We start from the raw sequence: 41,477 nt of genomic DNA on the forward strand, positions 1-41,477 counted from the left end.
CGTCTCGGCAAAATGGCGCGTTTCGGCAAAGGCTTGCCGCATCCTCTGCACGAGCAGCACGATCTCCGCCTGCTCCAGGCTTGCCGCACCAAACTCAAGCGCCCGGGCGAGCTCGGACAGGGTCAGGAAGCCGAACGTCGCAGCCGAGCTCTTGATCGAATGCGCCTCGCGCGTCATCTCCGCAGGGTTCCCGATTTTCCCCTCGAGACCCGCAAACTTGCCGGACGTATCGGAGAGAAAGGTGCGCAGGACTTCAGCGGCATCTTCGTCGCCGAGCTCCGAGCAAAGCACCTGATAGACCGCCTGATCGATCTGCACGCCGTCGCTCATGCCACCAGCCTTTCTTGTTTCCGTTGTGGGGCCGCGGTCGAGCGAAGCAGCGCAGCACTCAACCGATCACGCGTGACCGGCTTGGTCACGAAGTCGTTCATTCCCGCCTCCGTACAGGCCAGCTGATCCTGGCTGGCCGCATTCGCGGTCAAGGCGACGATGTACAGATCGCGGGCGGGCGGCGGCAGCTGACGGATCATTCGTGTCGCGGTCAGCCCGTCCATCTCGGGCATCATCATGTCCATCAGGATCAGGTCGTAGCTCTGCTTCTGGACGGCCGCGACCGCCTGGACGCCATTCTCGACGATCTCATAATTGTGGCCGAGCTTGTCGAGCAGTTTCTTGATCACGAACTGATTGGTCAGGTTGTCCTCGGCAATGAGGATGTTGAGCGGCGCAAGCGCGGCGCTGGCGGCGACCGCGGCAGGCTCGTTCGCCGCGGCTGGAGCCGGATCGAGCGGGACGGACTCATCGGCGGGCCGCAGCTGCACGCGCACGGAAAACGTGAATGTGCTTCCTTGGCCGACCTTGCTCTGGACGGAGATCTCGCCGCCCATGCAGGTGACCAGACGCTTGCAGATCGCAAGTCCGAGCCCGGTGCCGCCGAAGCGGCGCGAGATGGAGTTGTCGACCTGGGAGAATTGCTTGAACAATTGCCCGATCGCCTCAGTGGGAATGCCCACCCCGGTATCCTTGACCGAGATGATCAGATTCGCTTGTCCGTCGCCCGCTGGCTCGGCACGCAGGTCCACGCTGACGCTGCCGCTCTCCGTGAACTTGATCGCGTTGCCGACCAGGTTGAACAGCACCTGGCGAAGCCGTGCGGGATCGCCGATCACGATATCAGGGACATCGGGCGCAATGCTGGTGACGAGCTGCAGACCCTTTTCCCGCGCGCGCGACATCAACAGGTCGGTCGTGGTGGTGACGGAGCGGCGCAGCTCGAATTCGATGTGCTCGATCTCGAGCCTGTCCGCATCGAGCTTGGAGAAGTCGAGCACGTCGTTGAGCAGCTGCAGAAGGTAGTCCGCCGACTCGCGCAACGTCGTCGCGATCTTGCGCTGCTCGGGCGCGAGCTCGGCCGAGAGCAACAGGTCGGCGAGCCCGATCACGCCGTTCATCGGGGTCCGGATCTCGTGGCTCATCATCGCCAGAAACTCGGAGCGGGCCCGCGTGCCGGCTTCCGCCGCATCGCGCGACTTCGCCAGCCCCGACTGGTAGCGGACGATGAGGATCGTGATAATGGCGATGATCATCGTCAACAGCGCGCCCGTCATGAGATCGCGATCGCGATCGGCAGCGAATGCGGCAAACACCTCGTCGGAGGCCTGGCCGACAATCACGCCCAGCGGATAGTCTCGGACCCTGCGATAGCTGTAGATCCGCGGGATGCCGTCGATCTGGCTGCGTCCGGCATAGGAGCCGCTCTGCTGATGCAGCAGACCGTTGAAGACGGGATTTCCGACCAGAGATGCGCCGACGGCATTCGGCCCATAGCCTCCGCGCGCGCGCACGATGCCGTCGAGGCCGACCAGCGTGACGATGCCCTTCTGGCCGATCTCCACCGAGCGGTAGAGGCTGGTGAGATATTCCGGATCGAGCGAGACCACGACCACGCCACCGAACGCTCCATTCGGAAGGTTGATGCGGCGCGTGAGCTGGATCGACCATTTGTTCGAGACGCGCCCGAAGATCGGCTTGCTGATGAACAGGACGTCGTCGGTGCCCTCGGCATGCACGCGGAAATGCTCGCGGTCATGCAGATCGAGGCCCTTCATCGTCGGATCGATGTTGCTGGCCAGCATGATGCCGTCAGCGCCGATGACGACGACCTGAAACGAGAAATCGGTCAGGAACTGGCTGTTCTTGACCCAGAGCGACATGTCGAAATTCTGCGGATCCCGGGCGTAGGAATCCCGGACATAGAGCAAGGTCTGGTCGGCCGCGCGAATGGAGCGGATGATCTGCTCTTCAAAGGCACGCGTCAGGTTGGCGCCGCTGCGCAGCGCAGATCCTTGCGTGCGCGCATGATCTTCCGCGATGTTGGTGAGGATGCCGGTCCAGACCAGGCCGATCGCGGCAAGCCCAAACAAGGCGCTGCCGAAGCGGCCGGCCAGCCGCATGACGCGTTCGACGGCGGCGTCCAGCCGTCCCATCAGTCTCGATTTGGCAGCAGATCCGAGCATGTCATCACCCTGACGACATGCCATAGCGAGGACGCCTAGCTTTCAGGTAAAGCGCGATCGCTAAAATTCTCTCGAAATCCGACTGGCGGTTAACCATCGGCACGCGGCCTGGTGCCGGGCCACCGCCGGCGCGGGCCGCGGACGATGCCGCGGCCTCCGTCTCACAATCAGCGCTTGGTGGGCGGTTAGTGGATTTCCGCCGAGCGCCTCAGCGCGTCCTTGAGCTTCTCCAGCGAGAAGTCCTTGGAGCGCGCGATCTCCAGGATCGGCTGCTCGCGGCGGCCGCACAGTTCGGCGGCCTCGGGAAGCTTTCCCGCAAGCTCGTAGGGAATCACGATCGCGCCGTGGCTATCGGCATGAATCAGATCGTCGGAGCGCACGGTCATGCCGGCGACGCGGACCTCGCCGCCAAAGCTCTCGGCATGGACCCAGGCATGCGACGGCCCGATCGAACCTGCCAGGGCCTGGAAGCCCGGCGCCCATTGCGGTACGTCGCGGATCGAGCCATCGGTGATGACGCCGAGGCAGCCGAGCGCCTTATGGACGTTGCTCTGCACCTCGCCCCAGAACGCGCCATAGCCGACGTCCGGCCCGTCGATGTCCTGGATCACGCTGATGCGCGGGCCGAAGCCGGTGCCGACATATTCATAGTAGTCGATGCGGCGCTTGGCCTGTTCGTCCGCCGGCAGACTTGATTTCAACACCGAGCGGATCGTCACGGTGCGGGCATAACCGACCATCGGCGGCAGCTGGGGAAACGGGCAGACCAGCGGCTTGGTGGTGAAGCCGATCAGCCGCCGCTCGGGGGCGATGACCTCCATCGCGTTGCAGATCGTCGGCGTGTCGTAGCGCGCCAGCGATTCGAGAATGGAAGGATCAAGCGGGGCGGCAGGACTGGTCACGGGCGTTTCTCCGGGCTGGCGGACGACCGTTCGAGGCCGCCCTTTGAGCCGGTATAGACGACGCCAGCGCGAGGGCAAAGTGACGGGGGCGCATAAGCGCCCCCCACATCAGTGCAGCCGCTCCGGTGGATGCTCGTCCTCGGCAGCGCGTCCGACCGGCGCCTGGAAGGTCGCGGCAGGGACTGCCGGACTCGCCGCCGCGGCAGTGCCGACCGCCGCCGAGTGCCGAGCCGCCTGGTTGCGATAGGACCGCCAGCCCAAAGGCAGGCTCAGGAGATAGAGGATCGAGCCCGCCGACAGGATCTGCCAGGGATAGACCACCAGCAGCGCCACGAAGAACACGACCGCAACAAAGACCACCAGCACGAATTCGGGCGGCACCCGCATCCGGATGGTTTTGCCCGAGAACACCGGCAGCCGCGACACCATCAGGAACGCAACCAGCAGCGTGTAGACGGCGGTCAGGGGCGCCGGCGGCTTCGGTATCCCGAGGAAAGCGAGATAGATCGGGAGCAACACGGTGATCGCGCCCGCCGGCGCCGGCACGCCGGTAAAGAAATTCGCTGCGAATGGCGGCTTGTTCGGATCGTCCAAGGTGGCGTTGAAACGCGCCAGCCGCAGGCTCATGCTGATTGCAAAAACCATGGCGGCAATCCAGCCGCTGTCGCGCAGCTCGTTGAGCTGCCAGAAATACAGCATCAGTCCGGGCGCCACGCCGAAATTGACGAAGTCGGCCAAGCTGTCGAGCTCGGCTCCGAATTTCGACTGTCCCTTGATCAGGCGCGCCACCCGGCCATCGATGCCGTCGAGGGCGGCCGCAAAGACGATCGCGGCCACCGCCAGCTCCATCCGCCCTTCTGTCGACAGCCGGATGGCCGTGAGGCCCGCACAGATCGCGAGCAGCGTGATCATATTGGGCACGAGCATCCGCACCGGGATCGGCCGAAACCGGCGGCGGCGCATTTCAGGCGAATTCGGATCGAAGGTCATCATGACACCGTCATATAAACCCTGGGTCTTCTCGGCGCTATCGCCGCCCTGCCCCGTTGAACTCATTCTTAATGCGTCGTTCCCACGCCTGATAAGTTCAAGCGGTCCGGAAGCTGAGCCCGGGGTTCACCTCGTTGAAATCGGCCAGAATGGTCTCGCCGGCGATTGCGGTCTGGCCTTCCGACACCAAGGCGGTTGTGCCTTCGGGCAGATAGACGTCCAGCCGCGAGCCGAAGCGGATCAGGCCGAAGCGCTCGCCGGCCCCGATGGTCTGCCCCTCGCGGACGAAGGAGACGATCCGGCGCGCCACCAACCCCGCGATCTGCACCACGCCGATGCGCCCATGCGCAGTGCTGATCAAGAGCGAGTTGCGCTCATTGTCCTCGCTCGCCTTGTCGAGCTCGGCGTTGATGAAGGCGCCGGGGCGATAGGCGATGCGGTCGATCCGGCCCGCCACCGGGCTGCGGTTCACGTGTACGTTGAACACGCTCATGAAGATTGAGATCCGCGGCAAGGGCTGGTCGCCGAGCCCAAGCTCGGCCGGGGGCAGCGCGTGCGTGATCATCGAGATGCGCCCGTCAGCCGGCGACACCACGAGGCCGTCGCGCTGCGGCGTGACCCGGATCGGATCGCGGAAGAACAGCGCGCACCAGACGGTGAGCACGGTGGCGATCCAGCCGAGCGGCGTCCAGATCCAGAACAGGATCAGACTGACCAGCGCGAAGCCACCGATGAACGGATAGCCTTCGGGATGGATCGGCGGAATCTGGGCACGAATGGAATTGCTGATCGACATGGCCTGTTTCGCTGGCTGTTGTCCTCCGTCTGCACCTATTGATGCAGACAAAGAAGGTCAAAATGAATCATTTGGAAGACCGCTGATTATTCGGCCGCCGTTGCGACCGGGTCATCCAGCGCAGGCGGCCGGAGGTCGGGCGCGACGTTGTCGTCATCCATTTGCGCGAGCCGTTCACGGGCCGCTTCTGCCTCGCGCTGGCGATTCCACATGCTGGCATAGAGGCCGCCCTGGGCGAGAAGCTCGCCATGGGTGCCCCGCTCGGCGATGCGCCCCTGATCGATCACGATGATCTCGTCGGCCGCAACGATGGTCGAAAGCCTATGCGCGATGACGAGGGAGGTCCGATTGCGCGACACCCGTTCGAGCGCCTCCTGGATCTCGTGTTCGGTATGGCTGTCGAGCGCCGAGGTGGCTTCGTCCAGCACCAGGATCGGCGGCGCCTTGAGCACCGTGCGCGCAATCGCGACCCGCTGCTTCTCGCCGCCCGAGAGTTTCAGGCCGCGCTCGCCGACCTGGGTCTGATAGCCCTTCGGCGCCATTCGGATGAAGCCGTCGATCTGCGCCAGCCGCGCCGCCTCTTCAACCTCGGCATCGGTGGCATCCCACCTGCCGTAGCGGATATTGTAGCGAATGGTGTCGTTGAACAGCACGGTATCCTGCGGCACCATGCCGATCTTGTCGCGCAGCGAGGTCTGGGTGACTTGGCGGATATCCTGGCCATCAATCAGGATGCGTCCTCCCGAAAGATCATAGAGCCGGAACAGCAGCCGGGAGATGGTCGATTTGCCGGCACCGGACGGGCCGACGATCGCGACCGTCTTGCCGGCCGGCACCTCGAAGCTCAGACCTTTCAGGATCGGCCGCTCCGGCTCATAAGAGAAACGCACATCTTCGAACCGGATATGGCCTGACGTCACCACCAGCGGCTTGGCGCCGGGCACGTCCTTCACCTCCGGATCGCGCGACAGCACCCCGAACATCATCTCGATGTCGATGATCGCCTGCTTGATCTCGCGATAGACCATACCCATGAAGTTGAGCGGCTGGTACAGCTGGATGAACATGCTGTTGATCAGCACGAAATCGCCGACCGTGTTGTGGCCCGCGCGCACGCCATAGGCGCACATCAGCATCGCGGCGGTGAGGCCGAGCGTGAAAATGACGGCCTGCCCGGCATTGAGGACGGCGAGCGACGTGTAGGTCTTCACGCTCGCGCGCTCGTAGCGCTCCATCGAGCGGTCGTAGCGCTCGGCCTCGCGGGCCTCGGCGCCGAAATACTTCACCGTCTCGTAGTTCAACAGCGAGTCGATGGCCTTGGTGTTCGCCTCGGTATCGGAATCGTTCATCCGGCGCCGGATCTCGATGCGCCATTCGGTTGCGATATAGGTGTAGTACAGATAGGCCGCGACCATCGCCAGGGTCGCGAGCACGTAGCGCCAATCGAATTGCCAGAGCAGGACGGCGCTCAGCAGCGAGACCTCGACGATGGTCGGGATCAGCTGCAGGATGACCATCCGGACGATGGTCTCGATCGCGTTGCGGCCGCGCTCCAGCACCCGCGTCAGGCCGCCGGTCTTGCGCTCCAGATGGAAGCGCAGCGACAATTCGTGCATGTGGACGAAGGTGATGGTCGCGAGCTTGCGCACCGCGTGCATCGCCACGCGGGCAAAAATACCGTCACGCCATTGCGTCAGCACCGCCATCAGGATGCGCACGGCGCCATAGCTCGTGGTCATGAGCAGCGGCGAGGCGACCAGCCACAGCATCCAGTTCGCGGGCGCAATCGGCGCAGTGTGAGCGCCGGTCAGCGCATCGGTCGCCCATTTGAAGGTGAACGGGACCGACAACGTGGCAAGCTTTGCCGCAAGCAACAGCACGACCGACCAGCCCACGCGCCGCTTCAGATCGGCCCGATCGCTCGGCCAGATGTAAGGCCACAAATGCCTGAGAGTTCCGGCAAGGGTGCCTCGCTCCAGAGTCGGCTCCAAGGCGGCGCGCGCCGGCGGCGGCGCGGAGCCGGTATGCGGGGACAGGTCAGGAGGAGCCATCAGAATCCTGGAACAGCGGGAGCCGTAGGGTGTTGTGATGCAACGTGTTTCCTGCCGTCATATAGAGCGTCTCGTCGACGCCTGCACCCTCGGCCAGAGCGAATCTCTTGCGGCGGCGCAGTATTTGCACGGCATGTGCCGACTGCGTTTGCTGATAGACTTTGCTTCAGCCGACGCAAGCGCGAATCACCTGCCGTATCTCCTGTCTTGACGCCTTTATGCTGCGATGCCAAACCCATAAAATGAGCGAAATCCGCACCGTTTGTGTCTACTGCGGCTCCGGCCCAGGCACCAATCCCAGCTTCATCCAATCCGCAAAAACGCTCGGTCGGATCTTCGCCGAGAACGACGTCCGGCTGGTCTATGGCGGCGGTTCGGTCGGCATGATGGGCGCGGTTGCCAGCTCCGTGCTCGAGCACGGCGGCAACGTCACCGGGATCATCCCGGACTTCCTGGTCAAGAAGGAAGTGATGATGCCGCTCAAGGATCTCATCATCACCCCCGACATGCACGAGCGCAAGCGGCTGATGTTCGAGCACTCGGATGCGTTCGTGGCGATGCCCGGCGGCGTCGGCACGCTCGAAGAGCTGGTGGAGCAGCTGACCTGGAAGCAGCTCGGCCGCCATCAGAAGCCGATTCTGCTCGCCGATATCGATGGGTTCTGGGAACCGTTGTTTGCGCTGCTCGCACATATGCGCGAGACCGAGTTCATTCGTCCGGGCTTTTCCATCGACCTCTTGAAGGCCGAGCGCGTCGAGGACATTTTGCCGCGCCTGCAGGCGGCGGCCGCGCGGGTGGCGAAGGAAGCCACCCAGATGGAGCCGGAGATTGCCAAGCGGCTCTGAGGGATTTGCCCTACTCGGACGGAAACGTGACGGCCTCGATCCGGTTGCCATCGGGATCGAGAATGAAGGCTGCGTAATAGCGCACGCGGTCGTGCGGTCGCAGCCGCGGCGCGCCGTCCGAGCTTCCGCCGGCTTCGAGCGCGGCAGCATGAAACGCGTCGACCTCCGCCGTCGTCTTGGCGCGCAGGCAGATATGCACGCCGCTCCCGGCGGCGACGCGCGGCATGCCGGCGCGGAGATTGATCCAGAATTCCGGATAAGCCTTGCCGAAGCCGACCGTCGCAGGACGCATGACAAGGCGCGCAAGTCCGAGCGGCGCCAGCGTCGCTTCATAGAAGCGCGCGGCACGATCGAGGTCGCTGACGCCGACGGAGATGTGGTCAATCACGGTTTCCTCCCTGACCGTCATTGCGAGCGAAGCGAAGCACTCCCGACTCCCAAGAAAAATGCTGGATTACTTCCCACCATAGGCCCGTGGGCTATGGCGGACACGTCGTCGCTCACGCTCCTCGTAATGACGACCTACCTTATATGGACGCCTGCGCCCCCGCGCGCTCGTCCTGTATCCGAATCTGCGTTCGCGTCACATCGCGCTTCGGCGGCGCGCCGAACATGCGGGCATATTCGCGGCTGAACTGCGAGGGACTTTCATAGCCGACCTCGAAACAGGCCGTCTCGACATTGACGCCGCGTGAGACCATCAGCCGGCGTGCCTCCAGCAGGCGAAGCTGCTTTTGATATTGCAGCGGCGTCAATGAGGTCAGCGCCTTGAACTGCCGATGGAAGGCTGACGGACTGAGCTGTGCAACCGCGGCCAGCTCTTCGATCCGAACAGTATCCCTGAAGCGACCGCGCAGGCTGTGCACCGCGCTGATCACCCGCTGCGAGGGGCTATTGATCAGCGTCAGCCTGGCGATATCGCCCCCGTGCGGACCGGTCAGCAGCCAGTAGCAGATCTCGCGCATGATGACGGGATACAGGGTCGGGATCGCCTGCGGCGTATCGAGCAGGCGGACCAGGCGCAGCGCGCAATCCGCCAACGGTCCCTGGAAGTCGGTCACGAACACGCCACAGCCGGGTTCACCGGTCAGCTGAGGCGGTGCGTCCAATCCCTCCGCCACGCTCCTGATGATCGCGAGGTCCAGCTCGAAGGCCAGGACGAGGCAGGGCGTGCCAGGACTTGCCTCGACAACGCGCCCAATCGATGGCGTCTCGACGCCGACCACCAGCGCCTGTCCGGCCCGGTATTCGAGTTTCTGGTCACCGAATGTCGCCCATTTGGCGCCTTGCGCCACGATGCACATCGCCGGTCTGGAGATCATGTGGGCGGGCGGGTTCGGATGGTCCGAGCGCAGGATGGCCAGGATCGGAGTCATGTAGGGACTCTTGCCGGGCTGCTTCTCGGTGTAGCGCAGCAGCGCCTCTGCCAATTGGTCCAATACGATCGCTCCTGTCAGGCGGAACCGCGGGCACAGATAAGGAGCGGAGCAAGAATAGGCAAGAAACAGCACAGTTCGGGCATTCCGTCGGGCGGCTTTCGGCAGTCATGATCGCTTCACCACGCTTCACCCGAAGCAGGCGAAATCGATGGAAAGCCAAGCCATGTCAGATAGTAAGATCGCAATCGTCACAGGCGGCAGCCGCGGCATCGGCCGTGACACGGTTGTTCGCCTCGCCGGTCGCGGCGTTCGCACCATCTTCACCTACAACTCCAATCGTGCAGCAGCCGAGAAGGTGCTGGCCCTTGCCGCAGATGCCGGTGCCCCCGCGATCGCCCTGCAGCTCGACATCGGCAACGTCGCCGCGTTCGACGGCTTCATCGCGCATCTGAAGAACGCGCTTGCCAGCCTGGGCGCCGATCGGTTCGATTACCTCGTCAATAACGCCGGGACATCATCCAGTGCCGGCCTGACGGCAATCACCGAAGCAGAGATGGACGCGCTCTATCACGTCCATTTCAAGGGCGTGTTGTTCCTGACGCAAAAACTGCTGCCGCTCATGAATGATGGCGGCCGCATTGTGAACATCTCCTCGGGCCTGGCCCGCTTCGCAGCGCCCAACCGCGTCGGCTACGGGCCGATCAAGGCGGCCGTGGAAGCGCTGACCCGCTACATGGCGGTGGAGCTCGGGCCGCGCCGGATCAGCGCCAACGTGGTCGCGCCCGGCCCGATCGCCACCGATTTCAGCAGCGGCATCGTTCGCGACAATGCCGAGGTGAACAAGGCCATCGCCTCGCACACCGCACTCGGCCGCGCCGGTGTGCCCGAAGATGTCGGGCCGGTGATCGCGGCCCTGCTCTCCGACGCGTTCGGCTGGGTCAACGGTCAGCGGATCGAAGTCGCCGGCGGCATTCATATCTAGGCAGCCGCCATGACGGACACCGATCGCAAAACCTATATCATCACCGGCCCGACCTCCGGCATCGGCCGCGCCACCGCGCTGGAGCTGGCCAGGCACGGCACGATCTTGCTGGTCGGCCGTAACGCCACCAAGCTCGACGCCATGCAGAAAGCCTTGGCAAGGAACGGACAGCACGCTGTGTCGGTGGTGTGCGACCTCTCGGATCCCGCGAGCGTGACGCGGGCGGCAAAGGAGATCATCGCGCTGCATCTTCCGATCGCCGGCCTGCTCAACAATGCCGGCGTGATGCAGATGCGCGCCACGAGCAACACGCTCGGTTGGGACACGACCTTCGCGACCAATCATCTCGGGCCGTTCGCGCTGACCGAGGCGCTGATGCCGCATCTGCCCGACGGAGCCAATGTGGTCTTCGTCGGTTCGGCCACCGAAAATCCCGAGCACAAGCCCGCCACGACCTTCGGCTTCCGCGGCGGCCGCTACATCTCGGCGGAAGCGAGCGCGCGGGGCGAGTGGCAGCAGCCGGGCGGCTCGAAAATGCCAGGCGCGGACGCTTATGCGACATCGAAGCAAGCCATCCTTGCTGCGGCGCTGGCGTTGGCCCGTGAAACGCCACGGCTGCACGTCAACGTGGTCGAGCCGGGATTCAATCCGGGCACGGCGCTCGGGCAACGCGACGCCACGGCTCTCGTGCGCCTGCTGTCAAAAGTCCTCGTTCCGGTGCTGGTGCCGCTACTGCGGCCATTCATCAAGGTGCTGAGCACGCCGAAGCGCGCCGCGCGGGTGATCACCACGGTGTTGCGCGACAGATCGGGCGCGACCGGCATGTATTACGACCACAGCGGTCGTCCGATGCAGGGCTCCGCGCGGACGCGAGACCCACAATTCCAGGATCGCGTCGTCGCCGAGACCCGTGCGCTCCTGGCCTCGGTAGCTATGTGAGGCGGTGGCCCTTTCTCTGTCATTGCCAGGTGCGAAGCGACGACGTGTCCGTCACAGCCCAGGGGGCGTCAGCGGAAGCAATCCAGACTGCCGACGCACAAGGAGCTGGATTGCGTCGTTTGCGATGACAGCGACGATGATCACCCCGGCGCGCCGGACTTCACCAGCTTATAGAACACCGAATCCATCAGCGCCTGGAACGACGCGTCGATGATGTTCGGCGACACGCCGACCGTGGTCCAGCGCTCGCCGGTCTCGTCCTCGCTCTCGATCAGGACCCGCGTGACCGCCTCGGTGCCGCCATTGAGGATACGGACGCGATAGTCGATCAGCTTCAATCCGGCGATATAGCCTTGATACTTGCCGAGATCCTTGCGCAGCGCGACGTCGAGCGCGTTCACCGGACCGTTACCTTCGGCCGCCGAGATCAGCCGCTCGCCGGCGACATCGACCTTGACCACCGCCAGCGCCACCGTGACGCGGTCGCCGAGCGCGTTGTAGCGCTGCTCGACGTTGACGTCGAACTGCTCGACCCGGAAATATTCCGGCACGCTGCCGAGCGTGCGGCGCGCCAAGAGATCAAACGAGGCGTTGGCGGACTCATAGGCGTAGCCGGCGGCCTCGCGCTCCTTCAGCTCCTCGACCAGCCGCGTCAGCTTGGGATCGCTCTTGGCGAACGGAATGCCGGCGCGCTCCAGCGCCGCGATCACGTTGGAGCGGCCGGCCTGATCGGAGACCAGGACCTTGCGGCGATTGCCGACTGACTCCGGCGCGACGTGCTCGTAGGTCTGCGGGTCCTTCAGCACGGCGGACGCATGGATGCCGGTCTTGGTGACAAAGGCGCTCTCGCCGACATAAGCCGCATGCCGGTTCGGCGCGCGGTTGAGCATATCGTCCAGCGTGCGCGACACTTTCATCAGGCCGGCGAGTTGCTGGTCGGACACACCGATCTCGAACGCTTGCGCAAAGTCGGCCTTCAGCTTCAAGGTCGGGATCAGCGAGCAGAGATTGGCATTGCCGCAGCGTTCGCCGAGCCCGTTCAGCGTGCCCTGGATCTGGCGCGCGCCGGCGCGGACCGCAGCCAGCGAATTGGCCACCGCCTGCTCGGTGTCGTTATGAGCATGGATGCCGACGTGATCGCCAGGAATGTGTCTCACCACCTCGCCGACGATGGTCTCGATCTCATGCGGCATGGTGCCGCCATTGGTGTCGCACAGCACCACCCAGCGCGCACCGGCCTCATAAGCCGCCATGGCGCAGGCGAGCGCAAACTCCGGATTTTCCTTGTAGCCGTCGAAGAAGTGCTCGCAGTCGAGCATCACCTCGCGCCCTGCCGCCTTGGCCGCGCTCACGCTGTCGCGGATCGAGGCGAGGTTTTCCTCGTTGGTGGTCTCGAGCGCGACCCGGACCTGATAGGCGGAGGATTTGGCGACGAAACAGATCGCGTCCGCCTTGGCATCCAGCAGCGCGGCGACGCCGGGATCGTTCGACACCGAGCGGCCGGCGCGCCGGGTCATGCCGAAGGCGGTGAAGCGGGCGTGGCCGAGCTTCGGCTTCGTGGCAAAGAATTCAGTGTCGAGCGGGTTGGCGCCGGGGTAGCCGCCCTCGACATAGTCGATGCCGAGCTCATCCAGCATGCGCGCGATCACCTGCTTGTCGGCCAAGGTGAAGTCGACGCCATTGGTCTGCGCGCCGTCGCGCAAGGTCGTATCGAACAGATACAGCCGTTCTTTGCTCATCCCTGCCCTGCTCATCCCTGCGCTCCAGGGCTTTCGAGCTCTTTCTTCATCGTGGTGTTGGCGAGCCACTCGCCATTGATGGTCACGCTGTTGCGCTGCTGGGCCACGTAGCCGCGCTTCCTGAAAAATTCGAGCGCGCTGTCGCTGGCATCGACGGACATGCTCTTCGTACCGCGGCCGCCGGCGAGCTTTTCCAAGGCATCACAGAGCAATGCACCGACGCCCTGCCCCGCCACGCTCGGATGGACATAGAGCATGTCGATCTTATCGTTGCCCTTCAGCGCGGCGAAGCCGACCGGCGAACCCTGCACCGTGGCAATCAACGTCAGCTCGGACGCCAGCTTCTTGCCGAAGGCTGCTTCGTCGTCAGCCACGGAGGCCCAGGCCTCCTGCTGCTCCTCGCTGTAGTCGTCGCCGGTCAATTCCTGGATGCTGGTGGCGAAGATGGCGGCAAGCATCGGCGTGTCAGTGGCGAGGAACGGCCGCAGCGCAGGTCTTGGTAGAGCTTGTCCCATGTCCTCACCACATGCCGTAGAGTTTCGTCACCAGCGCCACGGCGCCTGCGATCAGCACCAGCTTCAGCACGATGTAGTACAGCCAATGCCGCGGAAAAGGCGTGTCGGGTCGGCTCATCGCGCGATCTCCCAGGTCGTGACCGGCTTGCCGTCCGGCCCCTTGCCGTCCTTCAGCACCACGCCCATCGCGACCAGCTCGTCGCGGATGCGATCGGACTCCTTGAAATCCTTGCGCGCGCGGGCGGCGGCGCGCGCTGCGATCAGGCCGTCGACCTGAGCCGCGTCGACCCCACTCGCCTGCTGCTTGCGCGTGTCCCATTGCGCCGCGCTCTCGGACAGGAATCCGAGCAATCGCAACGACCCTGCGAGCGTCGCGCGATCCTCCTCGTGACCCGATGCAGCCTGGCTCCGTAATCCGTGGAGCGTCGCAATCATCTGCGGCGTGTTGAGGTCGTCGCACAGGGATTCGATCACCGCATCTGCGGGGCGTCCGTCACGAACATCGCCTGCGGCGCGATACCAGTCGTCGAGCGCCTTCGCGCTCTCCTCCAGGCCCTTCAGCGTCCAGTCGATCGGCGAGCGATAGTGGGTCTTCAGCATGTTGAGGCGCACGACCTCGCCCGGCCAATCTGCCAGCACGTCCCGGATCGTGACGAAGTTGCCGAGGCTCTTCGACATCTTCTCGCCCTCGACCTGCAGGAAGCCGTTGTGCATCCAGATATTGGCCATGCGCGGCGCATGGAAGGCGCAGCAGCTCTGCGCGAGCTCGTTCTCATGATGCGGAAACACCAGATCGATCCCGCCGCCATGGATGTCGAAGGTCTCGCCGAGATGCTTCCACGACATCGCCGAGCACTCGATGTGCCAGCCGGGACGGCCTTCGACTTGGATGCCGGCCGGTGACGGCCAGGACGGCTCGCCTGGCTTGGACGGCTTCCACAGCACGAAATCGGTCGCATCGCGCTTGTAAGGTGCGACATCGACGCGGGCGCCCGCGATCATCTCGTCCAGCGAGCGGTTGGCGAGCGCGCCATAGCGCGGCAGCACCGCGTTCGCCGCATTCATCGCCGCCGGCGAGAACAGCACGTGGTTCTCGGCGACATAGGCAAAGCCGCCGGCAACCAGCTTCTCGATGATGGCGCGCATCTCGGCGATATGTTCGGTCGCGCGCGGCTCGACGGTCGGCCGCAGGCAGCCGAGCGCATCGACGTCGTCATGGAATTGCTGCTCGGTGAGTTCCGTGACCTTGCGGATCGCCTGGTTCAGCGGCAGGCCCGGATAGTCGCGCGCGGCGCGATCGTTGATCTTGTCGTCGACATCCGTGATGTTACGGACGTAGGTGACGTGGTCCTCGCCATAGAGATGGCGCAGCAGGCGGAACAGCACGTCGAAGACGATGACCGGCCGCGCATTGCCGATATGGGCGAAATCGTAGACCGTCGGTCCGCAGACATACATGCGGACATTGTTGCGATCGAGCGGCGCGAAGCTGCGCTTCTCCCGCGAAAACGTATCGTACAGACGCAATTCCATCGACCCGTCCCCTAAAGCCTTCGCCCTGGTCTGCCGCGCGACTGCTGCAGCAATGGTTGACCGGCGATATGCGACCCTGTCCCCGCCATGCGCCCGGTCCGATACAACTGATCACGGCGCAAATACGAAAAACCCGACCTGCCGGCCGGGCGTCCTGATCATCTCTGTCGAGAATAGACGGCCTCAGCCAGCGAATCGCTAGCTCGTAATCTCGCGGCAAATGCAGCAGATGGCGAGGAGACCGTTCATGAAATTCACCATGGGGCACGCCAAGGTTTCCGTCAAGAGCCGCAAATCGGCCACCTTCGCCGCCCAAACGCTCGCGCCCCAACCGTTTGGTTAATCATTATTAACCGCTTTGACTTACCGTTGCGGACATCCTCTCAACGTTCGGTGCACCATGCGATTCTCCTCGGCCGTGCTCGCCTGTGTCCTCGTTGTTGCCGCAACCGCTGCCCGCGCAGAAAGCCGCATCTTCATCATCGCCAACGAGGCCGACGGCTATGGCGTCGACCAGTGCCTGGCCAAGGGCGACAAATGCGGCGCCTCTGCGGCCCGTTCCTATTGCCAATCACGGGATTTTGCTCAGGCCTCCGCCTATCGCCGGGTCGACCCCGACGAAATCACCGGATCGGTGCCAAAAGCGGCCGCAAACTGCGTCCACGGGGCTTGCGGCGAGTATGTTGCGATCACCTGCCAGCGCTGAGCTTTAGGGAACTGGCGGTTCCCGCCACGGCTGCGCCCCGGAAACGGCGTGACGCTGCCGAACAAAGCGGCTATGGGAAGCCGGCCTTGCCGCGAATTTTCCGAAATCTGTGCTAATGCGCGGCACCCATAGACCGGAATACCGCATCTTGATCGCTTCCAACTCCCCGCGCCTGCTCGCCTGTTCCGCGCTGCTTGGATTGGCCCTGACCGGCTCCAGCGCCTTGGCCCAGTCGGCGACCGAGCCCTACGCCCAGATGAATCCGGGTCAGCCGGCTGCGCAACCGGCGGTGAACCCGATGTGCCCACGGCTCGAAGCACAGCTCGCCTCGATCGATCGTGGCGGCGGAGGCGATCCGGCCAAGGAAGAGCAGATCCGCCGCTATCAGGATGCCGCCGCCAAGCAGCAGGCGGAGCTCGAGCGCGTCACCATGCAGGCGAAGCGGATGGGCTGCGACAGCTCCGGCTTCTTCTCACTGTTCAACGGCCGCTCGGCCGAATGCAGCCCGGTCAACACCCAGATCCAGCAGATGCGAAGCAATCTCGACCAGATCACCTCCAGCCTTGAGCGGCTGCGCGGCGGTGGCTTCGGTGGCGGCTCGGATCGCGACAATCAGCGCCGCTCGGTGCTGGTGGCGCTCGGCCAGAACAATTGCGGCCCGCAGTACCAGCAATATGCCAACGCCGCACGCAGCAGCAACGGCCCGGGCAACTTCCTGACCAACCTGTTCGGCGGCGGAGGTGACGTCAACGCCAATCCCGCCGCCTCCCTGCCGCCGCCGAGCGCGGACCTCGCGGCGCCCACCGGCACCTACCGCACGGTCTGCGTACGCTCTTGCGACGGCGCCTATTTTCCGATCTCGTTTGCCACCGTTCCCGGGCGCTTTGCCGACGACGAGCGCGCCTGCAAGGCGCAGTGCCCGGCCGCCGACGCCACGCTGTTCACTTACCGCAATCCTGGCGAGGACATGAACCAGGCGGTGTCGATCAACGGCCAGCCCTACAGCGCGCTGCCGAACGCTTTCAAATATCGCACCGAGTTCAATCCCACCTGCTCCTGCAAGGCTCCCGGGCAGACCTGGGCAGACGCGTTGAAGTCGATCGACGACAAAGCCGAGGCCCAGCAGCAGGGCGACATCATCGTCACCGAAGAAAGCGCGAAGCGGATGCAGCAGCGCCAGACCGGCAAGGCGTCGCCGGCCTCGGCCAGGAAGGGCGCCGCCCCGGCGGCAGCCGACACCGCGCCCGCCACGACGCCTGACGCCACGACGGGGACGAGCTCGGACAACAAGCAGATCCGCACCGTCGGCCCGACCTTCATCCCTGCGCGCTGATCGCGCTCAACCCTCGAACGCGTCGAGCGAGGCGCGGCCGCCGTGTGACACCAGGGAATCATCGGGCGCGGAGAGCGGCTCGGCCGTGTCACGAAAGCGGTCGGTGATGGGATAGCGGCGGTCGCGACCGAAATTTCGGCTCGTGACCTTCACCCCCGGCGCGGCCTGGCGGCGCTTATATTCAGCCGTGCTGAGCAGATGATCGATCCGGACCACGGTGTCGCGATCGAAGCCGGCGTCCACAATGTCAGCCAGGGTCTGCTCTTTTTCGACCAGCCGCTTGAGGATGCCATCGAGCACGTCATAGGGCGGCAGCGAATCCTGGTCGGTCTGGTTCTCGCGCAACTCAGCGCTCGGCGGCCGCGTGATGATGCCGTCTGGGATCACCGCTCCTGACGGCCCCAACGCACCGTCGGGCGTCCAGGAGTTGCGCAAGGCGGCGAGCCGAAACACCTCAGTCTTGTAGATGTCCTTGATCGGGTTGAAGCCGCCATTCATGTCGCCGTACAGCGTGGCGTAGCCGACCGACATCTCCGACTTATTGCCGGTCGTGACCAGCATCGCACCGAGCTTGTTGGACAGCGCCATCAGGATCGTACCGCGGGCGCGCGCCTGCAGGTTCTCCTCGGTGACATCGGCCGTCAGGCCGGCAAATGGACCGGACAGGATGTTTTCAAATCCTGTGACCGCGTCAGTGATCGGCAGCACCTCGTAGGCAATGCCGAGCCTTGCGGCGAGTTCGGCCGCGTCGTCCAGCGAAGCTTGAGCAGTGAACCGATAAGGCAGCATCACGCCGCGCACCTTGTCGGCGCCGAGCGCATCGACGGCGACAGCGGCGCAGAGCGCGGAATCGATGCCACCGGAAATGCCGAGCAGCACACCGGCAAAGCCGTTCTTGCTGACGTAATCGCGCAAGCCGAGCACGCAGGCGGCATAGTCGGCCTGGTCGCCCTCGGGCAATGTCGCGACCGGCCCGGCGCAGCGCCACGTATCTCCGTCCTTGACCCAGGTCAGGGTCGTGACGCTCTCTGCAAGTGCCGGCAGCTGCGCCGCGACCGATAGGTCTGCGTTCAGCACGAAGGACGCGCCGTCGAACACCAGTTCGTCCTGGCCACCGACCTGGTTGAGATAGACCAGCGGCAGGCTGCTCTCGGTGACGCGCGCGACTGCGACTGACAGGCGAAGATCATTCTTGTCCCGCGCGTAAGGCGAGCCGTTCGGCACCACGATGATCTCGGCCCCGGTCTCAGCCAGGGTCTCGACCACGTTCTCGTAGTCCTCGGATTCCTCCAGCCAGATGTCCTCGCAGATCGGCACACCGATGCGCACACCGCGCACGCTGACGGGACCGGCCGCAGGCCCGCGCGCAAACAGCCTGACTTCGTCGAACACGCCGTAGTTCGGCAGGTTCGCCTTGAAGCGCAGCGCGGCAATCCGCCCGCCATCGAGCAGCGCACAGGCGTTGTAGAGCTTGTGATCCTCGACCCAGGGCGTGCCGATCAGCACCGCGGGCCCGCCGTCCGCGGTCTCACGCGCCAGGTTCTCGACCGCGGCGCGGCAGGCGGCCTGGAACGCCGGCCTTGCCACCAGATCTTCCGGCGGGTAGCCGGCGATGAAGAGCTCCGGCAGCACCACCAAATCGCTGCTGTCGGCGGCGGCTGTCGCACGCGCCGCGCGTGCTTTCGCGGCATTTCCAGCGACATCGCCGACGGTCGGATTGAGCTGCGCCAGCGTGATCTTGAAGGTGTCGGCCGCAGCGCTCATCCCGCAATCCAAGTCAAAGAATGCCGAGGCGCTCGGCGAGCGCGAACAGCCAGAATGCCCCCGACATCAGCAATGACACGCCGACAGCGGCCGAGCCGAGGTCCTTCACCCGGCCGATCTGCAGGTCGTGGTCGGTGGTCAACCGGTCGGCGAGCTTCTCGATCGCGGTATTCAAGAGTTCGACCACCAGCACCAGCACCACCACGCAGACCAGCTCGACCGAGCGCATCGGCGTGGCGCCAATCAGATAAGCCAGCGGCAGCGCCAGCAGGAACGCCACCCCCTCCTCGCGCACCGCCTGCTCGGAGCGGAAGGCGAATATCAACCCACTGCGCGAGTTGAGCGTCGCGCGCCAAAGTCGCAGCACCCTACAGTCCCGCGGCTGCCGGCATCGGCGCGGTCTTGCCGCCGCGCTGCTGCTTCAACAATTCGGCGATCAGGAACGCCATGTCGATCGACTGCTCGGCGTTCAGGCGCGGATCGCAGACCGTGTGATAGCGATCATTGAGATCCTCGTCGGTGATCGCCCGCGCGCCGCCGATGCATTCGGTGACGTCCTTGCCGGTCATCTCCAGATGAATGCCGCCGGCATGGGTGCCCTCCGCGGCATGAATCGCGAAGAAGGCGCGCACCTCGGACACGATGCGGTCGAACGGCCGCGTCTTGTAGCCAGATGTCGAGGTGATGGTGTTGCCGTGCATCGGATCGCACGACCACACCACCTTGCAGCCCTCGCGCTGCACCGCGCGGATCAGCCCCGGCAGATGATCGCCGACCTTGTCGGCGCCGAAGCGGTTGATCAGGGTCAGCCGCCCCGGCTCATTGTCCGGATTGAGCACGTCGATCAGCTTCAGCAGCTCGTCGGGTTTCAGGGACGGCCCGCATTTCAGCCCGATCGGGTTCTTGATGCCGCGGAAATATTCGAGATGGCCATGATCGAGCTGGCGGGTGCGGTCGCCGATCCAGATGAAATGGCCCGAGGTCGCGTACCAGTCGCCGGTGGTGGAATCGACCCGGGTGAAGGCCTGCTCGTAGCCGAGCAGCAGCGCCTCGTGGCTGGTGTAGAAATCGGTGGCGCGCAGCTCGGGGTGGCTCTCGAGATCGAGGCCGCAGGCGCGCATGAAGTTGAGCGCATCGGAGATGCGGTCGGCGAGCTCCTTGTAGCGCCGGGACTGCGGTGAATCCTTCACGAAGCCCAGCATCCATTGATGCACGCTGGCTAGATTGGCGAAGCCGCCGGTCGCGAACGCGCGCAGCAGGTTCAAGGTCGCGGCAGACTGCCGGTAGGCGTCGAGCTGGCGCTGCGGATCGGGCGTGCGCGCTTCCGGCGTGAAGGCGATGTCGTTGACGATGTCGCCGCGATAGCTCGGCAGCTCTACCCCATCGACCTTCTCGGTCGGCGAGGAGCGCGGCTTGGCGAACTGGCCGGCGATGCGCCCGACCTTCACCACCGGCACCGCGCCGGCATAGGTGAGCACGACGGCCATCTGCAGCAGCACGCGGAAGAAGTCGCGGATATTGTTGGCGCCGTGCTCGGCAAAGCTCTCGGCGCAATCGCCGCCCTGCAGCAGGAAGGCTTCACCCGCGGCGACCCGTGCCAACGCCTTCTTCAGGTTGCGGGCCTCACCGGCGAACACCAGAGGCGGAAAGGTCGCGAGCTGCGCCTCGACCTCGGCCAGCGCCTTTTCATTGGGATAGGCAGGCATCTGCTGGACCGGCTTGGAACGCCAGCTGTCGGGGGTCCACCGCTCGGACATCGCTTTCCACTCCCTCAAGCAAAAACCGCAAGTTTTCCAGCACTTGCGGAGGCCGCCTTATACACAGCCCGCCCCCGAACCGCCACTTGGATTTAAGCGACTGGCCCAAAGCCTTGCCACGGAAGCCGAATTCCACTTAGCTCAAGCACAACAAGAACCGAGGACGGACGTGACGCAGACCGTGCTGGACGACGTGTTTGCCGAGGATATTACGATCCCGGCGGCCGATGGCTTTCCGCTTGCCGCCACCCTGTTCCTGCCCCGCGATCCGGCGCGCCATGCCGTGCTGATCAATTCCGCCACGGCGACGCCGCGCAAGATCTACCGCGGCTTTGCCAGCTACCTCGCCGAACAAGGCAGCGCGGTTCTGACCTACGATTACCGCGGCACCGGCGGCAGCCGGACCACCGGCGCCGGACGGGCGCAACCGCTCAAGGGGTTCAAGGCCTCGATGGCCGATTGGGCGAACCTCGACATCACCGCCGCGGTCAACTGGATGCGCGAACGCTCCGATGCGATGCCGCTGCGCTATGTCGGCCATTCCTTCGGCGGCCAGGCGCTGGGGCTCCTGGCCAACAACACCGAGGTGTCGCGCGCGCTCTTCGTTGCGGCGCAGGTCGGCTACTGGAAGCTGATGACGGGATGGGAAGGGTATCGCGTCTATGCGATGCTCAATGGCGTCGGCGTTCCCCTCACCTACGCGCTCGGCTACGCGCCAGGCTGGGCCGGAATCGGTGAAGACCTGCCCAAGGGCGTGTTCCTGCAGTGGGTGAAATGGCTGATGAGCCCGCGCTATCTGTTCGATGACGCCTCGCTGCAGGGCTTGCCGAACTTCGCCAACTACAAGGGCGATTTGCGCGCCCTCTGCCTTACGGATGACCCCTGGGCGACGCGGCCCGCGGTCGAACTGCTCTGCGCCGGCTACCCCTCGATCACGCCGGAAATCCTCAGCGTAACGCCAGCCGATGTCGGCGCGCAGAAGATCGGCCATTCCGGCTTCTTCCGCCGCGAGCACCGCGACACGCTGTGGCGCGGCGCCGCGGAATGGTTGCTGGAGGCGTGAGGCGCCGATCGCCCTCCGCTTGTCATTCCGGGGCGCGCCAACGGGTCCGCGCAAAAGCGCGGCCCGATGACAGGCTCCGCGTGAGCCTGGAATCCATACCCACGATCGGAAGTATGGATTCCCCGATGCGCAAATTGCACATCTGAGGCCCGCGCCGCTACGCGCACCTCGGAATGACACCGCCTGTGTTGCGCGCCTTCCTAACGTCCTCTCTGCCGTTCTCCATCTTCAAGAGCGCGCGTGATATTGCGCGTCGCTGACGTGTTCGCCCCAATCGACCGGGCTGCCGTGCAAGGCTTCCTGGATTGCGATGTGGCTCATGCGGACGGTGGCGGTGGCTCCGTGCCAATGCTTCTCGCCCGGCTCGAACCAGACGATATCGCCTGGATGGATCTCCTCGATGGGGCCACCCTCGCGCTGGGCCCAGCCGAGACCGGACGTCACGATCAAGATCTGACCAAGCGGATGGGTGTGCCAGGCGGTGCGCGCACCCGGTTCAAAGGTGACGAGCGCACCGCGCATCCGCGCCGGCTCCGGCGGCTGAAACAAGGGATCAATGCGGACCTGACCCGTGAAATATTCGGCCGGCCCCACTCCTGATGGTCGCGAGCCGCTGCGCTTGATGTCCATGACATTTCTCCATCATTGCTGAGGGGATTCAACGAAGGCTGCGGGCCGTTGCTCCTATCTTGTGTGGGAGCAGCGCAGCCATCGCAGTACGGATCGCCTCCCAACTTCCGCGTGGCCGTGGTGGGTGCGCCGTCTATTTCGCCGCCAGGCTGAAGGTGCCGCAGGATGTGACCGAGCACGCCGGTATCGAAATCCGCCTGCCCGCCCATGGCGGGTCCATGCCTGTGAGTTCGAAAAGCGCCGCCGCGCTCTGCCAGTCTGCGTGGACGCGCGCTCGTCGTCAACACGATCACCCTGCGCTTGGCCGTGGTTACAGGCCTTGGGCTGGACTATGATGCGCGGGCGCGATGCTGTTGCCGACGCCAAGAAAAGTCTGCTCGGCATGCGCGGCGGGCTGATTGCGCGCGGGCTGAAAGGGGCGGCGATCCCGACAGCGTCTATCTCCGATGCCGCTGCGAATGCGTTCCGCGAAGGATGTGAGCATCGAAGCATGGCCCTGACCGTCACCTGGCAGGATTTCGCAGCGCTCTCCGCCGCAGAGATCTATCGCGTCTTGATGCTGCGGCAGCAGGTGTTCGTGGTGGAGCAGCTATGCGCCTATCTTGACGCCGACGGTCTCGACGAGGCGGCGATCCACGGGCTCGGCTGGGATCAGGACGGTGGCCTCGTCGCCGTCGCGCGGATCCTGCCTCCCGGAAGCAGGTTCGACATGCCGTCGATTGGCCGCATAGCGGTGGCCCGGCACGCGCGCGGTCTCGGCTACGGCCGCACGCTGGTCGGTCTCGCGCTTGCGGAAACCGAGCGACGTTATCCCGATCGGCCCGTCCGCATCGACGCGCAAGCTCATCTCGAACAATTCTATGCCTCATTCGGTTTCGTTCGGTCCGGCCATCCCTTCGACGAGGATGGCATCCCGCATGTCGCGATGATCAGCCAGAGCTCGTCCGCGTGAGCGAGGCGGCAATGCTGATCATCGGCTCTTCTCGCGCGATCTCAGCTCTGGCTTCTGTCGTGATGCAGAAATTGGCTTCGGTCTCGCTGCGCGAAGTTGCGTCCACCTCACTTCAGTAGCCAAGCAAATGCGCGGCGCAACACCGGGGTGCCATTGCTCTCGTGCCATTTGCCATGCGCGATGACGATCCGCTCGGGAGCCCACGCGATCATGGTCTCGACCGCAGCCCGGAGCTGGGCGCGATGCTGCCATGTGAAGGTCAGCCGGAGATCGCGCGGCAGGCCGCCATGAGGCGGCTTCACGCCGCCGATCCAGGTCAGATAGCGCAGCCAGCCGGCGCTGATCTTGCCCGGCTCGAAATTCTCGATCAGGTCGGTCAGGATCAGCGTGCGGGACGCGAGGTGGAAGAACTCCACCTCGGTCATGTAGCTGCCGACCACCGGGAGGGTGGCGATCTCGTCGTCCCACGGATAACCGTCGGCATGATGCAGCGGCAGGCTCGCAAAGCTCATCTTGCGCTGGTTCTGTCTCTCCGCCTGTTCGCGGATGCGCGGGGCCAGATAGACCAGCGCGTCGGGAAATGCCGCATGCCAGTCGGCGATCCACCAGTAATGGAGGCGGTTGGGGCCAATGAGGAAGCGCACCGCGCCTTCGCGTTCGATCTCTGCGCGCAGTTCCGGCGTGAGTGGCGTCGGTGAAAGAACGAACAAGCCACCGGAGAGGAGACGGATCACCGTCATCCGCGTTGGAAACGGAAACTTCAATCCAGGAAGTCCGAAACGGATGGTCGGGCCGTCGACGATCCAGACGTTGTCGGCGATCGGCTTCAAGGTGTTCAGCGGCGGATAGGTCGCAGGCGACGCGCCGTGCGCCATGCCAAATTCTCCCGTTTGCCCCGCCCGCGGACGGATCAAGCGCAGCGCCTGCCTCGGGTTCCAACCCGGTAAAGATCGCGGCTTTCACTTGACCATCGCATAACTCGCTGGTTATACGTCAATCCATAACCAACGAGTTATCGATCGAAATGTCTGATACCCCCGATCTTCTGTTCCGGACGCTGGCTGATCCGACCCGGCGGGCCATCTTTGAGCGGCTGTGTCGCGACGGCGAGCAGACGGTCGGCGCGCTCACGGCCTGGGCCGGCGTCTCACAACCGGCGGTCTCGAAGCACCTTGGGGTTCTCAGGCTGGCCGGGCTGGTACGCGACCGGCACGAAGGCCGCCAGACGCATTACAGCGCTCAGCTCCGGGCACTGACGCCGCTGATCGACTGGACCCAGCAAATGGCCGGCTTCTGGGAGAGCCGGTTCGACGATCTCGAAGATCTTCTCAAGAGGATGGACCAATGACCGATACCGTATCCGAAACGCGCTCCGTCATCGTCGAACGGGATTTTCAGCACCCGCCGGAAAAGATCTGGCGCGCGCTGACCCAGCCGCATCTGATCGCGGAATGGCTGATGAAGAACGATTTCCAGCCCGTGACCGACCACCGCTTCACCCTGCGCGGCGACTGGGGCTCCGTCGATTGTCAGGTCATGGAAATCGAGCCGAACAAGACCCTGTCCTACAGCTGGGCCGCCCTTGGCCTCGAAAGCGTCGTCACCTGGACACTGACGCCGACGCCGACGGGCACTCACCTGCGCATGGAGCAGGCCGGCTTCCGCACCGATCAGCAGCAGGCCTATCAGGGCGCCCGTTACGGGTGGGCGAAGTTCTTCGACAATCTGGAGCAGGTCGTGGCGCGTCCCGATTGAGGTTGGCCGCGCCGATCAGGTCCTCACTTCATTGCAAAGGAACAGGAGATATCATTGAACTGGAGCAACTGGCTCAGACAGGTGCATCGCTGGCTGTCCATCGCCTTCACGCTGGCCGTCATTCTCAATATTCTCGCGATGAGGCAAAGCGAGCCGGCGATCTGGGTGGGCATGCTGGCGTTGGTGCCACTCATCCTGCTGCTGGCCACCGGCCTGTATCTGTTCGCAGTGCCGCATGTCGCGCGATGGCGTACCGCGCGGGCCGCGTGGGTTGATGGAGGACAGTAATGGCGGGCAGCATGGCCAAGGCATCGGTCAAGTCATCGGCCAAGGTCGCAAGCAAGACGAAGCGCGGCGCTGTGGATGATGCAGACGGCGCCACGCCCTCTCAGTTGATCGACACGCGGATCAGAGAGCTCGGCGACTGGCGGGGTGAGATGCTCGCCCGCCTCCGCGCGCTGATCAAGGAAGCCGATCCCGAGGTGATCGAAGAGTGGAAATGGCGCGGCGTTCCCGTGTGGTCGCATGGCGGGATCATCTGCACCGGCGAGACCTACAAAGCCGTGGTGAAAATGACCTTCGCCAAAGGCGCCGCGCTGGACGACCCGTCAGGCCTGTTCAATTCCAGCCTCGACGGCAACGTCAGACGCGCGATCGATATCCGCGAAGGCGAGGCGATCAACGAGAAGGCCCTCAAGGCGATCATCCGCGCCGCGGTGAAACTGAACACCTCGAAGGCCAAGCGCTGAGCTGACACGGTTGTTGCCGGCCCGACTGTGCCGGAATGGACCGTCATTGCAAAGCGAAGCAATCCAGAATCTTTCTTCAGATACAACCTGGATTGCTTCGGAGCTCACGCTCCTCGCCATGATGGACGCAAACGAGAGCTCAGCGGCCGCTGATGCCCTCCTGCAGGGAGCCCTACTCCGCCGCCTGTCTCACATGCCGCTCGGTGACCGTACGCATCGTCACCAGCTCTTCGGCGGCGGTCGGGTGCAGCGCGATGGTGGCGTCGAAATCGGCCTTGGTCGCCCGCATCTTCACCGCGATCGCGAGCGCCTGCGTGATCTCGGCGGCGGTGTCGCCGACGATGTGACAGCCGAGCACGCGGTCGGTTGTGCCGTCGACCACCAGCTTCATCAGCACACGGGTGTCGCGGCCGGACAGCGTCGCCTTGATCGGCCGGAACGAGGTCTTGTAGATGTCGACGCGCTCGAAGCGTTCGCGCGCCTGCGCCTCTGTCAGGCCGACGGTGCCGACCTCGGGCTGGCAGAACACGGCGGTGGGAATGTTCTCGTGGTCGACCTGCACCGGCTTGTTGCCGAACACGGTGTCGGCAAAAGCATGGCCCTCGCGGATCGCGACCGGGGTCAGGTTGAAGCGGTGGGTGACGTCGCCGATGGCGTAGATGTTCGGCACCGTGCTCCGCGAGAAATGATCGACGGCGATGCCACCATTCTCCGGGTTGATCGCAACGCCGGCCTTCTCGAGACCGAGATTGGCAACATTCGGATGGCGGCCGATCGCGAACATCACCTTGTCGGAGGCGATGCTCGATCCGTTCGACAGATGCGTGGTGTAGTCGTTGCCATGCTTGTCGACCTTGTTGACGGTGCAGCCGGTCAGGATGGTGATGCCTTCCTTCTCCATCTCGGCGCGCACGTGCTTGCGCACATCCTCATCGAAGCCGCGCAGGATGTTGTCGCCGCGATAGATCACGGTGACGTCGGAGCCGAAATTGGCGAAGATGCAGGCGAATTCCAGCGCGATATAACCGCCGCCCTGGATGACGATCCGGCGCGGCAGCTCGTCGAGATGAAACGCCTCGTTGGAGGAGATGACGTGCTCGATGCCCGGAATTTCCGCGCCATGATTGGGCGCGCCGCCGGTCGCGACCAGGATGTTTTTGGCGCGGACCTTCTCGCCGGTCATCAGGCGCAAGGTATGAGCGTCTTCCAGCACCGCGCGGGTCTTGACGATGCGTGCGCCTGATTTCTCGACATTGGCGGTGTAGGCCGCCTCGAGACGCGCGATCTCCTTGTTCTTGTTGGCGATCAGCGTCTTCCAGTCGAAGGTGGCTTCCGGAATCTTCCAGCCGAAGCCGGCGGCGTCAGCCAGCTCCTGGCGGACATGGGAGCCGATCACCAACAGCTTCTTGGGCACGCAGCCGCGGATCACGCAGGTGCCGCCCATGCGATATTCTTCGGCGACCATCACCCGGGCGCCGTGGCCGGCCGCGATGCGGGCGGCGCGCACGCCGCCCGAACCACCGCCGATCACGAAGAGGTCGACGTCGAAATCAGCCATGTCCTCGACCCCTTCGTCCTTGCCCCGCTCGCGCGGGATCTTAGATCTGCTTGCCGCGCTTGCGCATCTCGGCGCGGAACTGGTTGGTGACGGTGTCGGCGAAGTTCGACGCCCACTGGTTCATCGCCATCATGCTGAGCTGGATCGCCTTGGGCTCGGCATTGAGCAGCTTCTGGCCGAGCGGCGACTTGTAGAAGGTGACGAGATCCTTCAATTCCTGGTCGGAAAACTCGTTGCAGTAGATCTGCGCCATCTGCTCGCCGATCTCTTTTTCCTTGCCGGCGAAGGTCTGCGCCACCACGACCGCGACCTCGTCGAGGTCCTTCTGGTAGTTCAGGTTGGCCGAGATCAGGGTCTGCTTGGCCTGCTGTACGATGCCGGGAACCGCGTTCGCATACATGGCGGCCGCATTCTTCATCGACAGAATCTCGCGCGCCGACGCCATGCAGGCGGCCGAGGCCGGCTTGAGCGCCGGGGGCTGGCCCTGCTGCTGCGCGGCGACCGGGCCCGTCAAGGCCATCGCCAGGACAAAGCCGGCTGCCGGCAAGATTCCGAAAACGCTCTTCATTCCTCGTCTCCTGTGAGATTGCGGCCCCAGTGCAGGTACAAGTTGCACTAGGGCCGCTCGATAACGCGAATTCCTTGCGCGCCAGCCAGGATCGCCGTCTTGGCCAGACCAATGAACAGCCCGTGCTCGACCACTCCCGGTATTGCGCTCAAAAGGCCCGCCAGACGCGGCGCATCCTGGATCTCGCCCAGGCGGACATCGACAATCCAGTGGCCGCCATCGGTGACGAAAACGTGGCCATCGGCGGTCTTGCGCAACACCATCTGGCCGGAAACGCCACTCCTTGCGAAGGCATCTCCCATCGCGCGTTGGGTGGCGGCGAGCCCGAAGGGAATCACCTCGACTGGCAGCGGAAAGGCGCCGAGACAACCGACCCATTTGCTGTCATCGGCGATCACGATCATGCGATCTGAGGCGGCCGCCACAATCTTCTCGCGCAGGAGCGCACCGCCCCCGCCCTTGATCAGGTCGAGCTGTGGATTGATCTCGTCGGCGCCATCGATGGTGAGGTCGAGCCGGTCGATCTCGTCCAGCGTGGTCAGCGGCACGCCCTCGCGTTCCGCCTGCGCCCGCGTGGCCTCGGAGGTCGGCACGCCGACAACCTTCCACCCGCCGCGCACTTTCTCGCCCAAGAGCTCGACGAAATGCTTGGCGGTCGAGCCGGTGCCGAGCCCGAGTTTCATGCCATCGCGCACATGATCGAGCGCGCGCGCCGCCGCCTGCCGTTTCAAGCCGTCGATATCCACCTGCGAAACCCTGCCCCCGTGATGTCCGGCGCGAAAATCGGGCGCATATCTAGCGATCTTTTGTCACGGCGGATAGGCGCTTGACGCGCCTGAAACCCGACAAAAATCCGCCACCCACCCCTTGCGCGGGAGCGGCCCGGCCGCTAGCGGATCAGGAATGGGATATGCTCGCACCATCGTCTTCGATCTCGACGGCACGCTCGTCGATACCGCACCGGACCTGATCAGCGCCCTCAATCACGTGCTGGAACGCGAAGGCCTGGCGCCGCTGCCGCTGGCCACGGCGCGTAACATGATCGGTGCCGGCGCGCGCCGGCTGCTCGAGCGCGGGCTGGAAGCCGAGGGCCGCCTGGTCGGACCTGAGGAGATGAACCGCCTCACCGCCGACTTTATCGACTATTACGCCGAGAACATCGCGGTCGCCTCGCGCCCTTTTGACGGGCTGGAGGCGGCGCTCGACGCGCTGGCCGACCGTGGCTGCCAGTTCGCGGTCTGCACCAACAAGCTGGAATGGCTGTCCAGGCGACTGCTCGACCAGCTCGGGCTCTCGGCCCGTTTCGCAGCGATCTGCGGCGCCGACACATTCGGCGTGCAAAAACCCGATCCCGCCATCCTGCGCCAGACCATTGCCCGGGCCGGCGGCGAGATCGGCGCGGCGATCATGGTGGGCGATGCCGGCACCGATGTCGGCGCGGCACGACGTGCTGGCGTGCCGGTGATCGGCGTGAGCTTCGGCTATACCGACGTACCGATCGCCGAGCTCAAGCCGGACCGGCTGATTGACCACATGGTGGACCTGCCGGCCGCCGTGGATGCGCTGCGCCCTCTCACGGGATCGCAGTTAATCACCTGATTTTATTACCTTATTGGTGAACTCCCGCCAACAACTATCTGTTGACGGCGGACTGTTGCACTGTTGCGCCACCCTTCCGACACTCTTATGGTCGCCCCGGGGATTGCGGCAGTTGGCCGCAGGTAAGACCGGGCGGGTGGACGATGCGGCGGGTGATCGCGATTGCATGTGCGGGGATGAGCCTTGCCGGCTGTTCCTCGTTCTCCATGGACATGTTCAAATCGACCCCGCCCGAGATCGCGGTGCAGCTGGACTCGACCCCGCCCGGCGCCGACGCCAAGACCTCGCTCGGGCCTGGCTGCAAGACGCCCTGCTCCGTCTCCGTGCCGGCGCCGGAATCTGGCTTCTCCGTCACCTTCACGATGGACAAGTTCCAACCTGCCACCGTGCCGGTGCAGGTGATCCGCACGCCGGGCGATATCACCTCGCCGGCGCGGGTTGTCATTGATCCGAGCCCGGTATCTGCGGAACTGCAGCCGGCAGCGCCGCCGCCCAAGGGGGTCAAGCGGATGCGGCCGAAGCGGACCAAGAAGCCTGCTGCAGCGCCCGCGGCTGCGGCCCCTGCCGATGCCGCCCCGGCTGCGGCACAGCGTTGACCCCAAAGCGACGGACGGTCTGAACGACGGCTCGCGGCACGGATTGTGACGCGGCGCGATCATGACTACATTAGCAGACGACCTCTTGCTGCCGTCGCCCTCACGGCTGCCCGTGGCAATGTTGCCACTGCAAGGCTTCTCATGACCGCTTCGTTGACCGACACCAGCGCGTTGACGCGCCCCATGACCGACCCATTCGGGCGGACCATTACCTATTTGCGCGTCTCCGTCACCGACCGCTGCGATCTGCGCTGCTTCTATTGCATGTCGGAAGACATGACATTCCTGCCCAAGGCTGACCTGCTGACCTTGGAAGAGCTCGACCGGCTCTGCTCGGCCTTCATCCACAAGGGCGTGAAGAAGCTCAGGCTCACCGGCGGCGAGCCGCTGGTGCGGCGCAATGTGATGGGGCTGGTCCGCTCGCTGTCACGGCACTTGAAGAGCGGCGCGCTCGACGAGCTGACCATGACGACCAATGCGACCCAGCTCGCCAAATATGCGTCCGAGCTCGCCGATTGCGGCGTGCGCCGCATCAACGTCTCGCTCGACACGCTGGACCCGCAGAAATTCCGCACGATTACCCGCTGGGGTGATCTCGACCGCGTGCTCGCCGGCATCGAGGCTGCGCGCGCCGCCGGCCTGCACGTGAAGATCAACGCCGTCGCGCTGAAGAACATGAACGAGGACGAGATCCCCGCGCTGATGCAATGGGCGCACGGCAAGGGCATGGCGCTGACGCTGATCGAGGTGATGCCGATGGGCGAGATCGGCGCCGGGCGCATCGATCAATATCTGCCGCTGTCGCTGGTGCGCTCGCGGCTGGCCCAGCAGTTCACCTTGACCGATCTCGACACCACCACCGGCGGGCCGGCACGCTACGCGAAAGTCGCCGAGACCGGCGGTGTGCTCGGCTTCATCACGCCGATGACGCATAATTTCTGCGAAGCCTGCAACCGCGTCCGCATTACCTGTACCGGCACCCTGCACACCTGCCTCGGCCACGAGGACGCCTCCGACCTGCGCAAGCCGCTGCGCGCCTCGGTGAGCGACGAGCTGCTCAGCGAAGCGATCGACCGCGCCATCGGGCTGAAGCCCAAGGGCCACGACTTCATCATCGACCGCCGCCACAACCGCCCCAGCGTCAGCCGTCACATGAGCGTGACGGGAGGCTGATCCGCCGTCGGCTGCGGCTTGCTGCACCAGGTCTGCCACATCATGCGATAGGCGTTCTCGACGACCCGCGTGTATGAGGCCGGGCTGCAGCGCGCCGCGATCAGCTCTGGAAGCTGGCTGCGGATCGTGCACAGCTGGTCCGGGGTCGATCGCAACGCGATGTCAGCGTATTGAGCATCATCGCTGGCGATCCAGTCGTGCATGCCGATCGCGGCGAGAAATCCGGCGCCAAGTCGGCTGGACATTCCGTTGCCCAGCTTCGTCACGACAGGGACGCCCATGTGGAGCGTTTCCCAGGTCGAGACTCCTCCCCCGTGTGGAAACGGATCGAGGCAGATGTCGATGAGCCGATAGGCGGTGAGATGCGCCTCGCGCGAGGTCGATCCCATCAGATCGATGCGATCCGACGAAATGCCGCGTGCCGCGAAGCGCTCCAGCAGCCTGCCTTGGATGGTCACATCGTTGAGCAGAGAATCCTTGATCACCAATCGGGAGCGTCCGTCGGACTGCAGAATGGAAGCCCAGACGTCGAATACGGCGTTGGACAATCGGCTCGCGCGCGTAAACACGCCATAGGTGATATATCCGTTGGAGATCACGGGTGGCTCGGGGGCACGCAGCGCAACCGGTGGCGGCTCGATGATCAGTGTGCAAGGCAGGTCATAGACCTGCTCTGCAAAATGGTGACGCACGTCCATGGGCGCCCGCACCGGATCGGAGAACAGGTAGTCCATCGTCGGCATGCCGGTGCCAGTGCCGTCACCCCACGCCGTGACCTGGACCGGTGCCGGCTTGCGCGCAAAGGTCCGCAGCCGATTGCCGCGCGTGTGTCCGGACAGGTCGATCAGGATGTCGATCCCGTCGGCCCGAATGCAATCCGCGAGTTGGTCGTCGGACCATTGCGCGACGTCTCGCCAACCATCGGCAACGCGCCGGAATGAGGCCGTCACGTCGTCCTCGATCGGCGAGGTGGAATAGCAGATCACCTCGAAGCGGGACTTGTCATGGTTCTCCAGCACGGGTCGGAACGTGTGGGCAGCGGAATGCTGCCTGAAGTCGCCCGACACGTATCCCAGCACGATCCGCCGTCCCGGATCGCGCTCGTTGTGGTGCTGCGGCGGATGCGCCCGTGCGATCTTCGACCCGATGTGGCGCCACCACTGCGCTCGTGCCTCCTGATGCTGCGCAAAGCCGACCTCGCAGAAATCCAACGAGAAGATCCGGCTCACCAGAGCGACCTCGTCCGCCGGGTTGATGGCGAGAGCGCGGTCGAAGAAGGAAACGGCCGCTTCCGGATTGCCGAGTAGCGCCTGACATTGCCCGATCTGGGTCAGCGCCTTGGTAGAGTTCGGCTCGATTGCGACCGCGCGCTGGCAGGCCTCCAGCGCCTCGTTCACCCGCTTGCTCATCATCAATATGTTGGCGCGGCCGAGCCAGCCCAGCGCAAGGCCGGGGTCGAGCCCGATCACCCGGTCGAAATCGGCGAGCGCTTCGTCGTTCCGTTTCAGGCTCAGCAGCGTCTCGCCGCGGTTGATCAGGATCGTGGTGTCGTCCGGCGCCAGCGCGAGCGCCATATTGAATTCGGCGATGGCCTCGTTCGCCCGGCCGAGATCCTTGAACGCACAGCCGCGATTGATCAGCGCCCCCAGATGGGTCGGCTTCGCCGCCAGGATCCGATCGTAGCACGCGATCGCATCGACGAACCTGCCGAGATAATGCAGCGCTTCTCCCTTCCTGATCAATGCATCCTGGTGCTGCGGATCGAGCGCGATCGCGTTGTCGTAGCTTTCGATCGCCTCAAGGAAACGCCCGTGCCGCGACAGCAGCTTGCCGCGGTTGAGATGCGCATTGACGAAATCCGGCTTGAACGCAATCAGATTGTCGTAGCAGGCCAGCGCCTCACCGTCCCGGCGCAGCGCCGACAATGTGACCGCGAGGGCATAACACGCGGTCGCGGAGTGCGGATCCACCTGGAGCGCGCGCCGCAGCAAGGGTTCCGCAGCGGCGGAATTGCCACTCTGGTGTTCGCACACGCCGAGCAGATAGAGCGCGTCGAAATTGTTCGGCCACTTTCGCAGGACCTTCTTGTATCCGGCCTGCGCCCGGTCAAGATCGCCGGACTGGTGGAATGCGTTCGCCCGCCTGAGCAGATCGACGACATCATCGCTCTTCTGGCGGCCTGGTTTTATATTGAGAACCTTCGGCTGGTGCCGCATCGATCACGCTCCCCCACATGCGAAAAAGCCGAGCGTGGCTGCAGCGGAGACGCTCGGCGGTTGCGTGGGCGCGTGGCCCGAAGTTGGTAACGACGACTTTCCTGCAATTGTCGGAATATCCCCGCCAAAGTCGTTTCGTGCGCGATGTGAAGCATCGACGAGAACCGTAAAGAAATTGTCAACCATGTTGGCCCGCGCGAAGGGCAAGCCCTGGGGGGCGAGGTGGAGGTCGGGCCGCGGCGAGACGCGCCGCGTTCGTCGCCGCCGCGCCAAACCGCCCTGCCAGAAATGGCCGCCATCGATGAACCGGCGCCGCCGGTTTCGCGGAGCTCACCCCATCCGGGAGTGTCATTCCGGAGACGGCGGCATTGAAACAACATCGAGGTCCCCCAAGGTACCTTTCCATCCGCATTTGGAGCACTGGACCAGTGCTCCGAACTGGTCACCAGGATCGGCGCCCGGCTGATAATCGAAGCCTTCTGTTCCGCACGCGGGGCAAACAAGGCCAATGGTCAGTCGCCTGACGATCTTTTCCCAAGCCATTGTGCATTCCCCGAAAAGAGCAGCGGGTAGGATGGGTTAAGCGCAGCGATACCCATCAATTTGATGAACGATGCCGATGGGTTTCGCTAGGCTCAACCCATCCTACTCGCTACTCGCAGTTCGATCACCCGCAGCAACTAATAAACGAGATTGCTGCCCTGCGGCTGCTCGAGTGCGGCAGCAAGCGAACGATATTCGGCACAATCGCTGCCGCAGATCGCTTCGATCCGGCTCAGGTGATATTCCGCCGCGTCGCGGTTGCCCTGCTCGAGCTGCCAGAAGCCGTAATAATTCCAGGTCAGGACGTGGTTCGGATCGGACTGCAGGGCACGCTCATACCAGACCTGGGAGAGCTTGTAGTCCCCGAGCTTGCGATAGGAGTAGCCGATGAGATTGGCCACGTTCGCATAGTCATCGTGGCCGAGCGCCTTGAGCTGATCGATGGCCGCGGCGTAGTCATGGCGGTCATAGATCGTGTCATAGGCGTCGCGGTAGCCCTGTTTGAAGGCGGGATCATCAAGGAACGACCGCTTGTCGGCCTTCTTGCCCCTGTGTTGCGTGGCTTTCGTATCCGACCGGTTTGAATTGGATGACGGCGGGCTGGGACTGGAATAAGAACTGCCATAGGGATCTCCACCGCCGCCACCCCCGCCTCCGCCGGCCGCGAAGACTTGAGTGAGCGAAGGCGCGCCGGTGAGCGCGATCAGAAGGATTCCCAATGCGACAGGCTTGGTCCGCAGGTTGGTCATGTGTGCCTCCTGTTTGCTGACGCGAGCATTTCCACCAGAGGTGTAACTCCGCACCCAGGGCGGTATTCCGGTTGGAAGTTGCGCAGGATGCAAATGACAAGCGCGACAGATTCTGACAGCGAAGTCAGAAATCTGCTCGACCGGTCGCGCCTCGACCCCGTCGAGGCTGACGTGGCGTGGAGCAAGTGGGATGGGTTGTGCGCAAGCGAAACCCATCACGATGTGGCCGCGGCGGTCGATGGTGGTTTCGCTTCGCTCTACCCACCCTACGAGCTTGCACTAGCCCAGCCGGGCGCCCAGCCACGCTTCGGTACGATAGGGAAAGCTGATCTCGGCCTCGCGCAGCGCCGGGAACGAATCGCGCAGCACGCGCAGGCGCGCCTCGAGCGCGCGCTTTTCGTCGTCCGGAAGCGCCGCGATGAAGCTCACCGACATCGTGCGGTCGATCACGACCTGATCGAACGTACCGACATGGCTGTTGGCGAACACGGTGCATTCAAGCGGCGTGAAGAGATCCTGCTGCTCGAACGGCTGGCGCCAGCGGCCGGTGTAGAAGCGCGGAGCGTCGCCCTCATAAGGCGTGATGATGGCGGTGATGGCCGCGACCCAGTCGACGGATTCGTCACGCACGTTCCAGACCAGGCCGAGCTTGCCGCCCGGACGCAAGACGCGGTGGATCTCCTGCAAGGCGCGGCTATTGGCAAACCAATGAAAGGCCTGGGCGCAGCCCATGGCATCGACCGACCGGTCGTCGAGCGGCATGCTTTCCGCGGTGCCGGCCAGGGCCCGGATTCCGGGACTGGCAAGCGCCAGCCGTTCGCGCATGGCATCCACCGGCTCGACCGCCACAACGTCCGCGCCGGTGCGGGCCAGAAGCCGCGTGAACTTGCCGGTGCCGGCCCCGAGATCCACCACCTGCGCGCCCGGCTTGGCGCCGAGGCTGTCACGGAGCCAGCCGAGCAGCCCGTCCGGATACTCGGGCCGGCCACGCTCGTAGCTCGCCGACTCCTTGGAAAACCCCTGCCGTGCCGCTTCATGAATTGCCATCAGAGCTTCCTTCATCCGTCGCGATGTGCGTCACCCCCGTGCGCCGCCCGGCGGCACACTATCGTCCGGCCCCGAAACCGCAACGTCGCGATGCGCATGACGGGATGCTCCGAGGACGCTCTCCCCTGCGCGGCCGCAGCCGCTTCGGCGAGGCAAAGGCCCGGGCATCCATGTCTCTCTTTTTTTCCAGAGCGCGCAGACCGGCCAAAGGCCGGGGCATCTGGCCCCGGCCTGCTCTCGCCCGTATCGGCGCCTAGATCGATCCGACGGCCTGCTGCTGCAGGGGCAGCGGGAAATACTGGAAGCCGTCGCCGGCCTTCGCGACATGCCCGATGCCGGGCCAGGCGAAGTGATAGGCCAGCAGCGGTGTCCGGTTGGCTGCGAGCATGGTCAGCATCCGCACGCGGCTTTCGGCCGACTGCACCGGATCGGTGTCGAACGCGAATTGGGTGCGCGGACGCTCGAGCAGCAGCACCGGGTGGTGCGCGAGGTCGCCGATGTAGCAGAGCTGCTTGCCGCCCGAGTTGATCATGAAGATCGAGTGGCTGACCGTGTGCCCCGGAGCGGACAACACCGTGATGCCGGGAAGGATCTCCTCGTTGTCCTTGTAGAAGTGGATGCGGTCCTTCAGCGGCAGCAGGTTCTTGCGCGCCTGGGCCAGGAAGTGCGGACGCGCCGGATAGTTGTCCGGGATCTTGGAGTCGTCAGTCCAATAGGCGTAGTCGGGCTCGCCGATGAAGTATTGCGCATTCGGGAAGTTGATGCTGCCATTGTCCGCGATCAGCCCGCCGCAATGGTCGATATGGGCGTGGCTCATCACCACCGCATCGACGCCTGCGGGATCGATGCCGGCCTGCTTCAGCGTGCTCATCAGCTTGCCCGTGCCGTCGCCGAACAAAGTGTCAGTGCCCATGCCGGTGTCGAACAGCACCACGCGGTCACCGAAATTGGCGACCAGCACATTCTGCTCCAGCACGGCGTTGTCAGCGGGGAGGAAGTTGTCGTGCAGCTCGCGGGCGATCTCCTCCTTGCTGATGTTCAGGAAGGCGGCCGCGGGATCGCCGAGCGGCAGCTGGCCGTCGGAGACGATGGTGCACTCCGCGTCGCCGAGCTTGAAGCGATGGAAGTAAGGCGCCTGCGGCAGACCGATCGGCATCTTGGCGTGGGCCAGCCCTGACAAGGTCAGCATCGCCCCGGAGGCGGCAATTCCCCCGAGCACCTGACGTCGTGGAATCGAACGTAGTGATGTCGTCATTGGTTCGTTCCTCCAATTTTTGCTTTTGGTCCGACGTTGCGATGGACGGCTTTCCATCTGTCGGCTGTGTCATGCTACCCCTATTTCAGCTTCACCGGAAGTCGATATCATCAAACACAATGACTTGAGGTAGCACGGCAGAATTTACCCCCTGCGCCCCCGCGCGAGTTACGCAGGCCGTGGTCTTGCGTAGAGGTCGAGAAGCCGCGAATATCCCAGCCAACTCAGCAACAATCGGGGGGAATTTCAGGACAATGCAGTTTGATGACGTCATTCTCGGTCGCCGAAGCATCCGCGGTTACAAACCTGATCCCGTCCCGAAGGCGCTGATCGAGGAAATCATCGCCTTGGCGATGCGCGCTCCGTCGTCGATGAACTCGCAGCCCTGGAATTTCTACGTCATCACCGGCGAGCCGCTGGATCGGATTCGCGCTGGGAACACCGAGCGGATGCTGGCCGGCGTGCCCCAGTCACGCGAGTTCCGCATCGGTCAGGCCTTTGCAGGTCAGCACCGCGACCGGCAGATCGGCGTCGCCAAGCAATTGTTCTCGGCCATGGGGATCGCGCGCGACGACAAGGACAAGCGCCAGGACTGGGTGCTGCGCGGCTTCCGTCAATTCGACGCGCCGGTCTGCGTGATCGTGACCTATGACCGCGTGCTCGACGGCAGCGACGATACGCCGTTCGATTGCGGCGCTGTGACCAACGCGCTCGTCAATGCCGCCTGGTCGCGCGGGCTGGGCGCCGTGATCAACAGCCAGGGCATCATGCAATCCCCCGTGGTGCGCGAGTACGCCGGAATAGCCGACGATCAGGTGATCATGAAGAGCATCGCGCTGGGCTGGCCCGACGACACCTTCCCGGCCAATGCGGTCGTATCGGAACGAAAGTCGGTCGAGGAGGCCACGGTGTTCGTCGGTTTCGACGGCTGATCATTGCGGGACAGTAGGATGGGTTGAGCAGAGCGAAACCCATCAATTTGATAGACGATGTAGATGGGTTTCGCTTCGCTCAACCCATCCTACGTTCTGAGATATTCAAGCGCACCTCAACGCTTCGCGAACACCGCTCGACGCCTTGCTCGCAAGCATAACAGCTCCTCACCCGTCTCGAACGTCAGCCGCACGGACAAGGCCCCATTGAAGCCGGTCTGCGGAACCGGTATGCTCAACCCGAGGCTGCATCGCGCCAACGTCTGCCAGGGGGAGCCAAATGACCCCGATGTCCCGCAGGATTTTCGTCGCCTCGCTTCCGCTCGCGATCCTTGGGCTTGCGTCCGCCGCGCACGCGCAAGCCAATCCGCAGGCGAATGCCGGAGCGACGCTGTTTCAGAATGTGCGCGTGTTCGACGGCAAGGGCACTTCCCTCTCCGCGCCGTCCAATGTGCTGATCAAAGGCAATATCATCGCGCGCATCTCGACGGAGCCGATCGCTGCAGAGCCGGGCGCGACCATCATCGCCGGGAACGGTCGAACGCTGATGCCTGGTCTGATCGACGCACACTGGCACGCGATGCTGATCCGGCCGAATCCTGCCCAGGCCATCGTCGGCGATATCGGATACAACAACATTGCGGCTGGCGTTGAGGCGACCGACACATTGATGCGCGGCTTCACCACCGTTCGGGACGTCGGAGGTCCCGTCTTCGGACTGAAAGCCGCCATCGACGCAGGATTGATCGCGGGGCCCCGGATCTATCCCTCCGGCGCAATGATCACGGTGACGAGTGGACATGGGGATTTCCGCCAATTGTCGGAACTGCCGCGGGAGATCGGCGGCCCGCTCAGCCGCATGGAGCAGATTGGGGGCAGCATGGTCGCCGACAGCCCTGACGAGGTCCGCGTCCGCGTTCGCGAACAACTGATGCAGGGCGCCTCTCAGATCAAGCTGACGGCAGGTGGCGGTGTTTCCTCGCCGTTCAGTCCGATCGACGTATCGACGTTCACCGAGCCGGAGCTGCGGGCTGCCGTTGAAGCCGCCGAGAATTGGGGCACCTACGTGACGGTGCACGCGTTCACGCCGACAGCAATCCAACGAGCTATTGCCGCCGGTGTGAAGTGTATCGAACACGGCTTCCTCATGGACGAGGCCACCGCCAAGCTGATCGCCGAGAAGGGCATATGGCTCAGCCTGCAGCCTCTCCCCGAGGAGCTGAGGGAAGGCTTTGCCCCGGGCTCAGTCCAACGCACCAAGGCCGATGAGGTGTGGCCGGGCATCGCCCGGACCTATGAGCTGGCGAAGAAATACAAGATCAAGACGGCGTGGGGCACCGACGTCCTGTTCTCCCAGGCGCTGGCACAGCAGCAGGGGGCCATTCTGGCCTCGCTTGTCCGCTGGTACAGTCCAGCCGAAGCGCTCGCCATGGCGACCGGGACCAATGCCGAACTACTCGCCTTGTCCGGCAAGCGCAGTCCTTACCCCGGGAAGCTCGGCGTGGTGGAACAGGGCGCGCTCGCCGATCTGCTGCTGGTCGACGGCAACCCGTTGGAGAATATCGACCTGATCGCCGACCCCGCCAAGAACTTCAAGGTCATCATGAAAGACGGGCGGATCTACAAGAACGTCCCGTGATCGCGGCCACTCCGGTTGGTCATGTTCCGTATTGGCCTATGACCGACGCTGCTCGATTAGGCCCGCGTTTGGCTGCCGCAGCAGGCGTCGTGTCTTTGCGCGACGCGCCCGCGGAACTACAGGCAGCCGGGCGAGTTGCAGAACCGCGAAAGGATTGAAGGATGAGCGGCAGTTCCGCGCATCGATCGTCCATTATTGGCAGGATCTTGACGGAGAGAGGCGACAATGAAAGCAACCCTTTTTCTTGCTGGCGCAGTGATCATCGGATGCGCCGCTCCAGCGATGGCAGATGAGTACTACGTCGTGCAGGGACCCAGTCATCACTGCACGATCACCACCACCCGCCCGGCGGACAAGGAAGTCGTGACGCAGATCGGACCGATGGCCTTCACCAGCCGCGTGGAAGCCGAGGACCGCATCAAGCAGACCAAGGTCTGCGAAGACGAAGGCACCGTCGGCAGCAGCAGCACGACCGTGATCAAGGAGCGGTAATCGACCGCAACAGTTCTGACCGCGTTCGGACCAAAACAAAAGGTCGCGCTGGATCGTATCGGCGCGACCTTTTCAAGTTCGTAGGATGGGTTGAGCGCAGCGAAACCCATCAATGATGCCCGGTGCGATGGGTTTCGCTACGCTCAACCCATCCTACGACTACAGCTTCTTCTCCATGAAGATACTGAGCGGATCGAGCTCATAACTCCCGAATGGCTGCGTTTCGACATATCCTGCCGAACGATAGAGCTCGATTGCAGCCGGCTGCCGGATACCCGTTTCGAGCCGCATGAGCGGCAGCCCGCAAATCCTCGCACGCTTCTCCAGTTCTTCCAATATCATCCGACCCAATCCCATCTGTCTTGCAGTGGGAGCGACGTACATCCGCTTGATTTCCCCGTATTCGCCCCCACAATCCACAACCGCTCCAAATCCCCTGACGAGACCGTCCGACGAAGCCACCAGAAATGTCGTGCCCGACCGCTTGAGCAACTCCACGTCCAGCAGATGATTGCTCTCGGCCGGATACAGCGAGTGATAGAAGCGGTCGCTATCTGCCAGCATCGCCTGCACTTGCTCCTGCTCCGGATCTTCCTCACTGATCACAATCGCCATTGTTTCATTTCCTACTTAGTCCACCCTGAGAATTGCGCCGAAAGTCCACCCTGCGCCAAAAATCTCATTTCGCAAGCCGACTCAAGCCGATCCCCCCTGTCCAGTCCTCGCGCGAAAAATATCTCTCTTTCGTTTTATCAGAAATCATGCTTTGATCACCGCCGTCCCGCCTCGCATGAGGGACGTATCGCGGTCGTCACGGACGTCGGGTGCGGGATGCGGTGGGCGCATCGAGTTGCAGCGGGATCATCCCGCCGACGAACAGCTTCGATGCGCACGGCCAAGTCGTGTGGTCCTGGCTTCCCGGTGCTGAAGCCTGCGCGATGTGCCTCTGGCGCATCGTCGCACGCGATGATGCTTCGCATCACGCGGACAGGGGCAAGAACGCCGGTCCCTGGGGAGCAACTGTTTTTTTGGTAGACCGGCGACCGGCCGGCCTCAAGGCTGGCGCGAAGACGCGCCACCGCCTGCGGCGGCTGACGGCCTTGACCCCGTCGGCTCGCCGGTCTGTTGGCTTGGCATGCGCTCGATCAGCTCACTGCGTAGCGCTTGGCATCCCACTTTTGGCGCCGAGCGATCATGACGTTGAGAATGCAAAT

General features: G+C 64.1%; 41 protein-coding genes (1 of these 41 cut by a window edge). 17 read left to right on the plus strand and 24 right to left on the minus strand.

The features are described 5' to 3' along the window. The 6 genes from ACQR1W_RS04480 to ACQR1W_RS04505 form a co-directional block, all read right to left on the minus strand. Positions 1 to 330 carry the 5' portion of an Hpt domain-containing protein gene (locus ACQR1W_RS04480; RefSeq protein ID WP_008968692.1) on the minus strand. Its footprint begins 27 nt before the window's first position, so the window shows 330 of its 357 coding nt (coding positions 1-330); the start codon lies at positions 328 to 330; its stop codon lies beyond the left edge, outside the window. Continuing rightward, positions 327 to 2,516, minus strand: coding sequence for an ATP-binding protein (locus tag ACQR1W_RS04485; protein ID WP_434849654.1), 2,190 nt, complete (start codon positions 2,514 to 2,516; stop codon positions 327 to 329). Before ACQR1W_RS04485 ends, ACQR1W_RS04480 begins: the two co-directional genes overlap by 4 nt. A 185-nt stretch (positions 2,517 to 2,701) precedes the next feature. Continuing rightward, on the minus strand, positions 2,702 to 3,418 hold the full coding sequence (locus ACQR1W_RS04490) for an RraA family protein (protein ID WP_434849655.1): 717 nt from the start codon (positions 3,416 to 3,418) through the stop codon (positions 2,702 to 2,704). A 108-nt stretch (positions 3,419 to 3,526) separates the two neighbouring features. Beyond that, positions 3,527 to 4,408, minus strand: a complete 882-nt coding sequence (locus ACQR1W_RS04495; protein ID WP_434849729.1) for a CDP-alcohol phosphatidyltransferase family protein — start codon at positions 4,406 to 4,408, stop codon at positions 3,527 to 3,529. Positions 4,409 to 4,505: 97 nt separating this feature from the next. Then, positions 4,506 to 5,204: a phosphatidylserine decarboxylase gene (locus ACQR1W_RS04500; RefSeq protein WP_434849656.1), complete on the minus strand. Its 699-nt coding sequence runs from the start codon at positions 5,202 to 5,204 to the stop codon at positions 4,506 to 4,508. Between the two features lie 86 nt (positions 5,205 to 5,290). Next, a complete protein-coding gene (locus ACQR1W_RS04505) occupies positions 5,291 to 7,255 on the minus strand; it encodes an ABCB family ABC transporter ATP-binding protein/permease (protein WP_434849657.1) in 1,965 nt (654 codons plus the stop codon). Positions 7,256 to 7,497: 242 nt separating this feature from the next. Here ACQR1W_RS04505 and ACQR1W_RS04510 point away from each other — a divergent pair, with 242 nt between their 5' ends. Continuing rightward, entirely contained in the window at positions 7,498 to 8,100 is a 603-nt protein-coding gene (locus tag ACQR1W_RS04510; RefSeq protein ID WP_008968685.1) for a TIGR00730 family Rossman fold protein, read from the plus strand. 10 nt (positions 8,101 to 8,110) lie between these two features. Here the strand turns inward: ACQR1W_RS04510 and ACQR1W_RS04515 are convergent, their stop codons facing one another. Next, positions 8,111 to 8,488: a VOC family protein gene (locus tag ACQR1W_RS04515; protein ID WP_434849658.1), complete on the minus strand. Its 378-nt coding sequence runs from the start codon at positions 8,486 to 8,488 to the stop codon at positions 8,111 to 8,113. 139 nt (positions 8,489 to 8,627) lie between these two features. Next, the gene (locus tag ACQR1W_RS04520) at positions 8,628 to 9,539 is read right to left on the minus strand and encodes an AraC family transcriptional regulator (RefSeq protein ID WP_434849659.1); all 912 of its coding nucleotides are present in this window, start codon (positions 9,537 to 9,539) and stop codon (positions 8,628 to 8,630) included. Positions 9,540 to 9,702: 163 nt separating this feature from the next. Between ACQR1W_RS04520 and ACQR1W_RS04525 the strand changes: the two genes are divergently transcribed. Further along, positions 9,703 to 10,461: an SDR family NAD(P)-dependent oxidoreductase gene (locus ACQR1W_RS04525; protein ID WP_434849660.1), complete on the plus strand. Its 759-nt coding sequence runs from the start codon at positions 9,703 to 9,705 to the stop codon at positions 10,459 to 10,461. Positions 10,462 to 10,470: 9 nt separating this feature from the next. Continuing rightward, positions 10,471 to 11,400: an SDR family NAD(P)-dependent oxidoreductase gene (locus tag ACQR1W_RS04530; RefSeq protein ID WP_434849661.1), complete on the plus strand. Its 930-nt coding sequence runs from the start codon at positions 10,471 to 10,473 to the stop codon at positions 11,398 to 11,400. A gap of 140 nt (positions 11,401 to 11,540) precedes the next feature. On the opposite strand, the gene cimA is transcribed toward ACQR1W_RS04530, so the two are convergent. The 3 genes from cimA to cysS form a co-directional block, all read right to left on the minus strand. Then, entirely contained in the window at positions 11,541 to 13,139 is a 1,599-nt protein-coding gene (gene cimA / locus ACQR1W_RS04535) for a citramalate synthase (protein ID WP_434849662.1), read from the minus strand. Positions 13,140 to 13,150: 11 nt separating this feature from the next. Beyond that, on the minus strand, positions 13,151 to 13,654 hold the full coding sequence (locus ACQR1W_RS04540) for a GNAT family N-acetyltransferase (protein WP_434849663.1): 504 nt from the start codon (positions 13,652 to 13,654) through the stop codon (positions 13,151 to 13,153). A 114-nt stretch (positions 13,655 to 13,768) separates the two neighbouring features. After that, positions 13,769 to 15,187: a cysteine--tRNA ligase gene (gene cysS / locus ACQR1W_RS04545; RefSeq protein ID WP_434849664.1), complete on the minus strand. Its 1,419-nt coding sequence runs from the start codon at positions 15,185 to 15,187 to the stop codon at positions 13,769 to 13,771. A gap of 400 nt (positions 15,188 to 15,587) precedes the next feature. Here cysS and ACQR1W_RS04550 point away from each other — a divergent pair, with 400 nt between their 5' ends. Together ACQR1W_RS04550 and ACQR1W_RS04555 are read left to right on the plus strand one after the other, a co-directional pair. Next, the gene (locus ACQR1W_RS04550; protein ID WP_008968676.1) at positions 15,588 to 15,893 is read left to right on the plus strand and encodes a hypothetical protein; all 306 of its coding nucleotides are present in this window, start codon (positions 15,588 to 15,590) and stop codon (positions 15,891 to 15,893) included. 148 nt (positions 15,894 to 16,041) lie between these two features. Beyond that, entirely contained in the window at positions 16,042 to 17,226 is a 1,185-nt protein-coding gene (locus tag ACQR1W_RS04555) for a DUF2865 domain-containing protein (protein ID WP_434849665.1), read from the plus strand. A gap of 6 nt (positions 17,227 to 17,232) precedes the next feature. On the opposite strand, the gene ACQR1W_RS04560 is transcribed toward ACQR1W_RS04555, so the two are convergent. From ACQR1W_RS04560 to ACQR1W_RS04570, 3 genes are read right to left on the minus strand one after another with little or no spacing between them, the layout of a single operon-like run. Beyond that, positions 17,233 to 18,990: an NAD+ synthase gene (locus ACQR1W_RS04560; RefSeq protein WP_434849666.1), complete on the minus strand. Its 1,758-nt coding sequence runs from the start codon at positions 18,988 to 18,990 to the stop codon at positions 17,233 to 17,235. A gap of 13 nt (positions 18,991 to 19,003) precedes the next feature. Continuing rightward, complete coding sequence (locus tag ACQR1W_RS04565) at positions 19,004 to 19,357, minus strand: diacylglycerol kinase (protein ID WP_008968673.1); 354 nt, start codon at positions 19,355 to 19,357, stop codon at positions 19,004 to 19,006. A 1-nt stretch (position 19,358) separates the two neighbouring features. After that, positions 19,359 to 20,747 carry a class II 3-deoxy-7-phosphoheptulonate synthase gene (locus ACQR1W_RS04570; RefSeq protein ID WP_434849667.1) on the minus strand — a complete coding sequence of 463 codons (1,389 nt, stop codon included), beginning with the start codon at positions 20,745 to 20,747 and terminating at the stop codon, positions 19,359 to 19,361. 169 nt (positions 20,748 to 20,916) lie between these two features. Here ACQR1W_RS04570 and ACQR1W_RS04575 point away from each other — a divergent pair, with 169 nt between their 5' ends. Next, positions 20,917 to 21,810, plus strand: a complete 894-nt coding sequence (locus ACQR1W_RS04575) for an alpha/beta hydrolase family protein (RefSeq protein ID WP_434849668.1) — start codon at positions 20,917 to 20,919, stop codon at positions 21,808 to 21,810. A gap of 228 nt (positions 21,811 to 22,038) precedes the next feature. On the opposite strand, the gene ACQR1W_RS04580 is transcribed toward ACQR1W_RS04575, so the two are convergent. Continuing rightward, positions 22,039 to 22,440: a (R)-mandelonitrile lyase gene (locus tag ACQR1W_RS04580; protein WP_434849669.1), complete on the minus strand. Its 402-nt coding sequence runs from the start codon at positions 22,438 to 22,440 to the stop codon at positions 22,039 to 22,041. A gap of 490 nt (positions 22,441 to 22,930) precedes the next feature. On the opposite strand from ACQR1W_RS04580, the gene ACQR1W_RS04585 reads away from it, so the two are divergent. After that, a complete protein-coding gene (locus ACQR1W_RS04585) occupies positions 22,931 to 23,392 on the plus strand; it encodes a GNAT family N-acetyltransferase (protein ID WP_434849670.1) in 462 nt (153 codons plus the stop codon). A gap of 107 nt (positions 23,393 to 23,499) precedes the next feature. Here ACQR1W_RS04585 and ACQR1W_RS04590 read toward each other — a convergent pair whose 3' ends face one another. Then, entirely contained in the window at positions 23,500 to 24,267 is a 768-nt protein-coding gene (locus tag ACQR1W_RS04590) for a DUF4336 domain-containing protein (protein WP_434849671.1), read from the minus strand. A gap of 149 nt (positions 24,268 to 24,416) precedes the next feature. Between ACQR1W_RS04590 and ACQR1W_RS04595 the strand changes: the two genes are divergently transcribed. Genes ACQR1W_RS04595 through ACQR1W_RS04610 form a run of 4 tightly spaced genes read left to right on the plus strand, consistent with a single transcriptional unit; the run spans position 24,417 to position 25,896 of the window. Next, positions 24,417 to 24,740, plus strand: a complete 324-nt coding sequence (locus ACQR1W_RS04595; protein ID WP_434849672.1) for an ArsR/SmtB family transcription factor — start codon at positions 24,417 to 24,419, stop codon at positions 24,738 to 24,740. Continuing rightward, positions 24,737 to 25,147, plus strand: coding sequence for an SRPBCC family protein (locus ACQR1W_RS04600; protein ID WP_008968665.1), 411 nt, complete (start codon positions 24,737 to 24,739; stop codon positions 25,145 to 25,147). The genes ACQR1W_RS04595 and ACQR1W_RS04600 overlap by 4 nt, the downstream gene beginning before the upstream one ends. A 54-nt stretch (positions 25,148 to 25,201) precedes the next feature. Continuing rightward, positions 25,202 to 25,435: a hypothetical protein gene (locus ACQR1W_RS04605; RefSeq protein ID WP_434849673.1), complete on the plus strand. Its 234-nt coding sequence runs from the start codon at positions 25,202 to 25,204 to the stop codon at positions 25,433 to 25,435. Beyond that, positions 25,435 to 25,896: a DUF1801 domain-containing protein gene (locus ACQR1W_RS04610; protein WP_434849674.1), complete on the plus strand. Its 462-nt coding sequence runs from the start codon at positions 25,435 to 25,437 to the stop codon at positions 25,894 to 25,896. The genes ACQR1W_RS04605 and ACQR1W_RS04610 overlap by 1 nt, the downstream gene beginning before the upstream one ends. Positions 25,897 to 26,068: 172 nt before the next feature. On the opposite strand, the gene gor is transcribed toward ACQR1W_RS04610, so the two are convergent. From gor to rpiA, 3 genes are read right to left on the minus strand one after another with little or no spacing between them, the layout of a single operon-like run. Then, a complete protein-coding gene (gor, locus tag ACQR1W_RS04615; protein WP_434849675.1) occupies positions 26,069 to 27,454 on the minus strand; it encodes a glutathione-disulfide reductase in 1,386 nt (461 codons plus the stop codon). A 40-nt stretch (positions 27,455 to 27,494) separates the two neighbouring features. After that, positions 27,495 to 28,022, minus strand: a complete 528-nt coding sequence (locus ACQR1W_RS04620) for a DUF2059 domain-containing protein (protein WP_434849676.1) — start codon at positions 28,020 to 28,022, stop codon at positions 27,495 to 27,497. Between the two features lie 47 nt (positions 28,023 to 28,069). Continuing rightward, on the minus strand, positions 28,070 to 28,768 hold the full coding sequence (gene rpiA, locus ACQR1W_RS04625; protein WP_434849677.1) for a ribose-5-phosphate isomerase RpiA: 699 nt from the start codon (positions 28,766 to 28,768) through the stop codon (positions 28,070 to 28,072). Between the two features lie 157 nt (positions 28,769 to 28,925). On the opposite strand from rpiA, the gene gph reads away from it, so the two are divergent. From gph to moaA, 3 genes are all read left to right on the plus strand, one after another. Further along, the gene (gene gph, locus ACQR1W_RS04630) at positions 28,926 to 29,621 is read left to right on the plus strand and encodes a phosphoglycolate phosphatase (RefSeq protein ID WP_434849678.1); all 696 of its coding nucleotides are present in this window, start codon (positions 28,926 to 28,928) and stop codon (positions 29,619 to 29,621) included. Positions 29,622 to 29,764: 143 nt separating this feature from the next. After that, entirely contained in the window at positions 29,765 to 30,217 is a 453-nt protein-coding gene (locus ACQR1W_RS04635) for a hypothetical protein (RefSeq protein ID WP_434849679.1), read from the plus strand. A gap of 141 nt (positions 30,218 to 30,358) precedes the next feature. Continuing rightward, positions 30,359 to 31,390, plus strand: a complete 1,032-nt coding sequence (gene moaA / locus ACQR1W_RS04640) for a GTP 3',8-cyclase MoaA (RefSeq protein ID WP_434849680.1) — start codon at positions 30,359 to 30,361, stop codon at positions 31,388 to 31,390. On the opposite strand, the gene ACQR1W_RS04645 is transcribed toward moaA, so the two are convergent. The 4 genes from ACQR1W_RS04645 to ACQR1W_RS04660 form a co-directional block, all read right to left on the minus strand. Continuing rightward, on the minus strand, positions 31,366 to 33,606 hold the full coding sequence (locus ACQR1W_RS04645) for a tetratricopeptide repeat protein (protein ID WP_434849681.1): 2,241 nt from the start codon (positions 33,604 to 33,606) through the stop codon (positions 31,366 to 31,368). The two genes, moaA and ACQR1W_RS04645, sit on opposite strands and share 25 nt — an antisense overlap. Before the next feature lie 680 nt (positions 33,607 to 34,286). Beyond that, positions 34,287 to 34,898, minus strand: coding sequence for a tetratricopeptide repeat protein (locus tag ACQR1W_RS04650; protein ID WP_434849682.1), 612 nt, complete (start codon positions 34,896 to 34,898; stop codon positions 34,287 to 34,289). Positions 34,899 to 35,177: 279 nt separating this feature from the next. Next, the gene (locus tag ACQR1W_RS04655; protein ID WP_434849683.1) at positions 35,178 to 35,945 is read right to left on the minus strand and encodes a class I SAM-dependent methyltransferase; all 768 of its coding nucleotides are present in this window, start codon (positions 35,943 to 35,945) and stop codon (positions 35,178 to 35,180) included. A gap of 253 nt (positions 35,946 to 36,198) precedes the next feature. After that, positions 36,199 to 37,200: an MBL fold metallo-hydrolase gene (locus ACQR1W_RS04660; RefSeq protein ID WP_434849684.1), complete on the minus strand. Its 1,002-nt coding sequence runs from the start codon at positions 37,198 to 37,200 to the stop codon at positions 36,199 to 36,201. A gap of 254 nt (positions 37,201 to 37,454) precedes the next feature. Between ACQR1W_RS04660 and ACQR1W_RS04665 the strand changes: the two genes are divergently transcribed. From ACQR1W_RS04665 to ACQR1W_RS04675, 3 genes are all read left to right on the plus strand, one after another. After that, entirely contained in the window at positions 37,455 to 38,132 is a 678-nt protein-coding gene (locus tag ACQR1W_RS04665) for a nitroreductase (RefSeq protein WP_434849685.1), read from the plus strand. A 280-nt stretch (positions 38,133 to 38,412) separates the two neighbouring features. Next, positions 38,413 to 39,771, plus strand: coding sequence for an amidohydrolase family protein (locus ACQR1W_RS04670; protein WP_434849686.1), 1,359 nt, complete (start codon positions 38,413 to 38,415; stop codon positions 39,769 to 39,771). A gap of 225 nt (positions 39,772 to 39,996) precedes the next feature. Continuing rightward, positions 39,997 to 40,263 carry a hypothetical protein gene (locus ACQR1W_RS04675; RefSeq protein WP_434849687.1) on the plus strand — a complete coding sequence of 89 codons (267 nt, stop codon included), beginning with the start codon at positions 39,997 to 39,999 and terminating at the stop codon, positions 40,261 to 40,263. Between the two features lie 159 nt (positions 40,264 to 40,422). Here the strand turns inward: ACQR1W_RS04675 and ACQR1W_RS04680 are convergent, their stop codons facing one another. Then, positions 40,423 to 40,878 (minus strand): GNAT family N-acetyltransferase, encoded by a 456-nt coding sequence (locus tag ACQR1W_RS04680; protein WP_434849688.1) that lies wholly within the window; start codon positions 40,876 to 40,878, stop codon positions 40,423 to 40,425. Positions 40,879 to 41,477 lie beyond the last annotated feature (599 nt).

Source organism: Bradyrhizobium sp. HKCCYLS1011, assembly GCF_051167795.1.
In the GTDB taxonomy this organism is placed as follows: domain Bacteria; phylum Pseudomonadota; class Alphaproteobacteria; order Rhizobiales; family Xanthobacteraceae; genus Bradyrhizobium.

What these genes read in the sequence shown, in the direction of transcription:
- ACQR1W_RS04675 (WP_434849687.1), top strand. Translation starts at nt 39,997, where the DNA reads ATGAAAGCAACCCTTTTTCTTGCTGGCGCAGTGATCATCGGATGCGCC.
- ACQR1W_RS04670 (WP_434849686.1), top strand. Translation starts at nt 38,413, where the DNA reads ATGACCCCGATGTCCCGCAGGATTTTCGTCGCCTCGCTTCCGCTCGCG.
- ACQR1W_RS04485 (WP_434849654.1), bottom strand. Translation starts at nt 2,516, where the DNA reads ATGCTCGGATCTGCTGCCAAATCGAGACTGATGGGACGGCTGGACGCC.
- ACQR1W_RS04610 (WP_434849674.1), top strand. Translation starts at nt 25,435, where the DNA reads ATGGCGGGCAGCATGGCCAAGGCATCGGTCAAGTCATCGGCCAAGGTC.
- ACQR1W_RS04505 (WP_434849657.1), bottom strand. Translation starts at nt 7,255, where the DNA reads ATGGCTCCTCCTGACCTGTCCCCGCATACCGGCTCCGCGCCGCCGCCG.
- ACQR1W_RS04680 (WP_434849688.1), bottom strand. Translation starts at nt 40,878, where the DNA reads ATGGCGATTGTGATCAGTGAGGAAGATCCGGAGCAGGAGCAAGTGCAG.
- ACQR1W_RS04620 (WP_434849676.1), bottom strand. Translation starts at nt 28,022, where the DNA reads ATGAAGAGCGTTTTCGGAATCTTGCCGGCAGCCGGCTTTGTCCTGGCG.
- ACQR1W_RS04500 (WP_434849656.1), bottom strand. Translation starts at nt 5,204, where the DNA reads ATGTCGATCAGCAATTCCATTCGTGCCCAGATTCCGCCGATCCATCCC.
- gor (WP_434849675.1), bottom strand. Translation starts at nt 27,454, where the DNA reads ATGGCTGATTTCGACGTCGACCTCTTCGTGATCGGCGGTGGTTCGGGC.
- ACQR1W_RS04495 (WP_434849729.1), bottom strand. Translation starts at nt 4,408, where the DNA reads ATGACCTTCGATCCGAATTCGCCTGAAATGCGCCGCCGCCGGTTTCGG.
- ACQR1W_RS04650 (WP_434849682.1), bottom strand. Translation starts at nt 34,898, where the DNA reads ATGACCAACCTGCGGACCAAGCCTGTCGCATTGGGAATCCTTCTGATC.
- ACQR1W_RS04510 (WP_008968685.1), top strand. Translation starts at nt 7,498, where the DNA reads ATGAGCGAAATCCGCACCGTTTGTGTCTACTGCGGCTCCGGCCCAGGC.
- ACQR1W_RS04585 (WP_434849670.1), top strand. Translation starts at nt 22,931, where the DNA reads ATGGCCCTGACCGTCACCTGGCAGGATTTCGCAGCGCTCTCCGCCGCA.
- ACQR1W_RS04600 (WP_008968665.1), top strand. Translation starts at nt 24,737, where the DNA reads ATGACCGATACCGTATCCGAAACGCGCTCCGTCATCGTCGAACGGGAT.
- ACQR1W_RS04660 (WP_434849684.1), bottom strand. Translation starts at nt 37,200, where the DNA reads ATGACGACATCACTACGTTCGATTCCACGACGTCAGGTGCTCGGGGGA.
- ACQR1W_RS04580 (WP_434849669.1), bottom strand. Translation starts at nt 22,440, where the DNA reads ATGGACATCAAGCGCAGCGGCTCGCGACCATCAGGAGTGGGGCCGGCC.
- ACQR1W_RS04655 (WP_434849683.1), bottom strand. Translation starts at nt 35,945, where the DNA reads ATGGCAATTCATGAAGCGGCACGGCAGGGGTTTTCCAAGGAGTCGGCG.
- ACQR1W_RS04530 (WP_434849661.1), top strand. Translation starts at nt 10,471, where the DNA reads ATGACGGACACCGATCGCAAAACCTATATCATCACCGGCCCGACCTCC.
- cimA (WP_434849662.1), bottom strand. Translation starts at nt 13,139, where the DNA reads ATGAGCAAAGAACGGCTGTATCTGTTCGATACGACCTTGCGCGACGGC.
- ACQR1W_RS04560 (WP_434849666.1), bottom strand. Translation starts at nt 18,990, where the DNA reads ATGAGCGCTGCGGCCGACACCTTCAAGATCACGCTGGCGCAGCTCAAT.
- cysS (WP_434849664.1), bottom strand. Translation starts at nt 15,187, where the DNA reads ATGGAATTGCGTCTGTACGATACGTTTTCGCGGGAGAAGCGCAGCTTC.
- ACQR1W_RS04550 (WP_008968676.1), top strand. Translation starts at nt 15,588, where the DNA reads ATGCGATTCTCCTCGGCCGTGCTCGCCTGTGTCCTCGTTGTTGCCGCA.
- moaA (WP_434849680.1), top strand. Translation starts at nt 30,359, where the DNA reads ATGACCGCTTCGTTGACCGACACCAGCGCGTTGACGCGCCCCATGACC.
- gph (WP_434849678.1), top strand. Translation starts at nt 28,926, where the DNA reads ATGGGATATGCTCGCACCATCGTCTTCGATCTCGACGGCACGCTCGTC.
- ACQR1W_RS04665 (WP_434849685.1), top strand. Translation starts at nt 37,455, where the DNA reads ATGCAGTTTGATGACGTCATTCTCGGTCGCCGAAGCATCCGCGGTTAC.
- ACQR1W_RS04635 (WP_434849679.1), top strand. Translation starts at nt 29,765, where the DNA reads ATGCGGCGGGTGATCGCGATTGCATGTGCGGGGATGAGCCTTGCCGGC.
- ACQR1W_RS04570 (WP_434849667.1), bottom strand. Translation starts at nt 20,747, where the DNA reads ATGTCCGAGCGGTGGACCCCCGACAGCTGGCGTTCCAAGCCGGTCCAG.
- ACQR1W_RS04645 (WP_434849681.1), bottom strand. Translation starts at nt 33,606, where the DNA reads ATGCGGCACCAGCCGAAGGTTCTCAATATAAAACCAGGCCGCCAGAAG.
- ACQR1W_RS04525 (WP_434849660.1), top strand. Translation starts at nt 9,703, where the DNA reads ATGTCAGATAGTAAGATCGCAATCGTCACAGGCGGCAGCCGCGGCATC.
- ACQR1W_RS04540 (WP_434849663.1), bottom strand. Translation starts at nt 13,654, where the DNA reads ATGGGACAAGCTCTACCAAGACCTGCGCTGCGGCCGTTCCTCGCCACT.
- ACQR1W_RS04590 (WP_434849671.1), bottom strand. Translation starts at nt 24,267, where the DNA reads ATGGCGCACGGCGCGTCGCCTGCGACCTATCCGCCGCTGAACACCTTG.
- ACQR1W_RS04595 (WP_434849672.1), top strand. Translation starts at nt 24,417, where the DNA reads ATGTCTGATACCCCCGATCTTCTGTTCCGGACGCTGGCTGATCCGACC.